The sequence below is a fragment of the Spirillospora sp. NPDC029432 genome (assembly GCF_040703975.1).
In the GTDB taxonomy this organism is placed as follows: Bacteria; Actinomycetota; Actinomycetes; order Streptosporangiales; family Streptosporangiaceae; genus Spirillospora.
This window is the reverse complement of the sequence record NZ_JBEZWH010000023.1, coordinates 1-55498: the sequence shown is the minus strand read 5'-3', so window position 1 is coordinate 55498 and position 55498 is coordinate 1. Positions and strand designations below refer to the sequence as shown.

The 55498-nt window shown below is 72.2% G+C and carries 55 protein-coding genes, 1 tRNA gene and 1 riboswitch (1 of these 57 cut by a window edge); of the genes, 27 read left to right on the top strand and 29 right to left on the bottom strand.

The features are described from left to right. Positions 1-251, top strand: partial view of a rhodanese-like domain-containing protein gene (locus AB0881_RS19960; RefSeq protein ID WP_366618558.1) — the 3' portion only. 160 nt of this gene lie to the left of the window's left edge; 251 of the gene's 411 nt are visible here — the last part of the coding sequence; the start codon falls outside the window, past its left edge; it ends in the stop codon at positions 249-251. Positions 252-503: 252 nt separating this feature from the next. After that, positions 504-1997, top strand: a complete 1494-nt coding sequence (locus tag AB0881_RS19955; RefSeq protein WP_366618556.1) for a DEAD/DEAH box helicase — start codon at positions 504-506, stop codon at positions 1995-1997. Positions 1998-2043: 46 nt separating this feature from the next. Here the strand turns inward: AB0881_RS19955 and AB0881_RS19950 are convergent, their stop codons facing one another. Together AB0881_RS19950 and AB0881_RS19945 are read right to left on the bottom strand one after the other, a co-directional pair. Further along, positions 2044-2775, bottom strand: a complete 732-nt coding sequence (locus tag AB0881_RS19950; RefSeq protein ID WP_366618554.1) for an acyltransferase — start codon at positions 2773-2775, stop codon at positions 2044-2046. Between the two features lie 82 nt (positions 2776-2857). Continuing rightward, positions 2858-3232: a hypothetical protein gene (locus AB0881_RS19945; RefSeq protein WP_366618552.1), complete on the bottom strand. Its 375-nt coding sequence runs from the start codon at positions 3230-3232 to the stop codon at positions 2858-2860. A gap of 161 nt (positions 3233-3393) precedes the next feature. On the opposite strand from AB0881_RS19945, the gene AB0881_RS19940 reads away from it, so the two are divergent. Further along, positions 3394-3924: a peptidylprolyl isomerase gene (locus AB0881_RS19940; RefSeq protein ID WP_366618550.1), complete on the top strand. Its 531-nt coding sequence runs from the start codon at positions 3394-3396 to the stop codon at positions 3922-3924. A gap of 46 nt (positions 3925-3970) precedes the next feature. Next, entirely contained in the window at positions 3971-4852 is an 882-nt protein-coding gene (locus tag AB0881_RS19935) for a rhomboid family intramembrane serine protease (protein WP_366618548.1), read from the top strand. A gap of 199 nt (positions 4853-5051) precedes the next feature. Here the strand turns inward: AB0881_RS19935 and AB0881_RS19930 are convergent, their stop codons facing one another. Continuing rightward, positions 5052-5309 (bottom strand): cell division protein CrgA, encoded by a 258-nt coding sequence (locus tag AB0881_RS19930; RefSeq protein ID WP_366618546.1) that lies wholly within the window; start codon positions 5307-5309, stop codon positions 5052-5054. 73 nt (positions 5310-5382) lie between these two features. Here AB0881_RS19930 and AB0881_RS19925 point away from each other — a divergent pair, with 73 nt between their 5' ends. The 4 genes from AB0881_RS19925 to AB0881_RS19910 are packed head-to-tail and all read left to right on the top strand — an operon-like array spanning position 5383 to position 7604. Continuing rightward, on the top strand, positions 5383-6114 hold the full coding sequence (locus AB0881_RS19925; RefSeq protein ID WP_366618544.1) for a DUF881 domain-containing protein: 732 nt from the start codon (positions 5383-5385) through the stop codon (positions 6112-6114). Positions 6115-6129: 15 nt separating this feature from the next. After that, entirely contained in the window at positions 6130-6759 is a 630-nt protein-coding gene (locus AB0881_RS19920; RefSeq protein ID WP_366618542.1) for a class E sortase, read from the top strand. 9 nt (positions 6760-6768) lie between these two features. Then, positions 6769-6957, top strand: coding sequence for a hypothetical protein (locus AB0881_RS19915; RefSeq protein WP_366618540.1), 189 nt, complete (start codon positions 6769-6771; stop codon positions 6955-6957). A 2-nt stretch (positions 6958-6959) separates the two neighbouring features. Then, positions 6960-7604, top strand: a complete 645-nt coding sequence (locus tag AB0881_RS19910; RefSeq protein WP_366618538.1) for a gamma-glutamyl-gamma-aminobutyrate hydrolase family protein — start codon at positions 6960-6962, stop codon at positions 7602-7604. Positions 7605-7755: 151 nt separating this feature from the next. Here AB0881_RS19910 and pknB read toward each other — a convergent pair whose 3' ends face one another. The 7 genes from pknB to AB0881_RS19875 are packed head-to-tail and all read right to left on the bottom strand — an operon-like array spanning position 7756 to position 17146. After that, entirely contained in the window at positions 7756-9555 is a 1800-nt protein-coding gene (gene pknB, locus AB0881_RS19905) for a Stk1 family PASTA domain-containing Ser/Thr kinase (RefSeq protein ID WP_366618536.1), read from the bottom strand. Positions 9556-9577: 22 nt separating this feature from the next. Beyond that, positions 9578-11203 (bottom strand): protein kinase, encoded by a 1626-nt coding sequence (locus AB0881_RS19900; protein WP_366618534.1) that lies wholly within the window; start codon positions 11201-11203, stop codon positions 9578-9580. Next, positions 11200-12672, bottom strand: a complete 1473-nt coding sequence (locus tag AB0881_RS19895) for a penicillin-binding transpeptidase domain-containing protein (protein ID WP_366618532.1) — start codon at positions 12670-12672, stop codon at positions 11200-11202. The genes AB0881_RS19900 and AB0881_RS19895 overlap by 4 nt, the downstream gene beginning before the upstream one ends. Positions 12673-12732: 60 nt before the next feature. Continuing rightward, positions 12733-14316, bottom strand: a complete 1584-nt coding sequence (locus tag AB0881_RS19890; RefSeq protein ID WP_366618530.1) for an FtsW/RodA/SpoVE family cell cycle protein — start codon at positions 14314-14316, stop codon at positions 12733-12735. Next, positions 14317-15909 carry a Stp1/IreP family PP2C-type Ser/Thr phosphatase gene (locus AB0881_RS19885; protein WP_366618528.1) on the bottom strand — a complete coding sequence of 531 codons (1593 nt, stop codon included), beginning with the start codon at positions 15907-15909 and terminating at the stop codon, positions 14317-14319. Beyond that, positions 15906-16382, bottom strand: a complete 477-nt coding sequence (locus AB0881_RS19880; RefSeq protein WP_366618526.1) for an FHA domain-containing protein — start codon at positions 16380-16382, stop codon at positions 15906-15908. The genes AB0881_RS19885 and AB0881_RS19880 overlap by 4 nt, the downstream gene beginning before the upstream one ends. Positions 16383-16393: 11 nt before the next feature. After that, positions 16394-17146 (bottom strand): DUF3662 and FHA domain-containing protein, encoded by a 753-nt coding sequence (locus AB0881_RS19875; RefSeq protein WP_366618524.1) that lies wholly within the window; start codon positions 17144-17146, stop codon positions 16394-16396. A gap of 126 nt (positions 17147-17272) precedes the next feature. On the opposite strand from AB0881_RS19875, the gene AB0881_RS19870 reads away from it, so the two are divergent. Together AB0881_RS19870 and AB0881_RS19865 are read left to right on the top strand one after the other, a co-directional pair. Then, positions 17273-17358 (top strand) — tRNA-Leu (locus AB0881_RS19870). Positions 17359-17493: 135 nt separating this feature from the next. Further along, complete coding sequence (locus AB0881_RS19865; protein ID WP_366618523.1) at positions 17494-19650, top strand: histidine kinase; 2157 nt, start codon at positions 17494-17496, stop codon at positions 19648-19650. On the opposite strand, the gene AB0881_RS19860 is transcribed toward AB0881_RS19865, so the two are convergent. Beyond that, positions 19537-20142: a response regulator transcription factor gene (locus AB0881_RS19860; protein ID WP_366618522.1), complete on the bottom strand. Its 606-nt coding sequence runs from the start codon at positions 20140-20142 to the stop codon at positions 19537-19539. The genes AB0881_RS19865 and AB0881_RS19860 overlap by 114 nt on opposite strands. Positions 20143-20229: 87 nt before the next feature. On the opposite strand from AB0881_RS19860, the gene AB0881_RS19855 reads away from it, so the two are divergent. Next, the gene (locus tag AB0881_RS19855) at positions 20230-20961 is read left to right on the top strand and encodes an ABC transporter ATP-binding protein (RefSeq protein WP_366618520.1); all 732 of its coding nucleotides are present in this window, start codon (positions 20230-20232) and stop codon (positions 20959-20961) included. Between the two features lie 14 nt (positions 20962-20975). Further along, on the top strand, positions 20976-23384 hold the full coding sequence (locus AB0881_RS19850; RefSeq protein WP_366618518.1) for an FtsX-like permease family protein: 2409 nt from the start codon (positions 20976-20978) through the stop codon (positions 23382-23384). Positions 23385-23420: 36 nt separating this feature from the next. On the opposite strand, the gene AB0881_RS19845 is transcribed toward AB0881_RS19850, so the two are convergent. Genes AB0881_RS19845 through AB0881_RS19825 form a run of 5 tightly spaced genes read right to left on the bottom strand, consistent with a single transcriptional unit; the run spans position 23421 to position 28136 of the window. Beyond that, positions 23421-24047, bottom strand: coding sequence for a response regulator transcription factor (locus tag AB0881_RS19845; protein ID WP_366618516.1), 627 nt, complete (start codon positions 24045-24047; stop codon positions 23421-23423). Beyond that, entirely contained in the window at positions 24040-25185 is a 1146-nt protein-coding gene (locus AB0881_RS19840) for a sensor histidine kinase (protein ID WP_366618514.1), read from the bottom strand. The genes AB0881_RS19845 and AB0881_RS19840 overlap by 8 nt, the downstream gene beginning before the upstream one ends. Before the next feature lie 14 nt (positions 25186-25199). Beyond that, positions 25200-25940, bottom strand: a complete 741-nt coding sequence (locus tag AB0881_RS19835) for an ABC transporter permease (RefSeq protein ID WP_366618512.1) — start codon at positions 25938-25940, stop codon at positions 25200-25202. A gap of 1 nt (position 25941) precedes the next feature. Further along, positions 25942-26847, bottom strand: a complete 906-nt coding sequence (locus AB0881_RS19830) for an ABC transporter ATP-binding protein (protein WP_366618510.1) — start codon at positions 26845-26847, stop codon at positions 25942-25944. 59 nt (positions 26848-26906) lie between these two features. Further along, positions 26907-28136, bottom strand: coding sequence for an amino acid permease (locus tag AB0881_RS19825; RefSeq protein ID WP_366618508.1), 1230 nt, complete (start codon positions 28134-28136; stop codon positions 26907-26909). Between the two features lie 78 nt (positions 28137-28214). Here AB0881_RS19825 and AB0881_RS19820 point away from each other — a divergent pair, with 78 nt between their 5' ends. Then, entirely contained in the window at positions 28215-28673 is a 459-nt protein-coding gene (locus AB0881_RS19820) for an Lrp/AsnC family transcriptional regulator (RefSeq protein ID WP_366618506.1), read from the top strand. Positions 28674-28678: 5 nt separating this feature from the next. On the opposite strand, the gene AB0881_RS19815 is transcribed toward AB0881_RS19820, so the two are convergent. Beyond that, the gene (locus tag AB0881_RS19815) at positions 28679-30109 is read right to left on the bottom strand and encodes an MFS transporter (protein ID WP_366618504.1); all 1431 of its coding nucleotides are present in this window, start codon (positions 30107-30109) and stop codon (positions 28679-28681) included. Between the two features lie 79 nt (positions 30110-30188). Between AB0881_RS19815 and AB0881_RS19810 the strand changes: the two genes are divergently transcribed. Further along, positions 30189-30665: a helix-turn-helix domain-containing protein gene (locus tag AB0881_RS19810; RefSeq protein ID WP_366618502.1), complete on the top strand. Its 477-nt coding sequence runs from the start codon at positions 30189-30191 to the stop codon at positions 30663-30665. On the opposite strand, the gene AB0881_RS19805 is transcribed toward AB0881_RS19810, so the two are convergent. Next, complete coding sequence (locus AB0881_RS19805) at positions 30590-32119, bottom strand: DHA2 family efflux MFS transporter permease subunit (RefSeq protein ID WP_366618500.1); 1530 nt, start codon at positions 32117-32119, stop codon at positions 30590-30592. The genes AB0881_RS19810 and AB0881_RS19805 overlap by 76 nt on opposite strands. Before the next feature lie 28 nt (positions 32120-32147). Next, positions 32148-32708, bottom strand: coding sequence for an NAD(P)H-dependent oxidoreductase (locus tag AB0881_RS19800; RefSeq protein ID WP_366618498.1), 561 nt, complete (start codon positions 32706-32708; stop codon positions 32148-32150). Positions 32709-33088: 380 nt separating this feature from the next. On the opposite strand from AB0881_RS19800, the gene AB0881_RS19795 reads away from it, so the two are divergent. After that, the gene (locus AB0881_RS19795; RefSeq protein ID WP_366618496.1) at positions 33089-33697 is read left to right on the top strand and encodes a transcriptional regulator; all 609 of its coding nucleotides are present in this window, start codon (positions 33089-33091) and stop codon (positions 33695-33697) included. 15 nt (positions 33698-33712) lie between these two features. Here the strand turns inward: AB0881_RS19795 and AB0881_RS19790 are convergent, their stop codons facing one another. Then, positions 33713-34780, bottom strand: coding sequence for an alkene reductase (locus AB0881_RS19790; RefSeq protein WP_366618494.1), 1068 nt, complete (start codon positions 34778-34780; stop codon positions 33713-33715). Between the two features lie 30 nt (positions 34781-34810). Next, positions 34811-35200 carry a RidA family protein gene (locus AB0881_RS19785; protein WP_366618492.1) on the bottom strand — a complete coding sequence of 130 codons (390 nt, stop codon included), beginning with the start codon at positions 35198-35200 and terminating at the stop codon, positions 34811-34813. A gap of 98 nt (positions 35201-35298) precedes the next feature. Between AB0881_RS19785 and AB0881_RS19780 the strand changes: the two genes are divergently transcribed. Continuing rightward, positions 35299-35712 carry a MarR family transcriptional regulator gene (locus AB0881_RS19780; protein ID WP_366618491.1) on the top strand — a complete coding sequence of 138 codons (414 nt, stop codon included), beginning with the start codon at positions 35299-35301 and terminating at the stop codon, positions 35710-35712. 78 nt (positions 35713-35790) lie between these two features. Continuing rightward, a complete protein-coding gene (locus AB0881_RS19775) occupies positions 35791-35970 on the top strand; it encodes a hypothetical protein (RefSeq protein WP_366618489.1) in 180 nt (59 codons plus the stop codon). A gap of 119 nt (positions 35971-36089) precedes the next feature. Here AB0881_RS19775 and AB0881_RS19770 read toward each other — a convergent pair whose 3' ends face one another. From AB0881_RS19770 to AB0881_RS19760, 3 genes are read right to left on the bottom strand one after another with little or no spacing between them, the layout of a single operon-like run. After that, entirely contained in the window at positions 36090-38396 is a 2307-nt protein-coding gene (locus tag AB0881_RS19770; protein ID WP_366618487.1) for a heavy metal translocating P-type ATPase, read from the bottom strand. 30 nt (positions 38397-38426) lie between these two features. Continuing rightward, positions 38427-39395 (bottom strand): hypothetical protein, encoded by a 969-nt coding sequence (locus tag AB0881_RS19765; RefSeq protein WP_366618486.1) that lies wholly within the window; start codon positions 39393-39395, stop codon positions 38427-38429. 1 nt (position 39396) lies between these two features. Continuing rightward, entirely contained in the window at positions 39397-39603 is a 207-nt protein-coding gene (locus AB0881_RS19760; RefSeq protein ID WP_366618484.1) for a heavy-metal-associated domain-containing protein, read from the bottom strand. Positions 39604-40237: 634 nt separating this feature from the next. On the opposite strand from AB0881_RS19760, the gene AB0881_RS19755 reads away from it, so the two are divergent. Together AB0881_RS19755 and AB0881_RS19750 are read left to right on the top strand one after the other, a co-directional pair. Then, on the top strand, positions 40238-41860 hold the full coding sequence (locus AB0881_RS19755; RefSeq protein ID WP_366618482.1) for an ABC-F family ATP-binding cassette domain-containing protein: 1623 nt from the start codon (positions 40238-40240) through the stop codon (positions 41858-41860). 88 nt (positions 41861-41948) lie between these two features. Next, the gene (locus tag AB0881_RS19750; RefSeq protein ID WP_366618480.1) at positions 41949-42374 is read left to right on the top strand and encodes a MerR family transcriptional regulator; all 426 of its coding nucleotides are present in this window, start codon (positions 41949-41951) and stop codon (positions 42372-42374) included. 10 nt (positions 42375-42384) lie between these two features. Here the strand turns inward: AB0881_RS19750 and AB0881_RS19745 are convergent, their stop codons facing one another. Further along, complete coding sequence (locus AB0881_RS19745) at positions 42385-42732, bottom strand: DoxX family protein (RefSeq protein ID WP_366618478.1); 348 nt, start codon at positions 42730-42732, stop codon at positions 42385-42387. A gap of 145 nt (positions 42733-42877) precedes the next feature. Between AB0881_RS19745 and AB0881_RS19740 the strand changes: the two genes are divergently transcribed. Continuing rightward, a complete protein-coding gene (locus AB0881_RS19740) occupies positions 42878-43741 on the top strand; it encodes a DNA-formamidopyrimidine glycosylase family protein (RefSeq protein ID WP_366618476.1) in 864 nt (287 codons plus the stop codon). Here AB0881_RS19740 and AB0881_RS19735 read toward each other — a convergent pair whose 3' ends face one another. Then, a complete protein-coding gene (locus tag AB0881_RS19735) occupies positions 43742-44155 on the bottom strand; it encodes an SSI family serine proteinase inhibitor (RefSeq protein WP_366618474.1) in 414 nt (137 codons plus the stop codon). Positions 44156-44246: 91 nt separating this feature from the next. Between AB0881_RS19735 and AB0881_RS19730 the strand changes: the two genes are divergently transcribed. The 4 genes from AB0881_RS19730 to AB0881_RS19715 all read left to right on the top strand — a co-directional run bounded on the left by AB0881_RS19730 (position 44247) and on the right by AB0881_RS19715 (position 48904). Next, on the top strand, positions 44247-44579 hold the full coding sequence (locus AB0881_RS19730; protein WP_366618658.1) for a rhodanese-like domain-containing protein: 333 nt from the start codon (positions 44247-44249) through the stop codon (positions 44577-44579). A 19-nt stretch (positions 44580-44598) separates the two neighbouring features. Then, a riboswitch (TPP riboswitch) is annotated at positions 44599-44717 on the top strand. Further along, a complete protein-coding gene (locus AB0881_RS19725; protein ID WP_366618472.1) occupies positions 44711-46099 on the top strand; it encodes a cytosine permease in 1389 nt (462 codons plus the stop codon). (Overlaps the previous riboswitch by 7 nt.) 123 nt (positions 46100-46222) lie before the next feature. Further along, complete coding sequence (locus AB0881_RS19720) at positions 46223-48085, top strand: PAS domain-containing protein (RefSeq protein ID WP_366618656.1); 1863 nt, start codon at positions 46223-46225, stop codon at positions 48083-48085. A 315-nt stretch (positions 48086-48400) separates the two neighbouring features. Then, the gene (locus tag AB0881_RS19715) at positions 48401-48904 is read left to right on the top strand and encodes an ATP-binding protein (protein ID WP_366618470.1); all 504 of its coding nucleotides are present in this window, start codon (positions 48401-48403) and stop codon (positions 48902-48904) included. A 340-nt stretch (positions 48905-49244) separates the two neighbouring features. Here the strand turns inward: AB0881_RS19715 and AB0881_RS19710 are convergent, their stop codons facing one another. After that, positions 49245-50435 carry an arginine deiminase gene (locus AB0881_RS19710; protein ID WP_366618654.1) on the bottom strand — a complete coding sequence of 397 codons (1191 nt, stop codon included), beginning with the start codon at positions 50433-50435 and terminating at the stop codon, positions 49245-49247. Positions 50436-50530: 95 nt separating this feature from the next. Between AB0881_RS19710 and AB0881_RS19705 the strand changes: the two genes are divergently transcribed. Next, on the top strand, positions 50531-51673 hold the full coding sequence (locus tag AB0881_RS19705; RefSeq protein ID WP_366618468.1) for an MFS transporter: 1143 nt from the start codon (positions 50531-50533) through the stop codon (positions 51671-51673). On the opposite strand, the gene AB0881_RS19700 is transcribed toward AB0881_RS19705, so the two are convergent. Beyond that, complete coding sequence (locus AB0881_RS19700; protein WP_366618466.1) at positions 51645-52088, bottom strand: nitroreductase/quinone reductase family protein; 444 nt, start codon at positions 52086-52088, stop codon at positions 51645-51647. The two genes, AB0881_RS19705 and AB0881_RS19700, sit on opposite strands and share 29 nt — an antisense overlap. Positions 52089-52164: 76 nt before the next feature. Further along, positions 52165-52914, bottom strand: a complete 750-nt coding sequence (locus AB0881_RS19695; RefSeq protein WP_366618464.1) for a hypothetical protein — start codon at positions 52912-52914, stop codon at positions 52165-52167. Positions 52915-53235: 321 nt separating this feature from the next. Between AB0881_RS19695 and tuf the strand changes: the two genes are divergently transcribed. Further along, entirely contained in the window at positions 53236-54420 is a 1185-nt protein-coding gene (gene tuf, locus AB0881_RS19690; protein WP_366618462.1) for an elongation factor Tu, read from the top strand. Positions 54421-54560: 140 nt separating this feature from the next. After that, positions 54561-55469 carry an endonuclease/exonuclease/phosphatase family protein gene (locus AB0881_RS19685; RefSeq protein WP_366618460.1) on the top strand — a complete coding sequence of 303 codons (909 nt, stop codon included), beginning with the start codon at positions 54561-54563 and terminating at the stop codon, positions 55467-55469. The last annotated feature ends 29 nt before the right edge of the window (positions 55470-55498 follow it).

Sequence of the window (55498 nt, the reverse complement as noted above, 5' to 3'; positions counted from 1 at the left end):
TCGCGGAACGGGCCGCCGAGGTCGTCGGGCGCGATGCCGAGGTGGTCGTCTACTGCTGGGGGCCGGGGTGCAACGGGGCGACCAAGGCGGCGCTGGAGTTCGCGCGGCTCGGGTACGCGGTCAAGGAGATGATCGGCGGGTTCGAGTACTGGGCGCGCGAGGGGTACCCGGTCGAGAGGGACGGTGCCGTCGAACGGCGCTCTCCCGACCCGCTCACCGCTCCGGTCTCGGGCGTCGAGTGCGGCTGTTGAGGTGATGCTGGTCACGCGAGGGGGGTGGGAGAAAAGGGAGATGAGGGGGTTAAACGGTTTACATGCCGGGGCTCGGGCATAAGCAGGTGCGTCGCCGACGTTAGACTGACCGAATCACTCTTACGACGCCCGTACGCGTCAGGCTCGTCCTTGCAGCCCACCGATCTGATCGTGGTGCCTCCCGAGACGTGCCCCCCTCTCGGAAGGTAATGCGTGTCATCTGTGCCTGCTGGTAACACCCTGTCCGAAGTCGTGCCCACGTTCGCCGAGCTCGGACTCCCCCAGGCCCTCGTCGCCGCACTGGCGCGGCAGGGCATCGAAGCTCCCTTCCCCATCCAGGCCGCGGCCATCCCGGACGTCATGGGCGGCAAGGACGTGCTGGGCCGCGGCAAGACCGGGTCCGGCAAGACGCTGGCCTTCGGGCTGCCGATGCTGGCCCGGCTGTCCGGCCGGCGCGCCGCGTCCAAGCGCCCGCTCGGGCTGATCCTCGTCCCGACCCGCGAGCTGGCCCAGCAGGTCCAGACCAACCTGGAGCCGCTCGGCCGCGCGCTGGGCCTGCACTTCAAGACCGTCATCGGGCAGACCTCGATGTACAAGCAGATCGACGCGCTGCGGCGCGGCGTCGAGATCCTCGTCGCCACGCCCGGGCGGCTCAAGGACCTGATGCGCCAGGGCGCCTGCGACCTCTCGGACGTCGAGATCGCCGTCCTGGACGAGGCGGACCACATGGCCGACATGGGGTTCCTGCCCGACGTGACCGACATCCTCGACCAGGCCCGGCCGGGCGGGCAGCGGCTGCTGTTCTCGGCGACGCTGGACAAGGACGTGGACGTCCTGGTCAAGCGGTACCTGAACGACCCCGTCACGCACGCGATCGGCCCGGTCGACGAGCCGGTCGCCACGATGGACCACCACCTGCTGCTGGTCGCGCCCAAGGAGAAGGGCGCGGTCACCGCCGAGATCGCCAACCGCGAGGGCCGGACGATCCTGTTCGCCCGGACCAAGCACGGCGTCGACCGGCTGGCCAAGCAGCTCACCGAAGTCGGCGTGCGCGCCGCGGGCCTGCACGGCGGCAAGAGCCAGGGCCTGCGGACGCGGACGCTCGCCGAGTTCCGCGAGGGCTCGATCAGCGTGCTGGTCGCCACCGACGTCGCCGCCCGCGGCATCCACGTCGACGACGTCACCCTGGTCATGCACGTGGACCCGCCGGCCGACCACAAGGACTACATGCACCGGGCCGGCCGTACGGCGCGGGCCGGCGAGCGCGGCACGGTCGTGACGCTGGTGCTGCCGCACCAGGTGCGCTCGACGTCCGCGATGACCCGCCGGGCCGGCATCAACGCGCCGCGCACCCGGGTCGCGGTCGGCGACGAGGAGCTGGTGAAGCTGACCGGCGCCCGCACGCCGTCCGGCATCCCGATCGAGGAGCCGATCATCCCCGAGCGGCCGCGCCGCGAGAACGGCCGCGGCGGGCGTCCGGGCGGTGGCCGGCGCGGCGGCGGCCGCAACTTCAACGGCCGCGGGCCGCGCTCGTTCGACCGCCAGGACGGCGGCGGCCGGGCCCCGCGCCGCGACGACGGCGACGGCTCGTACGCCGGGCGGCGCGAGGGCGGCGGCGAGCGGCGCGGAGCCGGGTACGGCGAGCGGCACGGCGGCACGCCGCACGCGAACCGCCGCGGCGGCCCGTACAACGGCGGCGGCAAGCGCCAGGGCGGCGGCGACCGCCGGGCGGCCCGCTACAACTGATCAGTGGAGGAGCCCCCGCCCGTCCGGGCGGGGGCTTCCCGCTTTCTCAGCCGGCTTCCTCGCGGAGCTTGTCCTGCAGGATCTGCAGGCCCTCCAGCCCGTCCACCGACAGGGCGGCCAGCTCGTCCAGCGACATCAGCGGGGCGGTGCGCAGCGGCGGCTGCCAGCCCTCCTCCGCGTCGTACGTGCGGAGCACCTTCGCGGGCACGCCGCCGATCACCGAGTGGTCGGGGAACTCGCCGCGGACGACCGCGCCGCCCGCCACCGCCACGTTCCGGCCCAGCCTGGTGCCCGGCAGGATGATCGCGCCGGTGCCGATCCAGCAGCCGTCCCCGATCACCACCGGGTTGTTCTCCGGCCACTGCCGCCCGATCGGCATGTCCGGGTCGCCGTACGTGTGGTTCTGGTCGGTGATGTAGACGTTCGGGCCGGTGAAGACGTCGTCGCCGATCTCGATCGACTGGTGGCCGACGATGTGCGTGCCGCGGCCCAGCGAGCAGCTCCGCCCGACCTTCACGATGACGTCCGGGCCGAGGTCCAGGCCCGGGACGAACCCGGCGGAGATCGTGCAGTGCGTCCCCACCAGCGTGTGCGCGCCGATGGAGATCCACGGCTCGTTGTAGATCGCCCCCACCGGGAAGCCGATGCAGGCGCCCTCGCCGAGGTGCGCGAACCTGCGCCGGCCGGGCGTCTGCGGAGTGATCTCGCCCTGACGCCGGATCCACTCCCATCCGCTGTGTACGGCCGTGTGCAGCAGACGGCGGACAGGACCGGTCATACGCGACATGGCGTAACCGTACCGGGTAGTAGGGCATGCGGAAGGCCCGGCACCCGGCCGGGCCTTCCGCGCGTTCCGGCGGCTACGGCGTGCGCACCTCCGCGCGCTCCGTCTCCGTCGCCTCATGCGACGACCGCGCGTTGCCGCGCCGTGTCAGCAGCGCCCCGGCAAGCCCGACGGCCATGACGGCGGCGAGCGCCGTCACGGCGAAGTTCCTGCCCTGCTTCTCGGGCTTGGGCGGTTCGACCCGGCGGGCGGCGTCCGACAGCATCGAACCCATCCGCGGGCCCAGCTCGCCCTCCACGTACCGGGACGCCTGGTGCAGCCGGGGCGCACCCCAGCCGCGGGCCATCAGCATGCGCTCGGCGGCCATGTCGCGGGTGCGCTGCGCCGCCGGCCCGATCCGCTCGGCCGCTCCGGACGCGCCCTGGCGGCACGCCGTCTGAACACGGTTCATCCGCGAGAGAGCCTCTTCTCGCGGCTTCCGGCGGATACTCATCGTTAGGGACACGCTAACCTCCCTGTTTGCGAGGTCCTGCCCAGCAGCCTTCCCGAGGTGCGCGGGGTAAACCACGTGTGATCATGCACTGCCGACGTCAACCGAGGAGGCGGCCCACCGTGGCTGAAGAACTCTTTGCGACCCTGAACACCAACCACGGCAAGATCGTCGTACAGCTCTATCCGGACAAGGCTCCGGTGACCGTCGAGAACTTCGTCGGGCTCGCCGAGGGCACCCGCCCGTGGACGCACCCCGCCACCGGCGAGAAGAAGCAGGAGCCGCTCTACAACGGGACCATCTTCCACCGGGTCATCGACCAGTTCATGATCCAGGGCGGCGACCCGCTGGGCCGCGGCACCGGCGGCCCCGGCTACGAGTTCCAGGACGAGTTCCACCCGGAACTGAAGTTCGACCGCCCGTACCTGCTGGCCATGGCCAACGCCGGCCCCGGCACGAACGGCTCGCAGTTCTTCATCACGACCAACGTCGCCAACACCCGCCACCTCACCAACCGGCACACCATCTTCGGCAAGGTGATCGAGGGCACGAACGTGGTCGACGCGATCTCCAACGTGCGGAAGGGCGCGAACGACCGGCCGGTCGACGATGTCGTCATCGAATCGGTGACGATCGAGCGCCGCCAGTCGTAATACATACATAGGAGAGGAAACCGCCAGGCCGACGGAGAGCCGCCGCATGAGCACAGACCCCGAATCCCAGGTGCCGTCCTGCTACCGGCATCCGGGCAGGGAGACGTACGTACGCTGCACCCGATGCGACCGCTACATCTGCCCGGAGTGCATGCGGGACGCTGCGGTCGGGCACCAGTGCCCCGAGTGCGTGGCCGAGGGCAACAGGAACGTCCGCCAGGCCCGCACCGTCCTCGGCGGCCGCGTCACCTCCGGCCGCCCCACCGTGACGTACGGCCTCATCGGCGTCTGCGTCCTGGTGTACCTGGCCGAGCTGGCGTCCACCGAGGTCGTCCGCGACTTCATGATGGTGGGCCTGGGCGTGGGCCGCGGCGGCGCGCTGATCGGCGTGGCCGAGGGGCAGTGGTACCGCCTGTTCACGTCCATGTTCCTCCACCAGCCACCGAGCGGCGGCTCGTTCGGCGTCACCCACATCCTGTTCAACATGTGGGCCCTGTGGGCGATCGGCCCGGCGCTGGAACAGGCGCTGGGCCGCTGGCGGTTCCTCACCCTCTACATCCTGTCCGGGCTGGGCGGCTCGGTCCTGCTCTACCTGGTCGAGCCCCTCGGCGGCGCCGTCGGCGCCTCCGGTGCGATCTTCGGCCTCTTCGGCGCCTTCTTCGTCATCGGCCGCAGGCTCGGCGGCCAGGTCGGCCCCATCGTGTTCCTGCTGGTGATCAACCTGGTCATCACGTTCGCCGTGCCCGGTATCTCCTGGCAGGGCCACATCGGCGGACTGGTGGTGGGTGCCGCCCTGGCGGTCGCGTACGCCTACGCCCCGAAGACCCGCCGCGAGCTCACGGCCGTCCTCGCCTCGGCGGCGATGCTCGCCCTGCTGATCGCCATGGTCGTCGTCAAGACCGCGGAAGTGACCGCCGCGACCACCTGAGACCTCACCGTCCACACCCTGTGGATAACTTTGGTGGATTGAACGGTCCAAAAGAGGGGTACGCGCCCGTCCCCGGGCATGCGAGATCACCGGCCTGATACAGGCCGGTCGGTCAGATTCGAGACCACCTCAGGCGGCCCGCCGAGGTGGTCACGGCCTCATGCGTCGCGATCGCGTCCGAAGGCGGATTCGAGCGACGTCAACGCCACTTGGTCGACAGGATCACTCCCAGGATGATGGCGGTGAAGCCGATGCCCAGGTTCCAGTTGCCGAGGTCGCTCATCCACGGGACGTTGGTGCCGGTGCTGGCGGTCACGTAGAAGGTGGCGATCCAGGCCAGGCCGAGGAGCCAGAGGACGCACATCGTGGGGACCAGCCAGCGCGGGCTGACCTGCGGTGCCGTGGACTTCTGCGGCGGCGTGTAGACGGCCTTCTTGCGCACTTTGGACTTGGCCACGTTGCTTCGGTCTCCTTGGGCGGCCGGAGTGCCGGTCCGCGCATGGGTGGTTTGTCGGCTAGCGTAGTCGCTGGTGAGCAGCGTACGGCGTTCGGCGTGGGGAAGCATCATCCCAGCCCTCACGCTTCTCGCGGGAACGTTGTTCGCGGCGAGCGCGAGCACGGCCCGCGGGACGGACCTGCGCGAGGACGGCCGGACCCGGCTCACCGAGCTGATCGGCGCCGAGCAGCGCCGCGCGCGCGACACACGGGCAGACTACCGGCGGCTGCGCGATGAAGTCGACGCCCTGTCGCGGCGGGCGGGTCGCCATGACGCGCGGGTGAAGGAGGCGCGGGCGCGGGCGGACGCGCTGGCGGCCCGGTCCGGGTTCGAGCCGATGGAGGGCCCCGGCGTGCGGGTGACGCTGGACGACGCGGTGCTGCGGCCGCAGGGCGTCCGGGCGGACGATCTGGTGGTGCACGAGGTGGACGTCCAGGCGGTCGTGAACGCGCTGTGGGCGGGCGGCGCGACCGGCATGCAGATCATGGACCAGCGGGTGATCTCGACCAGCGCGGTACGGTGCGTGGGCAATACGCTGATCTTGCAGGGGGTCGTCTACTCGCCGCCGTTCAAGATCACCGCCGTCGGGGATCGGGAGCGGTTGCGGGACGCGCTGGACGCCTCCCCGGAGATCGCGGTCTACAAGAGGTACGTGCGGGAGTACGGGCTCGGCTACAAGGTGCGGGACGTGGGCAGGGCGGCGCTGCCGGCGTACACCGGGAACGTGGCGATGAAGTACGCGACGGTGCCGGGCGAGGGCGACTGACAGGGAGGACGCGCGGTGCGGGTGCTCATCCGCGGTCTCGGCGAGCTGTGCATCACGGCCGGGCTGGTGCTGCTCCTGTTCGTCACGTACGGGCTGTGGGGGACCGGCCGGTACACGCGGGCGCAGCAGGACGAGCTGGGCGAGGACCTCCAGCGGTCCTGGTCGTCGAAGGTGACCCGGGAGAAGGTCGAGCTGGGCCGGGGCATGGCGCTGATCAGGATCCCCCGGTTCGGGAAGAAGTACCGGTTCGTGGTGGTCGAGGGCGTCACCCAGAAGCACCTGCGCAAGGGGCCGGGGCACTATCCGGGCAGCGCGATGCCGGGCGAGGTCGGCAACTTCGTCGTGTCGGGGCACCGGACGACCTATTCGGCGCCGTTCAACCGGGTCGGCGAGCTGCGCAAGGGCGACGAGATCCTCATCGACACGAGGGAGAGGCAGTTCGTCTACCGCGTGACCGGGCGGAAGGTCGTCGAGCCGACGGCGGTCGAGGTGACGGCGCCCGTTCCGATGCGGCCGAAGGCGAAGCCGGACGAACCGCTGATCACCCTGACCACCTGCCACCCGAAGTACTCCGCCGCCGAACGGCTGATCGTCTTCGGTGAGCTGGCGGAGACGGTCCCCCGGGCCGGTTCGGCCGTCCGTTAGGAGGTTTGCGTGTACGCGTGGATCTGGCGCCGGCTGCCCGGCGGCTGGAAGCTCAAGACGGCCGTGGCCGCCGCGCTCGTGCTGGTCGTGGTGCTCGTCCTCTGGTACGGCGTGTTCCCGTGGCTGGAGCCGAAGATGCGGTTCGACCACGGCGTCGTCGACTCGCCCGCGCCCGCCCCCGGGTCCGGAGGCGGCTGACCGTGCGCGTCCTGGTCGTGGACAACCACGACAGCTTCGTCTTCACGATCGTCCAGTACCTTCGGGGGCTCGGCGCCGACTGCCTGGTGAAGGACCGCTCGGACGTCGGCCTGGACGACGCCGCCGGCATGGCCGGAATCCTGATCAGCCCCGGCCCCGGGCATCCGGCGGACGCGGGGATCTGCCTGGACCTCGTCCGGTACGCGGCGGCGCCCGTGCTCGGCGTCTGCCTCGGCCACCAGATCATCGGGGCGGTGTACGGGGCGGCGGTGACCCGCGCGCCGGAGATCGTCCACGGTTCGACGAGCCGGATCCACCACGACGGCCGGGGCGTCTTCGCGGGACTGCCCGAGCCGTTCACGGCGACGCGCTACCACTCGCTCGCGGTGGTGCCGGAGACCGTACCGGCCGAGCTGGAGATCACGGCCCGTACCGCCGGCGGGGTGGTGATGGGGCTGCGGCACCGCGCCCGGCGGCTGGAGGGGGTCCAGTTCCATCCCGAGTCCGTGCTGTCCGAGCACGGCCATGCGCTGCTCCGGAACTGGCTCGCGACCTGCGCATCCGCGGAACCGCCGGGACCGCCGCGAGCCGTCGGCGGAGCGGCCGGGAAAAACTTTGGTGGAACACGTAACACTTCCGGCCCATGATCCGAAGACCATGGTGAGGGCTTCCGCCATTGCCCCCGAGTGGCGGAAGCCCTCTCTTCATGCCCGGACCGTGCCCGGCGAGGTCCGGAAACGTGAACGGGCCCCGGCTCTCCTACCCGAGAGCCGGGGCCCGATCGTTCACTCCGCCGGATCAGCCGTCACCGGGGCGGGGGATATCCGGGACCTCCGGGCCGCTCGGCGTGGGCTCCGGCTCCTCCGCGATCTGGATGGTGATCGTGTCCCCGGGCGCCACGGTCGCGTCCGGACCGGGCGACTGGGCGAACACCTGGCCCGGCGAGACCTGCTTGTCCGGCGGTGCCACGGCGCGTTCGGGCTTGCACTTGAGCCCCAGCGCGTTGAGCTGCTGGCAGGCCGAGCGCTGGCTGGTGTTGAACAGGTCGGGCACCTTGATGTTGCTCGGGCCGAGCGACACCACGACGGTCACGTCCGAACCCTTGGCGATCTTCTGGCCGGCGCCCGGAGTACTGCGGATGACGTTGTTGCGCGGCACGCCGTCGTCGGTCTGGGTGTCCCGCCTCACGTCGAAGCCCCTGGCCTCCAGGAGCTGCTTGGCCACCACGTACGGCTTGCCGGCCACGTCCGGGACCTCGACCAGCGCCGGCGGCTTCTTGCCCTTCGACACCACGAGCTTGACCGAGCTGCCCTTCACCACGTTGGTGCCGGGCGCCGGGTCGGTGCTGATGACGTGGTCCTTCTTGACCTCGTCGTTCCAGTCCTCGGAGACTTCGCCGACCTCCAGCCCGGCCTTCTGCAGCGCGGCGCGGGCGTCGGTCTGCGAGGAGTTCACGATCGAGGACGGCACGGCGACCTTGTCCTCGCCGCCGCCGCCCGACATCGCCCAGCCGATCAGGCCGGCGCCGCCGATGAACAGCACGGCCAGCGCCACCCAGAGCGCCGCCTTCTTGCCGCCGCCGCCGCGGCGGTCGTCCATCCGCTCGTCGTAGTGGACGGGCGGCAGGTCGTACCCGTTGCCCATGGGCCGCTGCACCTGGGTACGGGCCGGACCGCCGCCCGGTACGGCGCCCATCACCTGGGTGCCCTGCGGCTGCGCGCCCATCATCATCGTCGAGGCCGCGGTGGACGACACCGGCTGGCCCTGCAGCACGCGCTGGATCTCCTGCCGGAACTCCGTGGCGTTCTGGTAGCGGTGGTCGGCGTCCTTCGCCATCGCCTTGAGGACGATCGCGTCGGCCCACTGCGGGATCTCCGGGTCCACCTGGGACGGCGGGACCGGCTCCTCCCGCACGTGCTGGTACGCGATCGCGACCGGGGAGTCGCCGGTGAACGGCGGCTGGCCGGTGAGCAGCTCGTACAGCACGCAGCCGGTGGAGTAGATGTCGCTGCGGAAGTCGACCCGCTCGCCGCGGGCCTGCTCCGGGGAGAGGTACTGCGCGGTCCCGATCACCTGCGCGGTCTGCGTCATCGTGGACGCGGAGTCGGCCATCGCGCGGGCGATGCCGAAGTCCATGACCTTGACCTCGTGGTTGCGGGTCAGCATCACGTTGGCCGGCTTGATGTCGCGGTGCACGATGCCGCCGCGGTGGCTGTAGTCCAGCGCCCGCAGGATCCCGTCGGTGATCTCCAGCGCCTTCTCCGGCAGCAGCGCGCGGTTCTCCCGGAGGAGATCGCGCAGCGTGCTGCCGTCCACGTACTCCATGACGATGTACGGGATCGGGGTGTCGCCCACGACGTCCTCGCCGGTGTCGTACACGGCGATGACGGAGGGGTGGTTCAGCGAGGCCGCGGACTGCGCCTCCCGCCGGAACCTGGCCTGGAACGTCGGGTCGCGCGCCAGGTCCGAACGCAGGGTCTTGACCGCGACCACTCGATCGAGGCGCAGGTCTCGGGCACGGTAGACCTCGGCCATGCCGCCGCGCCCGATGACGACATCGAGCTCGTAGCGGCCGCCGAGCAGCCGAGGTTGACTCATATGTGCACTTTCCCTTGTACCTCTACACCTTGTCCTCTGAACCTAGTTCCCCGCTATCGGTGGGCGAGGGATCCGGGGTCGGAGTTGACGGAGTCGTGGTGCTCCCCGTCGGGCTCGGTGTTGGATCTGGGGCGCTGGGGGTCGCCCTGGGCGGTTTCCTGGTTGGCTTGTGTGAAGGGGACGCACGGGGATACCGGGGCGTTGACGAGCGAGGGTCGCTGGTTGGAGAGGGCCTGGTGGTCTCCTGGCCGGGGCGCTCGATCTCGTAGAGCCGGGTCGCCGGGTCGTCCGGGAGCCGCCGGACGGGGTCGCCCTCGCCCGGTTGTACGGCCGGGAGCCTCTCCTGTTTCTCCCGGAGGGGTTCGGTGGTGCCGATGCCCCGCCACATTGTGCCCACCACGATGACGCCGAGCAACAGTGTCCCGGCGGCCACCGAAGTGTAGGTGAGTGCCGAGCGCCGTCGCGCGGTCACTTTCCCGGAGGCGAGGCTATCCGGCCTGTCTCCCCCGTCAAATTCCGACAAATCCCCCGAGGTGGCCGAGGTGCCGCCCATCCCCGTCGGCCAGGGGGCGGCGGGCAGCCGCTCGGTGCCCGCCGAGGCCGACACGTCCCGCCGTACCGGACCAGGGTTCTCGATCACGTCCTCCGGCGGAGCGTCCGGCGCGGCGGCCGGGGCCGCCAGCACGCTCTTAGCCGGATTGCTCTGGGCCGGATCGCTCCTAGCCGGAACGGCCGGGGCCGGCCGGACGGCCGGGTGGTCCGGGTAGAGGCCGGGGCCGGTGCCGCGGCCGGGGCTGCCGGTCCAGCGGCGCAGCCCGGGGCCGACGATCCCGGCGCGGTCGCGGATGTCCAGGGCGCGGTCGGCGGTCGCGTCGGCGCCCGCCGGACGATCTCCGGGCAGCTTGCCGAGCAGCTCGTACACCAGGTCGCGGACCGGCGCGGGGACGCGCTCGGGCAGCGGGGCCGGGACCTCCCGCACGTGGCGCAGCGCCACCGCGACCGGGGTGTCGCCGTCGAACGGGACGTGCCCGGTCAGGCACTCGTACGCCACCACGCCCAGCGAGTAGAGGTCGGCGGACGGGGTGAGGTCCTGCCCGGACGCCTGCTCGGGCGAGATGTAGTGGGCGGTGCCCATGACCATGCCGGTCTGGGTCTGCGAGACCGCCGCCCGCAGCCGCCGCGCGATGCCGAAATCGGTGATCTTGACGGTGCCGGCGCCGGTGACCATCAGGTTGGCGGGCTTGATGTCGCGGTGCACGATCCCGGCGTCGTGCGCGGCGGCCAGCGCCCGGCCCGCCTGGGCGAGCAGGTCCAGCACCGCCGCCGGCGGCAGCGCCCCGGCACGGGCGATGATCTCCGCCAGCGGCTCGCCCTCGACCAGCTCCATGACCAGGTACGAGCGGCCGTCCTGGACGCCGACGTCGTACACCTGCGCGATGCCGTCGTGCTTGAGCGCCGCGGCGAACTGCGCCTCGGCCCGGAACCGCGCGCACGCCGAGGCGTCAGACACGAGTTCGGGCCGCAGCAGCTTCACCGCCACGGCCCGGGCCAGCGCCTGGTCGGCCGCTCTCCAGACCTCGCCCATCCCGCCGGTGGCCAGCCGTTCCACCAGCCGGTACCGGTCGTTCAGGACGAGGTCATGGCTCACTTGCGCAGCACCGCCTGCATGATCGCACCGGCGACCGGGCCGGCGGCCTCACCACCACTGCCGGTGCCCTCGGTGACGACGGCGAAGGCGTACTTCGGCTTCTCCATCGGGGCGAAGCCCATGAACCAGCGGGCGTTGGGGTTGCCCGGGCCCTGCTCGGCGGTACCGGTCTTGCCGGCGATGTTGAACTGGGCCAGGTTCTTCGCGGTGCCCTCGGTGACCACGGCGCGCATCATGTCGGCCAGCTGGTCGGCGTGGTCCTTGCTCAGCGGCTGGGAGTACTGCTTGGGCTCGGCGCTGTAGAGCTCGCTCTGGTCCTTGGCGCGGACCTTCTCCACCAGGTGCGGCGTCATGATCTTGCCGTCGTTCGCCACGGCCTGGGCGACCATCGCCATCTGCAGCGGGGTGGCGCGCACGTTCTCCTGGCCGATGCCGGAACGGGCGGTGCCGTCCTTGCCGGTCTGGATGGTCTCGCCGGTCTTCGGGTCCTTGATCGAGACGGGGACGTCGCTCTCGGCGGCGAACAGGTCGGGCTCGATCTCCACCCGCTTGTTGAAGCCGAACTTGCTGGCGCCCTGGTTGAGCCGCTCGATGGTCATCTGCATCGCCAGCTCGGCGAACGTGGTGTTGCAGGACTCGGCGAACGCGCCGCGCAGGGTGGCGCGGCCGGCGCACTGGCCGGTGTCGTGCGAGTTGGGCAGCGGCCGGTTGGACTCCGGCAGGACCAGCTGGCCGGTGTTGACGATGCTGGAGCTGTTGAGGTTCATCTGCTCCATCGCGATCGCGGCGGTGACCGTCTTGAACGTGGAGCCGGGCGGGAACGTCTGGCTCATCGCGTTGTCGATCAGCGGCTTGATCACGCCGCGCTGGTTCTCCAGCTCCTCCAGCCGCTTGCCGCCCTTGAGGCCGGTCTGCGGGGCGACCTCGTTGGGGTTGAACGAGGGGAACGAGGCCAGCACCACGATCGCGCCGGTCTCGATGTCGACCACCGCCGCACCGGCGCGCCGGGACGTGCTGGCCTTGAGCCGGCTGTAGGCCAGCGACTGGGCCTGCGGGTCCAGCGCGAGCTCGACGTCCGCGCCCTCGGCCTTCTTGCCGATGAACGTGTCGAACCAGCGCTGCTGGGTGATCCGCTTGTCCTTGCCGCCCAGCAGCGAGTTGTAGGACATCTCGACCTTGGACGCGCCGCCGTTGAAGAACCCGGTGGCCGGCGAGAAGATCAGCCCGTCCTTGTAGGTGCGGCCGTACTTGGGGTTGTCCTTGCCGGTCAGGTCCGACTTGGCCAGCACCTGACCGCCGGCGGTGATCTGCCCCCGGGGCGCGTTGAAGACGTCGGCGTACTGGCGCCGGTTGTTCTTGTCGGTCCGCAGCGCCTCCGCCTGGCTGCCCTGCACGTAGTTCACCTGGGCCATCAGCCCGAAGAACAGCAGCAGCGCGAAGATCGCGACCCGGCGCACCGGCTTGTCCATGTTCATGGTGTCTAGCCCCCCTCAGCGCCTGTGGTCATCGGTCGGCAGTGCATCGGTTCGTCATCGCAGGCTCACGACCTGCGTCATGCCCTCGTCCTGGATCGCCTGCGGCGCGGGCTTGCGCGCGTCGTGGCTCATCCGCACCAGGATCGCGATCAGGATCCAGTTCGCCATCATCGACGAACCGCCCTGGGACAGGAACGGCGTCGTCAGACCGGTCAGCGGGATCAGCTTGGTGACACCACCGACGATGACGAACACCTGGAGCGCCAGGACGAACGACACGCCACCGGCGAAGAGTTTCAGGAACGGATCTCGTGCCGCGACGGCCGTCTTCATACCGCGTTGCACGATCAGCGCGTATATCAGCAGCAACGCCATCAGCCCGGTGAGGCCGAGTTCCTCGCCCATGGAGTCGAAGATGAAGTCGCTGAACGACAGCGGGATCTTCCACGGCTCGCCCTGGCCGAGCCCGGTGCCGAGCACCCCGCCCTGGCCGAGCGCGAACAGGCCGTGCATCAGCTGGGCGCTGTCGGAGTAGTCGCCGCCCAGCTCGGCGCACGCGGCCAGCCCGGGGGACTCGCTGCCCTGCGCCTGGAACCGCTTGAAGATCTCGGTGTCGGGGTTGACCGGGACGACCCGGCCGCTCTCCAGCATGCAGCCGCCGTCGAAGTACGGCGTCGGGTTCTGCCAGATGCTGATCCGCTGGTTGACGTGGCCCATGAACGGCAGCAGCGTCGCGATGAAGATGCCGACCGCCAGCAGCCCGACGCCGATCACCACCCAGGAGACCCGCTGGGTCGCGATGTAGAGCATCGACACGAACAGGCCGAAGTACAGCAGCGCGGTGCCCAGGTCCTTCTGGATGAACAGGACGCCCAGGCAGAAGATCCAGATCACCATGATCGGGCCCAGGTCGCGGGCCCGCGGCAGGCTGATCGGGCCGATCTTCTTGCCGATCAGCGACATCGCCTGCCGCTTGTTGACCAGGTAGCCGGCGAAGAACACGACCAGCAGCAGCTTGGCGAACTCGCCCGGCTGCACCGAGAAGCCGCCGATGTTGATCCACACCCGGGCGCCGTTGATCTGCTGCCCGATGCCGGGCACGATCGGCAGCAGCAGCAGGATGATCGCGCCCAGCCCGATCAGGTACGTGTAGCGCTGCGCGGTCTTGGGCGTGAACGACAGCGGCGCGTCGGTCTTGTCGGTGTCCCGCATGATCAGGACCGCGATCACGAACAGCGCGATGCCGACGAACGTCCACATCAGCTGGGACGGCGCGTCCGCGGCGTCCTTGGCGACCGTCCCCTCCACCAGGGCCGTCTGCTTGTCGGCGCTGGTGTCGAGGTCGAGCCGGTAGATCATCGCCAGCCCGATGCCGTTCAGCGCCACCGCCAGCGGCAGCAGCAGCGGATCCGCGTACGGGGCGAACTTCGACTGCACGAAGAACGCGGCGAAGGCCAGCACGGCCAGGGCTCCGCCGTAGCCGAACAGGCCGGCCGGGATGCGGCCGTCACGGGCCAGGCCGACCTCCGCGAACGCCGACAGCGTCAGCACCATCGCGAAGACCAGCAGGACCAGCGAGGCCGCGTTGCGCCGCTGGAACGGCACCTGCGCCCTGATCTGCTCCCCGATCGAACCCACTTACGATCGCCCCCCAGCGGACGGGCAGTCCTGGATACTCGGCCGGTCGGACTTGCAGTCGTCCCGCCGCTCCGTGAGCTTGGCGATCTCGGCGTCCGCCGCCGGGAGGCCGACGAACGCGCGCTTGCCCGACTGGATCGCGTTCGCGTCGCCGTCGGGCAGCTCGCTCATCGCCAGCCCGCTGTCCTTGACCTTGCCCTCGCCGCACTCCTGGCCGCGGCCCTTGCCCTTGACCACGATGACCTTGCCGCGCTCGGGGGCGAGGGTGTACCTGCAGACGATCCGCGTCAACTCCTGGATCTTGGCCGGCTTGTCCACGGTGTAGGTGGCCTTGACCTCCCGCTGCTTGATCTCCGGCAGGTCGGCCACCGCGATCGGCGGGTTCAGCTGGTCCTTGGCGGGGGCCTTCTCCGACATGTCGAGCAGCGGCAGGTCCTGCGTCGTGCCCTTGAAGAGGACGACCTGGCCGCCCTGCTCGCCGACGTAGTAGCCGCTCTTCATGCTCTGCACCGCGAAGACGCCCACGGCGGCCACACCGACCACCATCACGCCCGCCACGCCGATCAGCCACGCCCACTTGCGCGCCCCGCCGCCGCGTACCGGAGCGGGCGCGGGCTGGGCCATCGCGCCCGGCTGCGGCGGCACCTGGCGCGGATCGTTCATCGGGTACGGCTGCGCCTGCTGGGGCGGCGGCATCTCGTCCACCACCACCGGCGGCTGCGGCATCGTGTCGCGCAGCTGCGCCGCGCGGCCGGCCGGAGTGTCGGCGGCGGCGCCGGGGGCCCCGCCGGGCCCGCCCGGGCCGTCGGCCGGGCGCGCGTTCGCCGCCGCGCCCACGGCCGTGCCGGGGGACGTCGGCGGCGGCTGCTGGCCCAGCTCGACGACATCGGCCACGACACAGGTGATGTTGTCGGGGCCGCCGCCGCGGTTGGCCAGATCGATCAGCTGCCGGACGGCCTGCTCGGGGTCGTCGATGTCGGTCAGCACCTGGAAGATCGTCTCCGCCGTGACCACGCCGGACAGGCCGTCCGAGCACAGCAGGTAGCGGTCGCCGACCTTGGCCTCGCGCAGCGACAGGTCCGGATCGACCTCGCCCCGCCCGTCCAGCGCGCGCAGCAGCAGCGAGCGCTGCGGGTGCGACGCCGCCTCGTCCGGGCTGATGCGCCCCTCGTCCACCAGCGACTGCACCAGCGTGTGGTCGTGGGTGATCTGGAACAGGCTGCCGTCGCGCAGCAGGTAGGCGCGCGAGTCCCCGATGTGCACCAGCGCGATCTGGTTGCCCGCCCACAGCATCGCGGTGAGCGTCGTCCCCATGCCCTGCAGCGCCGGATCCGACTCCACGATCCGGTGCAGGTTGTCGTTGGCCGCCTTGACCGTGTGCTCCAGCGCGGCCAGCAGTTCGGGGGCGGGCAGATCCTTGTCGAGCTTGCGCAGCTCGGAGATCGCGGCGGCGCTGGCGATCTCGCCGCCGACATGGCCGCCCATCCCGTCGGCCACCGCGAGCAGATGCGCGCCCGCGTACGCCGAGTCCTCGTTTCCCTCGCGCAGCATGCCGACATCGGAGCGCGCGGCGTAGCGGATTCCCAGAGTCATTTGCGCAGCTCGATCACGGTCTTGCCGATACGGACCGGCACGCCCGGGGGCACCGGCATGGGGCGGGACACCTTGGTACGGCCCAGGTAGGTCCCGTTGGTCGAGCCGAGGTCTTCCACGATCCACTGACCGTCCTGCGCGAAGATACGGGCATGGCGGCTCGAAGCGTAGTCGTCGGTCACCACCAGCGTGGAGTCATTCGCCCGACCCACGGTGATCGGGACCCCGGTGAGGTCGATGACGGTGCCCGCCCGCTCGCCCTGGACGACCACCAGCTTGGTCGGGGCGCTGCGCTGCGGAGCCCGCTGCGCCTTGGGCTGTCTGCCCGCTTTGGGGGGCTTCGGCTGGGCCGCCCGGCCGGCGGCCTTCGAGCCGAACAGATCGGCCCGGATCACGCCGACGGCCGCGATGACGAAGAGCCAGAGCACCGCGAGGAACGCCAGCTTGATCAGCGTGAGGGTGAATGGGGACATCGGAGTCGGGGTTACTCCCTATCGCGGCGGAACACGAGTGTCGTCCGGCCCATCGTGACGCGGGAACCGTCGACGAGCGTGACCCGCCTGATCGGCTGACCGTTCACGAAGGAGCCGTTGGTCGACCCTAGATCGACGAGAGCGATTTCGGGACCTTCTACACGGATCTCGGCATGATGCCGGGAGACGCCCGGGTCGACAAGCCGCAGGTCGCAGTCCGTCCCCCGGCCCAGCAGCGTCACCGGCGTATTGATCTCGTACGTGCGCTGGGTGGCGTCGCCGCCCTCCACCGCCGTCGTGACCAGCAGCCGCGGATGCCCCCCGAACACGCCGCCCCGGCTCTGCGGGACGTCGCTGACCGGCTGGCGGATCTCGCCGCCCTCGACCGTCGAGCCGCGGATCACGCCGGACCGGATGCGGAACATGCCCGTGGCCAGATCGCCGGCGTTCTCGAAACGGACACGCACCGGCCCGACGAAGGAGTACCCCTGTTCCTTCGCGTACTCCCGCGCGAGATTCGCCAGCTCCTGGCTCAGGCTGTCGGCGTACACCTGCAGCCGCTGCCCGTCCTGCTGGGAGATCTCGACGACGAAGTCGTTCGGCACCAGGGTACGACCCTGTGCCACGATCGCGGCCCGGTCATCCATCTCGCGCTGCACAGCACTGGCCACCTCGACCGGCTGCAGCTCCGACTTGAAGGCCCGGGCGAAGGCTCCTTCGACCATGCCTTCGAGCCGTCGCTCGAAGCGCTGAATGACGCCCACGGGCACCTCCCTTCCCCACTGGTAGACGATCGTATCGGTGCGAAGGTTCGTACGGAGTATCTGGCTACCTAACCACTCCTCTGACCGTGCTAGCCTTTTCGAGCACCCGGAAACGGGGCGCTACCCGGGCGGGTGGCGGAACGGCAGACGCGCACGGTTCAGGTCCGTGTGTCCGCAAGGACGTGAGGGTTCAAATCCCTCCTCGCCCACCAAGGGGTACCGACGCGAGTCCTCCCCTAACAGTGACGGAACAGGCCCCCCAGCGACAAGCTGGGGGGCCTGTCCGCTTTGCGCGAGGTTCTCGCCGGCCCCTTCACTGTCTGCCTCGCCCTGAAATCCTGTGCTCTGTGGCTATCTCGCTGAGTGACAGGCGCGCGTGGATCGTCGCCGTCGCCGTACTCGGGGCCCTGGTGGGGGTGTACGCCGTCGCCGCCGTCGGGCGGCCCTGGGCGGCGGTCGCCGTGCCGGTGGCGGTGGCGCTCTTCGTTCTGCAGCTGCGGTACGTGCTGGCGCCGTTGCGGCGGTTCCGTACGTGGCCGTGGATGGGGGCGCAGGTCGCGCTGCACGGGCTGGCGGTGCTGTGGCTCGGGTTCTCGGTCGCGGTGCTGGGACTGCTGGTGGGGGCGCTGCTCCTGGAACGGGCCAGGGTCGCGGCCGTGCTGGTGGCGGTGGCGGCGCCCGTCATCGTGGTGGGCCGGGGCGGGACGCCGCGGGAGGTTCTGGACTACGCGATCACCACGGTGCTCATGGCGCTGGTGGCGGTCGGGCTGTCGCGGCTGATCGACCGGATCGACGAGGTGGGCTCGGCGCGGATCTCGCTGGCGATGGCGGCCGTCGAGGAGGAGCGGCTGCGGATGGCGGCCGGCCTGAACGAGGGGATCGGCCGGGGACTGGACACGATCGCGGCCGCGCGCGGGCCCGCGGACCTGGACCGGGTGCTCGATGTGGCGCGGGAGGCGCTGGCGGGAGCGCGCAGCGCCGCCACGGAGCTGCGCAGCCTGTCGCTGACACCCGAGCTCTCCGCCGCGCGGGGGCTGCTGGCGGCGGCCGATGTGGAGGCGGCGGTACGGGCCGGGCACCGCGAGCCGCTCGGCCAGGCGGGCGCGCTGCTGGCGGCCGTGCTGCGGGAGGCCGTCACGGACGCGGTCCGGCAGGGCGGGGCGCGGCACTGCGTCATCGAGACCGAGGAGCGGGGCGGCCTGCTGGTGCTGCGGGTGGCGAGCGACGGGTTCGCCACGGTCGCGCGGGGCGCCGAGGCGCTCGCCGGGGTGGCCGCGCGGGTGCGGGCGGTCGGCGGGCGGCTGGACACGCGGATGCAGCCGGACGGGTGGTTCGTCGTGGAGGCGGCGGTGGCCGGCGCGCCGGCGCCGACCGCCGAGGCGTCCAGTGCCGAGCACCGGCTGTCGGTGGCGCTGCTCGCCGCCGTTCTCGCCGGGTTCTGCGCCAAAGGACTCCTGCTGATGACGCCCTGGCAGGCGCTCTTCGCCGTGCCCCCGCTGGCGATGATCTGCCTCCTCCAGCTCCGGTGGGTGGGGCGGGGCTGGGCGCTGTGCCTGCAGGCCGTGCTGAGCTACGTGCCGATCCTGTGGTTGGGGCAGGCGTGGGGCGGCGCGCCGGGGTTCCTGGTGGGGTCGCTGCTGGTGGTCCTGCCCGCCGCGGTCGCCTGGCCGCTGACGGCGGGGGTCATGGCGAGCATGGGGGTGATCGCGTGGGCGCTGGGGCACGGCGCGGCCGTGGTGGCGAACTCGGTGATCAGCGTGCTGGTGACGGGACTGGTCGTGTACGGGCTGGTCCGGCTCGCCGCGCTGGCGGACGAGCTGCGCGCCGCCGGGGCGGGCATGGCGCGGGCCGCGGTCGTCCAGGAACGGCTGCGCGCGGCGAGGGACCTGCACGATCTGCTCGGGCACAGCCTGGCGGCCGTCCTGCTGAAGGGGGAGATCGCGCGGCGGCTGGCGGTGGCAGACCCGGACCGGGCGCGGCAGGAGTTCGCGGATCTGGTGCGGATGGCGGTGCAGGCCAGGCGTGACATGGCGACGGTGACGGGGGCGGCGCCGCGGCTGGAGTTCGGGCCGGAGCTGGCGTCGGCGCGGTCGGTGCTGGGGGCGGCCGGTATAGAGGTACGGGTCGTTCAGGAAGAAGAGCCGGTGGAAGGGGCCGTGTTCAGCACGGTCCTGCGCGAGGCCGTCACCAATGTCCTGCGGCACAGCGCGGCGAGCTACTGCGAGATCACGGTACGCGCCGCGGAACTCGTCGTGGAGAACGACGGCTGCCCGGATGAGATCACTCCGCCCGGGGCGGGGATCGGCAACCTCGCGACGCGGCTCGGCGAGCTGGGCGGGCGGCTGGACGCGCGCCCGGTCGGCGACGGCCGGTTCCGGGTGGTGGCGGCCCTAGATCCAGCCGGCCTCGCGGGCGATGCGGACGGCGTCGGTGCGTCCCCGGGCGTCCAGCTTGGCGACGATCGCCGTGAGGTGGTTGCGGACGGTCCCGGCCGACAGGTGTAGCCGGCCGGCGATCTCGGTGACCTCCGCGCCGCCGGACAGCAGCCGCAGCACGTCCTTCTCGCGGGGCGTGAGCGGGTCGTTGGCGAGGTCCCAGGCGGTGACGGCGAGGGTGGCGTCCAGGACGCGCTCGCCCGCGTGGATCCGGCGGATCGCGGCGACCAGCTGGTCGGGGGGCGCGGTCTTGAGGAGGAAGCCGTCCACCTTCTCGGCCAGGGCGCGGCGCAGGTGGCCGGGCTTGCCGTGGGCGGTGAGCATCAGCGTCCGGCAGGACGGGAGGCGCTCGCGCAGCGTCCCGGCGGCGGTCAGCCCGTCCATGCCGGGCATGTCGATGTCCAGGACGGCCACGTCGGGCAGGTGGACGAGCGCGGCGGGGACGACGTCCGCGCCGGAGCCGACGTCGGCGACCACTTCGAGGTCGGGTTCCAGGCCGAGCAGCGTGACCAGCGCGGTGCGGATCACGTGCTGGTCCTCCGCGAGGAGCACCCTGATCATGTTCACGACCCTACCCGTGACGATCTCATGGGTGATCGATGACGTGCGCTCTGCCGTACGGAGCCGCAGGTCAGCAGAGTTGTCCCCATGGACGAGGCAGTGGTGCTGGACGCGGTGAGCAAGGTGTACGGCAAGGGCGCGGGCGCGGTGGCGGCGCTGCGGGAGGTGTCGGTCGCCCTGCCGAGGGGCGGCTTCACGGCGGTGATGGGGCCGTCGGGGTCGGGGAAGAGCACGTTCCTGCACTGCGCCGCCGGACTCGACCGGCCCACGTCGGGCACCGTGCGGCTCGGCGGCACGGACCTGTCCGGGATGAACGAGACGCGGCTGACGGAGTTGCGGCGCAAGCGGATCGGGTTCGTCTTCCAGGGGTTCAACCTGCTGCCGTCGCTGACCGTGGAGCAGAACGTGACGCTGCCGGTGAAGCTGGGGCGCGGCCGTACCGACCGCGCCTGGCTGGCCGAGATCCTGCGGCGGGTGGGCCTGGACGGCCGCGCGGGGGACCGTCCAGCGGAGCTGTCGGGCGGCCAGCAGCAGCGGGTGGCGATCGCCCGCGCGCTGGTCACCCGGCCCGAGGTGGTCTTCGGGGACGAGCCGACCGGCGCGCTGGACACCGTGACGGCCAGGGACGTGCTGGTGATGCTGCGGGAGATCGTGGACGACCTGGGCCAGACGGTGGTGATGGTGACGCACGATCCGGTGGCGGCCTCGTACGCCGACACCGTGCTGTTCCTGGCGGACGGCCGGATCGTCGATTCGGTGAGCGCGCCGGCGGCCGCGGATGTGGCCGAGCGCATGACGCGGCTGGGGGCGTACGCCTGATGTTCTCGCTGGCATTGAGCACTCTGCGGCACCGGCGGGCCGCGTTCGCGGGCGCGTTCGTCGCGCTGTTCTGCGCGGCGGCGCTGGTCACGGCCTGCGGCATGCTGATGGACACGGGCCTGCGCGGCCAGGTGGCGCCGGTGCGGTACGCGGGCGCCCCGATCATCGTGGCGGGCGATCCCGAGTCCCACTTCGTGCAGGACGACGGCGACCGCAAGAACAAGCCGAACACGGCGCGGGCGTGGATCCCGGCCGCGCTGGCGGGCGAGCTGCGGGCGGTGCCGGGCGTCCGTTCGGTGGCCACCGAGGTCACGTTCCCGGCGGCCGTCGCGGGCGGCATGGCGGAGGGGCACGGCTGGGAGTCGGCGGCGCTGACGCCGGTCACGCTGGGGGCGGGGCGCGCCCCGGCCGCCGCCGGCGAGATCGTGGTGGGCCCGGACGCGGGACGCGGCGTGGGCACCACGGTGCGGGTGACGCACGCCCTGGGCGCCGGCGACTACCGCGTCGTCGGGGTGGCCAGGGGCGGCACCGGCCGTCCGGCGGTCTTCTTCAGCGGCGGGGAGGCGGCGCGCCTGGCCGCCCGCCCCGGCGAGGTCACCGCGATCGGCGTGTGGGCGGAGCCCGGCGCGCCCGTCCAGGCGGCCGTGCAGGCAGCGGTACGCGGGACCGGCGCGCAGGTGTCGGCCGGGACGGACCGCGGCCGCGCGGAGTTCCCCGACAGCGGCGGCGCGCGCACCAAGCTGATCAGCATGGGCGCCGCGCTGGGCGGCACCTCGCTGATCGTGGCGCTGCTGGCCGTCGTCGGCACGTTCGGGCTGGCGATCCAGCAGCGCGAGCGGGAGCTGGCCGTGCTGCGCGTGGTCGCGGCGACGCCCCGCCAGGTACGCCGGATGATCGGCCGCGAGGCGGTGCTGATCGGGCTGGCCGCCACGGTCCCGGGCGCGGTCGCGGGCCTGTTCCTGGGGTCCCTGCTGCACGCGGCGTTCGCGGACCTGGGCGCCATCCCGGCCAACCTGCCGCTGGTCGTCGGGCCGTTCGCGCCGGCCGTCGCGGTCGCGGTGACCGTTCCGGCGGCGTGGCTGGCCGCGCGGATCTCGGCGCGGCGGATCGTCCGGCTGCGGCCGGTGGAGGCGCTGGGCGAGGCGGCGCTGGTTCCGGCCCGCACGCCGTGGTTCCGGCTGCTGGCCGGGCTGGTGGCGCTGGCCGGCGGCGTGGTGCTGACGTTCGTGCTGCGGTCGGTGCACACCGAGGCCGCGTCGGGTCCGCTGACGCCGCTGACCGCGCTGCTGTTCGCGACGGCGGTGGGGCTGCTGGGGCCGGTCCTGTCCCGCGCGGTGATCGGGACGGCGGCGCGGCCGTTCCGGTCGGCCGGCGGTGTCGGCGGGGTCGCCGCCGCCAACCTGCGGGCCGGCGCGCGCCGGCTGGCCGCCGTGATCGCCCCGCTGACCCTGATGATCGCGCTGGCGTCGACGCTGCTGTTCGCCGAAACCTCGGTGAAGGAGGCGGCGGCGGCCGAGGCCGAGGCCGGGACCGTGGCGGGCCACGTGCTGGGCCCCGCGGTGCCCGCCCCGGCCGCCGCCGCGGTACGGCGCGTGCCCGGCGTGCGGACGGTCACCGAGGTCCTGCGCACCCGGGTGCGCACCGACAACAGCCCGTACAGCGTGCAGGGCGTCACCCCGGCGGGCCTGTCGCGGACGATGGACCTGGACGTGCGGTCGGGCTCGCTGGACGCCTTCGGCGACGGCACCATGGCCGTACGGGAGAACCTGGGCATGGAGGTCGGCGAGCGGGTGTCGTTCGCGATGGCCGACGGGACGCCGGTGACCCTGCGCGTCGTGGCCGTCTACGCCCGCGGCCTGGGGTTCGGCGACTTCACCGTGCCGCACTCGCTGGTCGCCGCCCACGTGGACGTGCCGATGGGGACGGCGCTGGTGGACGCCCCGGGAGTGAGCCGGGGCGCCCTGGCCGAGGCGGTCGCCGCGTACCCCGGGGTCGGCGTGCGGGAGCCGAACGGCGCTCCCGCGAAGGCGAGCGGCAGCGCGGTGAACTACCTGTCGCTGGGGCTGATCGTCGCGTTCGCCGCGATCTCGATGGTCAACACGCTGGCCATGGCCGTCGCGGGCCGCGTCCGCGAGCTGGCGCTGCTGCGGCTGGCCGGCGCCACCCGGCGGCAGGTGCTGCGGATGCTCCGCCTGGAGACGCTGGCGGCGGTCGCCGTCGCGACGGTCCTGGGTGTCGCGATCGCCTGGGTGACGCTGGCCGCGTTCAGCGCGGGCATGACCGGTGCCGCGCCGCACGTCCCGCCGGCGGGCCTGCTGGGGATCGTCGGCGCGACCGGGCTGATGGCGCTGCTGGCCACCGCCCTGCCGGCCCGCTCGGCGCTGCGCCGGGCCCCCGCGGAGGCGGTCGGCGCCCGCGACTGACGGGCTCGCTCTCCCCTGCTCCCCTGGGCCGGCGGTCTAGGGGAGCAGGCCGCGTTCGTAGGCGGTGGCCACGGCGGCGGCGCGGTCGCTGACGTCGAGCTTGGCGTAGATGTGGGTGAGGTGCGTCTTGACCGTGGCCTCGCTGATGAACAGCTCGGTGGCGATCTCGCGGTTGCCGGTGCCGCGCGAGACCAGGCGCAGGACCTCCAGCTCGCGGCCGCTCAGGGAGCCGCTGCGGGGCTCGCGTACGCGGGACACCAGCCGCGAGGCGATGGCCGGGGACAGCACGGTACGCCCCTCGGCGGCGGCGCGGACGGCGTTGAAGAGGTCGTCGCGCGGCGCGTCCTTGAGGAGGTAGCCGGTCGCCCCGGCCTCGATCGCGGGGATCGTGTCGGTGTCGGTGTCGTACGTGGTGAGGACGAGGACCTTGCTGGGGAGGCCGCGCCGGGCGAGTTCGGTGATGGCGTCCACCCCGCCGCCGCCCGGCATCCGCAGGTCCATGAGGATGACGTCCGGGCGGAGCTCGGCGGCCAGCTCCACGGCCGCGCGGCCGTCGGCGGCCTCGCCCAGCACCTCGAAGCCGGGGGCGGCGGCGAACATGCCGCGCAGGCCGTCCCGGACGACGGGATGGTCGTCGACGATCAGCAGCGTGATGTCAGCCATGGCGGATCAACGGTACGCGGGCCGACACCGCGGTGCCCCGGCCGGGCTCGGACTCGATCTCCAGCGTGCCGGCGACGCGCGCCGCGCGCTCGCGCATCGCGGTGAGGCCGAAGCCCCGGGACGGCCGGGTGAAGCCGCGGCCGTCGTCGCGGATGTCGAGGGTCACCTCGTCGTCCATGTAGGAGAGGGTGACGCCGACGCGGGTGGCGCCGGCGTGCCGGGCGGCGTTCGCGAGGGCCTCCTGCGCGATGCGGAGGAGGGCCGCCTCGATCTCGTCGTGCAGCGGTTCGACGGTGCCGGTGACGGTGAGCTGCGTGCCGTCCCGCACGATCTTCTTGAGGGCCTCGGGCAGCGAGTCGTGCTCCAGGTGGGTGGGCGCCAGGTCGTGGACGGAGCGGCGGGCCTCGCGCAGGCTCTCGCGGGCGAGCGCGGTGGCGCGGCGGACGTGCTCGCTGTCCTCGGCGGCCTGGAGCTGCGTGATGATGCCCGCCAGGCCCTGGGCGATGGTGTCGTGGATCTCGGCGGCGAGGCGGCGGCGCTCGTCGTTCACGCCGGCCTCGCGGGCCTGGACGAGCAGCTGCGCCTGGAGACCGGCGTTCTCCTCAAGGGCCTGCTCCAGACGCGCGTTGGTGCGTTCGAGTTCGGCGATGGTCTCCTTCTGGACGCGGGCCTGCTCCTCCTCGCGTTCGGCGAGGCCGCCGAAGATGATGACGAGCGCCGCGTTCAGGAGGAAGAGCCCGACGAATCCGGCGGTCTGGATGGCGCCGTCGGGTGCCAGGCCGCCCGACTGCGCCCCGGCCATGGTGACCGCGGTGACGAGCGCGCCCGCCTGGGCCCAGCGGCGCGTCAGCAGGTGATGGGCGTCGAAGTAGCCCAGAACGGCGTAGATGCAGAAGAACGGGTTGAACAGGCTCATGGTGAAGCCGAGGGCGGTGCGGACCCAGAAGTAGATCGGGCCGGGGAGCGGCAGCACCTCCAGCACCAGCGCGGTCACGACCAGCGCCGCCGCCGCGTACTGGTCGGCGGGCGTCATGCTCACCACGTTGCGGGTGAGGGCCGCCAGGGCCGTACCTAGTGCCAGGAGGCAGTACGGACCCCAGCGGTAGAAGCGCTGCCACTGCTCCTCAAGGGTCTCCACGGTGCAAGTGTCCGTCATTCCCAGCGGAACCAGCGCGCGGCGGCGGCGATCAGCACGGCCGCCCAGGCGGCGGTGACGCCGAGGTGCGCGGCCTCCGGCCACCCGCCCTCGGCGGCCTGCTGGAGGGCCTGGGCCGCGGCGCCGAACGGGAAGTACTCGACGACGCGCTGGAGGACGTCCGGCATCACCTGGACGGGCACCCAGACCCCGGCGACGAACATCATCGGGAAGAAGACGATCGAGCCGACCACGGTGGTCGCCTTGGTGGTGGGCGTCACGGCGGACACCGCCGCGCCGAGGGCCAGCGCGCTCAGCGCGCCGAGGAGCAGCGCGACCGCGTACCCGGACAGGTGGCCGGGGAGCGGGACGTCGAAGGCGAGCCGGCCGACCGCGATCGCCAGCAGCGCCCCGCCGACCGCGGCCGCCCCGTGCAGGACGATCTGCGCGGCCAGCAGCGAGACCGGCCGTACCGGGGTGGTGGACATCCGGCGCAGGATGCCGCGCTCGCGGTAGCCGCTGAGGATGGGCGGCAGCGTCTGGATCCCCGCCATGATCATGGCGAGCAGCACGCTGACCGGCACGTACAGGTCGACCGTCCGGGCGCCGCCGGCCTGTTCGGACGGCTCCCGGAACGCCGGGATCAGCCCGATGATGGTGAGCAGCAGGGGCGGGAAGACCACGATCCAGAACAGGCTGAACGGCTCGCGGGTGAAGAGCCGGAACTCCGACTTCAGTACGGCGGTGGAGGCGGACACGTCAGTTCTCCCGGGTCTCGGTGAGCTCGAGGAAGGCGTCGTCGAGCGTGGCGTCGGTGACGCGGAGCTGGTGGGCGGTGATCTGGTGGCGGGCGAGGAGGGAGATGACGGCGTTGACGGTCGCGTCCGTCCCGTGGATGGTGAGCCGCTCGTCCCGCCGCTCGAACGTGTGGGCCTCGGGGAGTGCGGCCAGCTCCGCGTCGTCCAGCGGCCGGGACGGCGCGAACGAGATCACCGTGCCGCCGGCGCTGTGCCGGACGAGCCCGGCGGGGGTGTCGAGCGCGGCGACCCGGCCCTCCTTGATCACGGCGAGCCGGTCGCAGAGGTACTGGGCCTCTTCCATGAAATGGGTGACCAGCAGGACGGTGACGCCGGAGTCGCGGACCTCCCGGATCAGCTTCCAGGTGTCGCGGCGGGCGCGCGGGTCGAGGCCGGTGGTCAGCTCGTCCAGCACGACGACGCGGGGGGCGCCGATGAGGGCGAGCGCGATGAAGAGGCGCTGCTTCTGGCCGCCGGACAGGTTGCCGAAGCGGGTGGCGAGCTTCTCCTGGAGGCCGAGGCGCCCGGCGAGCTCGCGCCAGTCGGCGGGGGCCGGGTAGAAGGCGCTGTAGAGCTCCAGGGCCTCCCGCACGGTCAGCTTCTCCTGGAGTTCGCTCTCCTGGAGCTGGACGCCGAGGAGCCGGGTGACCTTCTCGCGGTCGGCGCGCGGGTCGAGCCCGGCGACGCGGACGGTCCCCGCGTCCGGGACGCGCAGCCCCTCGACGCACTCGACGGTCGTGGTCTTCCCCGCCCCGTTCGGGCCGAGGATCCCGAAGATCTCCCCCTCCTCGACGGCGAACGAGACGTCGTCCACCACGGGACGGCCCCCGTAGGCCTTGCGCAGGCCCTGCACTTCGATGATCGGCATGCTTCGAGGATCGCGCCGGGGGACGTTCCGCCACATCGCCCGGCGCGCTCGTCCCGGCATCATCCGATCGGTTGACGCCTCCGTACGACCATGGCCGCGCCGCCGACCGCGAGGGGGATCAGCAGGTACGCGCCGCACGACAGCAGCACCGCTGCGGTGAACGCGGTGGCGGTACGGGCGACGGCCGGGCGGGGCAGCAGCCGTACGGCGGCGGCGACGCCCACGACGGTGACGGCGGCCAGGCACGCGGCGGTCGCGCGCATCAGGGCGTCCAGGCCGAGGCCGAAGGGGAGGGTGGCGGCCCAGAGCGCGGCGGTGAGCGCGGCGAGCAGCAGCAGGCTCCGGCGGACGGTCGCGAACCGGGCGGGCAGCGAGCCGTCGCGGGCCATCGCGGCGCCGAGCCGGGAGCCGCCCGCGATGTAGGTGTTGATCGCGACGAAGCTGAGCACCAGCGCGGCGGCGGCGGTGGCCGCGCGGGCGGCGGGGCCGATGCCCGCCTCCATGAGGAGGGCGAGCGGTACGGGTGATGTGGCGGCGCGGTCACCGAGGACTCCCGTGACGGTGACGGCCAGCGCGAGGTAGAGCGTTCCGACGATCGCCAGCGTGAGCGCGGTCGCCTTGGGCAGCATGCGGCGCGGGTCGGCGAACTCGGCCGACAGGTGGCTGGCCGCCTCCCACCCGGCGAACGCGAAGAACAGCACGCCCGCCGCGTCCGCGACACCGAGCGCGCCGTGCGGCGCGAACGGGGTGAAGTTGCCGGGGTCGGCGTGCGGCGCGGCGGCGGTGATCGCGGTGACCAGCAGGACGGCCAGGCCGCCCACCAGGACGAGCTGGATCCCGCCCGAGAGGCGCAGCCCGTGGTGGTTGGCGGCGAAACCGCCGGCCAGCAGCGCGAACGCGATGGCGGCGGCGCCGTACCGGCCGAGGCCCAGCGCGGCGGCCACGTACTCGCCGCCGATCAGCGCCCCGGCGAGCACGCCCAGCGGTACGGCCGCGTAGAACCACCAGCCGACCGCCGCCGAGACGCGGGGGCCGAACGCGCGCGCCGCGAACGTGGCGACGCCGCCGCCGTCGGGAAAGCGGGCGCCGAGGGCGGCGAACGTGAGCGCCACCGGGACGCTGAGGGCCAGCAGCCCGGCCCACGCCAGGATCGAGGCGGGGCCGGCGGCCGCGGCGGCGAGATGGGGGAGAGCGAGCACGCCCGGCCCGAGCACCGCGCCGGTGAACAGCGCGGTCCCCTGGCCGAGGCCGAGACGGTGTCGCGGGTGTTCCGGGTGTTCTGGGGTCACGCCTGGAACGTACGCATCCGGTCGATCCGTCCCGATCCAGATCGACCGTTCGATCGGAATCGCACCGATAATCCGTTCATGGACGAACTAGATACGGAGATCGTGCGGCTTCTCCAAACGGATGCCCGGCAGTCCAACCGGGAGCTGGCCCGGCGGCTGGGCGTGGCACCGTCCACCTGCCTGGAACGGGTCCGGGCGCTGACCCGGCGCGGCGTGATCCGCGGCTACCACGCCGACATCAACCTCGCCGACCTGAACCGGGGCGTGCAGGCGCTGGTGTCGGTGCAGATCAGGCCGCTGAGCCGGACGGTGATCAACACGTTCAAGGACGATGTGTCCACGATGCCGGAGGTGATCAGCGTGTTCGTGGTGGCGGGCGGCGACGACCTCGTGCTGCACGTGGCCGTACCGGATCTCGACCAGCTGCACGCGTTCCTGCTCGACCGGCTCAGCAAGCGCAAGGAGATCGCCGGCTTCCGCACCTCGGTGATCTTCCAGCATGTCTACAACACCGTCCTGACCCGGCTGGAGACCTGAGGCCGTCAAGGCCGTTGAGCGGTCACCGTCATCTCCTCCGGGGCCTCGGCGGGGGTCTCCGCGGGCGCGGTGCGGGAGCGGAGGCCCGTGGCGGTGATGGCGGCGGCCAGAACGGCGGCGGTGAGGGGGACGAGGAGGGCCGTCCGGATGGCGTCGTAGCCGGACCCGGCGGCGACGCTCACGGCGGTCACGGCGGAGATGCCGAAGGCGGCGCCGAACTGGAACGACGTGTTGAGCAGGCCGCCCGCCAGTCCCTGCTCGCGGGCCTCGACGCCGTCGGTGGCGGCGATGGTGACCGGGCCGTACGCCAGCGCGAACGAGAGGCCGATCAGCAGCATGGTCGGGAGCATCGCCGCGTAGACGGTGTCCGGGCCGACCGGGAGGAAGAGCGCGTAACCGGCGGCGGCCATGGCGAAGCCGCCGAGGATCACCTTCGCCACCCCGTACCGCCGGACCAGCCGCGGGGTGATCGTCGGCGCGAGGACCACGTCGATGCCCAGGAGCAGCAGGGCCAGCCCGGTCTCGACGGTCGTCCAGCCGCGCAGTTCCTGGAGGTAGAGGGTGGCCAGGAACTGGAAGCCGAAGAAGGCGCCGGTCAGCAGGAGGGCGCCGATGTTCGCGCGGACGAGGCCGCCGGAACGCAGGATCCCCAGCCGGACGAGCGGCGCCGCCGCCCTGCGCTCGATGGCGGTGAACGCGGCGAGCAGGGCGAGGCCCCCGGCGAACACGGCCGCCGTCAGGAGGGGGTCGCGGGTGGGGTGCTCCAGCCGTACGACGCCGTACACCAGGAGGAGCATCGCGCCGGTGACGCTCGCCGCGCCGGCCAGGTCGAACCTCCGTACGGTACGGGCCGGCGTCCCGGTGTCCTCCAGCAGCAGCGCGGCGGCGATCAGGATGACCAGCGCCAGCGCGACCGGGGCGAAGAACACCCAGCGCCAGTCGATCGCGGTCAGCAGCCCGCCGATGACCAGGCCGAGCGAGAAGCCGCCCGCGCCGGTGGCCCCGTAGATGATCAGGGCGCGCTCGCGCTGCGGTCCCGCCGCGAACCCGGTCGTGATCAGGGAGAGGCCCGCCGGGGTCATGAACGCGGCGGCGACACCGGTGACGAACCGGGCGATCAGCAGCGTCCAGCCCTCCGTGGCGAAGCCGCCCAGGCCGGAGAAGACGAGGAAGACCGACAGCCAGAGCAGGAACATGCGGCGCCGTCCCAGCAGGTCGGCGGCGCGCCCGCCGAGCAGCATGAAGCCGCCGTAGCCGAGGACGTACGCGCTCACCACGCCGCTGAGCATCCCGGTGGAGAGGTCGAGGTCGGCGCGGATGGACGGCAGCGCCACGTTCAGCATGGCGATGTCGATGCCCTCAAGGAAGATCGCGCCGCAGAGTACGAGGAGCACTCCCCAGGTGCGTCCGTCCATGCGGGCCGGGGGTCTGGACATGGGACGACTCCAAAGGTTTCGGATGGGCCTGTCGGTTACTTCTTGTAACCGACAGCATCATGCGGCACCATTGGTGGCCATGGAAGACGGGACTTTTTCGTCACCCGGTTACTGCGCGGATACCGGCCCCGGGGCCTTCGACGTCAAGAACTGGGACGCCCGGGAGGACTGCGAGGTCCGGCAGATCCTCGACCGGATCGCCGACAAGTGGTCGCTGCTGGTCATCGCGCTGCTGGACGAGCGCAGCATGCGCTTCACGGAGCTGCGCCGGGAGATCGACGGGATCTCCCAGCGCATGCTCGCCCGCACGCTGCGCCATCTGGAGCGCGACGGGCTGGTGAAGCGGACCGTCCATCCGGTGGTGCCGCCGCGGGTGGACTACGAGCTCACGCCGCTCGGCGCGAGCCTGCACTCCACGATCAAGGCCCTGGTGTCCTGGACGGAGGAGCACCAGAGCCAGATCGCGGCGGCCCGTACCGCCTACGACGCGGCCGCCTCGGCCGGCACCGCCGCCGCCGACGCCGGCGCGGACTCGGGCTCCGTGCGGGCGGGCTGATCGCGGCGCGGCAGCAGCAGCGCGGGGATCAGCGACAGCGCCATCAGCGCGACCGCCCACACGTACGTGCTCTGGAACGCGTCCGCCAGCCCCGGCGCGACCGCGGCGCGGGCGTCCGCGGCGAGCCCGTGCAGCGCCTGGATGCCGCCCTCCCCCGCGAGCGGGACGCGCGCGGCCATCGCGCCCGACAGCAGCACCGACGCGATCGCCATGCCCACCGCGCCCAGCGTGGTGTTGATCAGATTGAGGGTGGTGCTGGCGGCCGGCGCCTGCTCCTTGCTCATCCGCCGGGTGGCGGCGGTCATCAGCGGCATCATCGTCGAGCCGCCGCCGGCGCCCATCATCATCAGCGCGGCGGCCAGCGCCCAGTACGAGACGTCCGCGCTGAGCTGGTACGCGAACAGCCCGAACCCGGCGACGCCCAGCGCGATGCTCACCGGGATCGTCCGCCCCGGCGACAGCTTGTCGGCCAGCCGGCCGGCGAACTGCATGGACGTCCCGGACGCCAGCGCCATCGGGACGCCGAGCAGCCCCGCCATCGTCGCGCTCTCCCCCCGGACGACCTGGAAGTACAGCGGGAGCAGCAGCATCGAGCCGAAGTAGCCGGTCACGAACAGCGCCATCGTGGCGGTCGCGGTGGCGAACGAGCGGTCCCGGAACGGCTTCAGGTCCAGCAGCGGGTCCTCGGCGGTCAGCGCCCGCACCACGAACGCGGCGATCAGCACGGCGCCCGCGGCCAGCGGCAGCAGCACGGCCGGCTCGGTGAACGAGCCGCGCTCGCCGCCGGAGGTCACGCCGTAGATCAGGGCGGCCAGGCCGGGCGACAGCATCAGCATGCCCGGGACGTCCAGCCGCCTGACGCTCCGCTCGCCGTCGGCGGGGAAGATCCGCGAGGCCAGCAGCACGACCAGCGCGCCGACGGGCAGGTTGACGAAGAACATCCACCGCCATGAGACCTCGTCGATCAGCCAGCCGCCCAGCACGGGCCCGGCCAGCGGCCCGACCAGGATCGCCAGCCCGAGCGTGCTCATCAGCCGGCCCAGCCGCTCCGGGTCGGCGGCCCGGATCAGTATCGTCATCCCGACCGGCATGATCATTCCGCCGGCCAGCCCCTGCAGCACCCGGAACGCGATCAGCGACTCGATGTTCCATGCCAGCCCCGCCAGCAGCGAGCCGCCCGCGAACAGCGCGATCGCGGACAGGTAGAGCCGCTTGGCGCCGAAGCGCCCGATCGCCCACGCCGACACGGGCACGACCGCGCCGAGCGCCAGCGAGTATCCGGTGGCGACCCACTGGATGGTCGCGAGCGGCGCGTCGAAGTCGGCGGCCAGGCTCGCGAGGGCGACGTTCACCACCGTCATGTCGAGCGTGGCCATGATCGACCCCAGCACCAGCACCAGGGCGATCGTCATGGCGCTTCTGCCGGGCGGGGTCGTGCTCTCCTGATCCGTCATCGTCCTCATCCCTTCAAGCACTGCGTGGTCAGGCGCTGTACGGGCGCGCCGCGCGCGCGTCGCGCAGCGCGTGCGCCCACCAGGCGAGCTGGTCGAGCATGGTCTTGGCGGCGGTGTTGGCGGCGTCGGGCGCCTGGTGCCGGCCGTCGGCGTCGAACTGGCCCCACGGGTTGTGGAAGCTGACGGTGTCGCGGACGGTCACCGCGTGCAGCTCGGCGAAGACCGGCCGGAGGTGCTCCACGGCGCGCTGCCCGCCGGCCATCCCGCCGTACGACACGAACGCGACGGGCTTGGCCTGCCACTGCGTGAAGTGCGCGTCGATGAAGTTCTTCAGCGTCCCGGGGAAGCTGTGGTTGTACTCGGGCGTGATGATGACGAAGGCGTCCGCGCGCTCCAGCTTCGCGGTCGCCTCGGCGTCGCCGTCCGGCCCCAGGTCGGCGGCCACCGCCACCCCGCCCAGGTCGATCACGTCGGGGCGCACGCCCTCGTGCCGTTCCACCTGCTCGACGAACCAGTCGGCCACCGTCAGCCCGAACCGGCCGTTCCGGTTGCTCCCGATGATGATCGCCACGTGCAGCCTGTCGTTCATTTCCCTGCGTCCTCCCGTCGATCCGATGCCGACAACGCTAGAAATCCCGCGTGCGGCGGGAATCCGTCACGTGACCGGGGTCGATGACCGGCTGATGACCAGGGTGAAACCTCAACAAAGGTTGATGTCAAGCGGATCGTCGCCGCGGGATCCGGCGGCGGGGCGCGGGAACATCACGGGGCCCGGCGTGGTTACATGTGATGGCCGGTGTGCCTGGAGTCCCCGGGCCTCACCTATCGCCTTCGCGGAATACCGTCCGGCTGGAGCCGCGTTGTGCATTTCGCCGAGAGGCGACCCGCACACCGGCTTCGACCACGGCCCCGCCGGGCCGCAAGACCCGGCGGGGCCTGGTCGTCCCGGGCGGTGGCAGACTGCCCGACATGAGTCTCGCGGCGCATCTCGAGGAACTCGGCCGGCCGCTGGTCGAGGAGCAGCTGAAGCACCCCACCGTGGCGGGGATCGCCCGCGGCGACCTGGACGAGGCGGTGTTCCGCTCCTGGCTGGAGCAGGACTACCTCTACCTGCTGGACTACGTGCGGGTCTTCTCCCGGCTGGCCTGGCAGGCGCCGGACGGGCACCTCGGCGACCTCGTCGATCTCGCGCATTCGACGTTCCACGAGGAGATGGCGCTGCACCGGACGCTGTCGGCGGAGTTCGGCGCCGACCTCGACGGGGCCGTGAAGGGGCCCGCGTGCGTCGCGTACACCGGGTTCCTGCTGGACGCGGCCGCCTCGTACGGCGAGGGCCTGGCCGCGCTCTACCCCTGCATGTGGGGCTACTCCACGCTCGGCGCGCGGCTCGCCGAGAACCCGCCGGACGAGCCGCGCTACCGCGCGTGGGTGGACACCTACGCCGATCCCGGCTTCGCCGCGCTCACCCGCCGCATCGCCGAGATGATCGACGAGGCGGCGCCGGACCGGGCCGCGGCGGAACGGTACTTCATGGAGGGCATGCGGCACGAGCTGGCCTTCTGGGACGTTCCGGCCTGACGCGGGAACGCGGCCTCACCGGGCGGCCTGGAGAGCGGGGTAGTCGGTGTAGCCCTCGGCGCCGCCGCCGTACACCAGGTGCCCGGCGTACGGCGCCAGCGGCGCGCCGGTGGCGAAGCGGGCGGGCAGGTCGGGATTGGCGATGAACAGCCGGCCGAACGAGAAGAGGTCGGCCAGCCCCGCGTTCAGGACCTGCTCGCCGGCCTCCCGCGTGGTGGGCTCGGGCCCGTTGAAGTTGGCGACCAGGGTGCCGGGCCACAGCGGGCGCAGGTCCGCCAGCGCCTCGTACGCGCCGCGCTCGATCACGTGCAGGTACGCCAGGCCGAGCGGCGCGAGGGCCCGTACGAGCGCGCGGTACGTGGTCGCGGGATCGGACTCGGCGATCTCGTTCTCCGGGTTGCCGGGGGAGATCCGCAGGCCCACCCGCCCGGCGCCGACCGCCGCGACGACGGCCTCCACCACCTCGATCGCGAAGCGTGTCGGCTCGCCGAACCGGTCGGTCCGCCGGTTGGTGCCGTCGGCGAGGAACTGCTGGATCAGGTAGCCGTTCGCGCCGTGCACCTCCACCCCGTCGAACCCGGCGCGGATCGCGTTCCGCGCGGCGGCGGCGAACGCGTCGATCGTCTCCTCGGCCTCGGCGGTCGTCAGCGCGCGGGGCGTGACGTGGTCGAGCAGGCCGTCCCGGGTGAAGATCCGCTCGCCGGTGATCCGTACCGGTGAGGGGGCGACCGGCCGCTCCCCGCCCAGCGTGACCGGGTGCGTCATCCGTCCGACGTGCCAGAGCTGGGCGAAGATCCGCCCGCCGGCGGCGTGCACGGCTCCGGTGATCCCGCGCCAGCCTTCGACCTGGTCGTCGCCGGTCAGGCCGGGGATGCCGGGGCCGCCCTTGCCGAGCGGCGCCGGGAAGATCCCCTCGCTGACGATCAGCCCCGCCCCGGCGCGCTGGGCGTAGTAGTCGCGGGCCAGCGGGTTCGGCACGGCGGTCGCGTCGTCGGCCCTGCCGCGCGTCATCGGGGCCATCACGATCCGGTTGGGCAGGTCCAGGTGGTCGCTTTCGTAGGGCTTTAGCAGGTCGTTCGCCATGGTGGTGCCTTTCAAGCCAGGAGGGACGGGTCAGCGGGCGCTGGGGGCGAGGGCGGTGGCCTCCACCTCGATCTGCCAGTCGGGCTGCGCGAGACCGGCGACCTCCAGGAGCGTGTCGGCCGGGTAGGGCTCGCCGAGGAACTCCCCGCGCAGCTTGATCACGCCGTCGAGGTTCGCGGCCATGTCGGTGACGAAGATGCCGATCTTGACGACGTCCTCCAGTCCGGCGCCGGCCGCGGCCAGCACGCGCCGCACGTTCTCGAACGCCCGCCGCCCCTGCTCCAGGAAGTCGCCGGACACGGTGCGGCCCCGCTCGTCGATCCCGGCCTGGCCGGAGACGTGGATCAGGCCGTTCGCCTCGATCGCCTGGGAGATGAGGTACGGCTCGTACCAGTCGGGGGTGGTCGCGACGCGCCGCATGGGTGCCTCCAGAGTTAGATGCATGTACCTGCATTACTTGCTTGTGCATGCATAGATTGGCACTGCATATACTCGCTGTCAACGGAAGGGTGCGAACAATGGCGACGGACGCGGAGATCTGGGGACAGATCGTGACGCTGCACGGGCGCGTGCTGCACGAGCTCGCGAGGGTCATGCAGCGGCGGCACGGCGTCGGCCTGTCGGAGTACTGGGCGCTGTGCCGGCTGGCGGAGGCCGCGGACGGCGAGCTGCGGATGCAGGAGCTCGCCGACCTGATCGGCCTCAACCAGAGCTCGGTCAGCCGCCTGGTGGCCCGCCTTGAGGGAGACGGCCTCTCCGAGCGCACCCACTGCCCCAAGGACCGCCGCGGCGTCTACACCGTGATCACCGACGAGGGCCGGGCCGTACTGGAGAAGGCGCGCCCTACGTACGAGGCCACCCTCACCCAAGCCCTCGACGCTGCCGCGGGCGACGACCGCCTCGGCCCCCTCGTCGCCTCCCTCCGCGGCTGACCCGCCGCCGCGGCCCTGTTTCCCGGAACTTCACCCATTGTGAGGAATCGGATACGGCCGGATGGATAGAGTCCCTCCGTGGAAACGAGGCGGACACGACTGGTGTGGCCGGTGGTCCTGGCCGCGCTGATGCTGCTGGCCGGATTCGCCGGTACGACCCGTACGCCCGAGTCCGTCCTGCGATCCGTGAGCGGATTGGACCACGACCGCGCCGACCACCGGAACGGCGCCCCGGACCGCGGGTCCCGGCCAGGCTGACCGTCAGCGCGTCCAGGCCGGGCCGTACTCCACGTGGTGCTCCCCGTCAGGAACAGCGTCTCGTTCACGCGGAACGGCGCCCCGCGCTGAGTGCGGGGCGCCGTTCGCGGGCGGGCGGATCAGCGGGTCGCGGCGACCGGCTGCTCGGTCTTCGCCTGAGCCGGCGCCGCGCCCGTGGCGCCGGGCCGGGTGAGCGGCTTGAAGCCGCGCAGCCGCAGGCTGTTGCTGACCACGAAGACCGAGGAGAAGGCCATCGCCCCGCCGGCGATCATCGGGTTGAGCAGGCCGGCGGCGGCCAGCGGCAGGGCGCCCACGTTGTAGGCGAACGCCCAGAACAGGTTGCCCTTGATCGTGCGGAGCGTCCGCCGGGACAGCCGGATCGCGTCCGCCGCGGCCCGCAGGTCGCCGCTGACCAGGGTCAGGTCCGAGGCCTCGATGGCGGCGTCGGTGCCGGTGCCCATCGCCAGGCCCAGATCGGCCTGGGCGAGCGCGGCCGCGTCGTTGACGCCGTCGCCGACCATCGCGACCGTACGGCCCTCGTCCTGCAGCCGCTTGACCACGTCGACCTTGTCGGCCGGCAGGACCTCGGCGATGACCTCGTCGATCCCGACCGATTCGGCGACGGTGCGGGCGACCGCCTCGTTGTCGCCGGTGAGCAGGACCGGCCGCAGCCCCAGCGCGCGGAGCCGTTCGATCGCCTCGGCGGACGTCGGCTTGACCTGGTCGGCGACCGTGATCACGGCCTGCGCCCGGCCGTCGATCCCCACCGCGACCGCGGTGTGGCCGAGCGCCTGCGCGTCGGTCATCGCCTTCTCCAGCTCGGGCGTCAGATGCTGCGACCACTCGGCCAGCAGCCGGGGGCGGCCGACGAGGACGCCCTTGCCGTCCACGAGGCCCTGGACGCCCAGGCCCTCGACGTTCGCGAAGTCCTCGACGGTGCCGAGCTCGCCGGCGCGCTCGGCGGCGCCGGCCGCGATGGCCTGCGCGATCGGGTGCTCGGAGGCGTTCTCCAGCGCGCCCGCCAGCCGCAGCACCTCGCCGGCGTCGGCGTCCTCGGCGGTGACGACGTCGACCAGGGCCATCCGGCCGGTGGTGACGGTGCCGGTCTTGTCCAGGACGACGGTGTCGATCGTCCGGGTGGACTCCAGGACCTCCGGGCCCTTGATCAGGATGCCGAGCTGGGCACCGCGGCCCGTACCGACCATGAGGGCGGTCGGGGTGGCCAGGCCCAGCGCGCACGGGCAGGCGATGATCAGTACGGCGACGGCGGCGGTGAACGCGGCGGCCAGGCCGGCGCCCGAGCCGATCCAGAAGCCCAGCGTGGCGATCGCGATCGCGATCACGATCGGCACGAAGATCCCGGAGATCCGGTCGGCGAGCCGCTGCACCTGCGCCTTGCCGGTCTGGGCCTCCTCGACCAGGCGGGCCATCTGCGCCAGCTTGGTGTCGGAGCCGACGCGGGTGGCGCGGACGAGCAGCCGGCCGCCCGCGTTGACGGTGGCGCCGGTGACCGCGTCGCCGGGGGCGACCTCCACCGGGACGGACTCGCCGGTCAGCAGGGAGGCGTCCACGGCGGACGAGCCCTCCTCGACGACCCCGTCGGTCGCGATCTTCTCGCCGGGCCGGACGACGAACACGTCGTCCACGGCCAGCCGGTCGACCGGGATGCGCTCCTCGCGGCCGTTCCGGACGACCGAGACCTCCTTGGCGCCCAGCTCCAGCAGCGCCGTCAGCGCGGCCCCGGCGCGCCGCTTGGAGCGCGCCTCGAAGTAGCGACCGGCCAGGATGAACGCGATGACCCCGGCCGCGGCCTCCAGGTAGATGTTCATCGACCCGTCGGTACGGGTCATGGAGAACTCGAACCCGTGCTTCATGCCCGGCTCGCCGGCCGTGCCGAGGAACAGCGCCCACAGCGACCAGCCGAACGCGGCCAGCGTGCCCACCGACACCAGCGTGTCCATGGTCGCGGCGCCGTGCCGCAGGTTCGTCCAGGCGGCCTTGTGGAACGGCCAGCCGGCGTACACGACCACCGGCGCCGCCAGCGTCAGCGACAGCCACTGCCAGTACTCGAACTGCCAGGCCGGCACCATCGCCATCGCGATCACCGGCACCGCCAGGACGACCGCCGTCCACAGCCGCTGCCGCAGCGGCGCCAGCCCGTCGTCCGCCTCGCCTTCCGCGGCGGTCTCCGCCTGCGGGGGCGCGGGCGGCTCGGCGGTGTAGCCGGCCTTCTCCACCTGCGCGATCAGGTCCTCCGGGGTGACCCCCTCGGGGTATTCGACCTGCGCCTTCTCGGTGGCATAGTTGACCGTCGCGGTGACGCCCTCGAGCTTGTTCAGCCGCTTCTCGACGCGTGCCGCGCACGAGGCGCAGGTCATCCCGCCGATCGCCAGCTCGATCCGCCCGGACGTAGCGCCCGTGCCCATCGCGTCCTCCTCCGTCATCGTGTCGCGGTGTCAGTGGGTGTGGTCGTCGCCGTGCCCGCCGGCGGGCTCGCCGGCCGGCGCGCTCGGGACGGCGCCCGTTCCCGCCGTGGCGGTGAACTCGGCCGTGCGGACCTTGCCTCCGTGCTGGAAGTCCAGGTAGAGGCGGTACGCGCCGGAACTCGGCACCTCGGCGTAGAACGTGATCGCCGGTCCGGGGCGGGTCTTGCCGTCGCCCGGTTCCCCGTCCGGGTGCACGTGCAGGTAGGCGAGGTCCCGGTCGCGCAGGGCGACCAGGTGGCCGTACGCCTCCAGGTACGGCTCCAGGTCCGTGACCGGCTCGCCGTCCTTGCTCACGGTCAGGGTCAGCTTGCTCGACCTGCCGGGGATCAGCGCGCCGTCCAGCCGTACCTCGTACCCGTCGACCTTCGCGGTCTGGACGGGCCGCGGCAGCGGCTCGGGCTCGACGTTCCCGGGGGCCGTGACGTCCGTGCCCAGGGTCAGCTGCTCGGGGACGCCCTTGGGCTGGATGTCGGTGAAGAACCGGTACGTTCCGGCCTTCGGCAGCGTGAGCGGGACGGTCCAGACGCCGCCGCCGGCCTCGGCCGGGTGCAGGTGCTGGAAGCCGGACAGGTCGCGCCGCGCCACGATGAGGTGCAGCTTCTTGCCGTGCAGCGGCTGGTAGTCGGTGACCGGCTTCCCGTCCGGGCCGGTCACGGTGAACCGGAAGTCGGCCTTCTCGCCGGGCTTCACCACCGTGGTCTCGGGGGTGAGCGTGTAGCCGTCCTGGGAGACCTGGAGCCCGCCCGGAACGACCTTCTCCGTGCCCTTCTGCCCGGACTTCTCGGCACCGTGCCCGCCCTCGCCGTGCCCGCCCGCGTGCGCCTGCTCCGCCTGCACGGTGGCGCCGGTGGGGCCGGCGACGTTGCCGATCCCCACCGCGCCACCGAAGACGGCGGCAAGGCCCAGCGCGTAGGCGCCCAGCTTGCTCGCGGTGTTCATCTCATGCCTTCAGCTCGTACCCGGCCTCCTCGACGGCGGCCCGCACCCGGGCCTCGTCGAGGGGCGCGTCACTGGTCACGGTCACCTTGCCGGACTCCAGGTCCACGTCCACGGCGCTCACCCCGGAGACCTGGCCGACCTCCTCCTTGACCGAGTTGACGCAGTGGCCGCAGGTCATGCCGGCGACGGTGTAGGTGGCGGTGCTCATGGTGTCGCTCCTCTGGGTTCCCTCTGGGCTCGTACCCCTAGGGGGTATCTGACGCCCTCATGTTGGCACAAGGTCTCGTGCTCTGCAACCCCTAGGGGGTATGGGTTATTTCGCGAGCCCTGTCACAGCGCGTGGGGCGCCGCGCGCGACCCGTTCCGGCCCTTCGTTGCCGAGAAGTTATCCACATGCCCGGCACGGCCCCCGTGGACGATCTTCATAGAGTTTTGTCCGGTTATATGGCCTTCCGTCCCGCGAAAGTGCCGAACACCCGGCCTCTTCTCCCGTTGCCCACAGGGTTATCCACAGCTTTCCACAGGGATGTGGAAACCCTCCGCCCAGCCCCTGCGGACGGCCGTTCACGATCCACTGGACACCGCCGCGCCCCGGGACGCCCGGGGCGAAAAGGACTTCCGTCCCGCCCGCCCCATCCTGTTACGCTTGAAGCATGCAATACCTCTTCTTCCTCTAAGAGAGACGGCCAGGCCGCCGATCTCCGTCCCGTCGCAGCCCTGATCAAGGGCTCCGGGACGCGCGGCCCTCCACTTCCGCCGTCATCTCTCGACTTTCGGGATTCCCTCGCCGCCGCGCGCTCGACGACGCCGTGCCGGCGCGGTGAGTCCCGCATGGAGGAAGCGTGTCCACCGTCATCGTGGATCCCGCTCGTTCGCGAGCCCATCTCAACGCCACCGGCCTGCACGTCGCCCGCGGTGGCAGACCCGTACTGACCGGCGTCGACCTGACCGTCTCCCCCGGGCAGCGCCTCGGCGTCGTCGGCGAGAACGGCCGCGGCAAGAGCACGTTGCTGCAGGTCCTCGCCGGAACGCTGGCCCCCGACTCCGGGACCGTGCACCGCGCCGGCACCATCGGCGTCGCCGACCAGGAGATGCCCGCCGGCGCCGGCCGCACCGTCGGCGACCTGATCGACGTCGAACTCGCCCAGGTACGCGCCGTGCTCGCCGACTTCGAGTCGGCGACGCAGGCGCTCACCGAAGGCCGTCCGGGCGCCGAGCAGGACTACGCCGAGGCGCTGGCGGCCGCGGAGTCCATCGACGCCTGGGACGCCGACCGGCGCGTCGAGATCTCCCTCGCCGCCCTGGACGCGGTCGACGACCGGACCCGCCCGCTGGCGGGCCTGTCGGTCGGCCAGCGGTACCGGATCCGGCTGGCCTGCCTGCTCGGCGCCGGGCACGACCTGCTCCTGCTGGACGAGCCCACCAACCACCTCGACGCCTCCGGCCTGGACCACCTCACGTCCCGGCTCCGGGAGCATCCGGGCGGCGCCGTGCTGGTCAGCCACGACCGCGTCCTGCTGGCCGACGTCGTCACCGCCGTACTCGACCTCGACCCGACCCGGGACGGCCGCCCGCGCGTCTACGGCGGCGGGTACGCCGGCTACCAGGAGGGGCATCGCGCCGAACGGGAACGCTGGGAGACCGAGTACCGCGACCAGCAGGCGGAGCGCCACCGCCTCGCCCAGGACCTCAGCGCCGCCCAGAACCGCCTGTCCACCGGCTGGCGGCCCGACAAGGGAACCGGCAAGCACACGCGCGCGACCCGGGCACCCGCGCTCGTACGAGCCGTGCACCGCCGCCAGGAGCAGCTCGAAGCCCACGTCCTGGACGTCCCCGAACCGCCCCTCCGCTTCCAGGCGCCCACCCTGGGGAACTCCCTGGCGGGCCCTCTGCTCCGCGCGGAGGGGGTGTCACTCGAAGGCAGGTTCGCCGCACCGTCCCCGATCCTGCTCGGCGCCGGCGACCGCCTGGTGGTGACCGGCGCGAACGGCGCGGGCAAGTCGAGCCTCCTCGCCGTCCTGGCGGGCGTGCTGGAACCCGACACGGGGACCGTTCACCGCAAGCGGGGCGCCCGGATCCGCCTCCTGTCCCAGGAGTCGCCCGAACCCTCCGACCGGCGCGCCCACGAGGTGTACGACGCGGCCGTGAACCGCCTCGTCTCCTCCGGCGAACTCCAGGAGTCGGACCGGCTCGGCCTCGCCCAGCTCGGCCTGCTCCCCTCGTCCGCCGCGCGCCGCCCGGTGAACGAGCTGTCCATCGGCCAGCAGCGCCGCCTCGACCTGGCGATCCTCCTGGCCGCCCGCCCCCACGTCGTCCTCCTGGACGAGCCGACGAACCACCTCTCGATGACCCTGGTGGAGGAACTGACGCAGGCCCTGAGCGAAACGACCGCCGCCGTGGTCGTGGCCACCCACGACCGCCAGCTCCTACGGGACACCGCGACCTGGCCCGCGCTGCGCCTCTGACCGGCCCGCCGGGAGCGCCTTCGACCGGCACCTGCTCGAAGCGGAACTCGGCAGGCGCGGCCACGACACGGTCGCGGCCGCCCTGCCGATGTCCGATCTCCCAGAGGCCCCGGGCGGGGCCTCTGGGAGATCGGCGCGCGGGCGCCGGTCAGACGGGCTGGCCGAGGGGGCGGAGCACCACGGTGTTGACGTCGGGCTCTTCGTGGGGCCCGTGCGGCGGGTGGGAGGCCACCGCGTCTACGACGAGCGGGATCTGGAGTGGCTCCACCTGTGCACCCGGCTCCGCGCGTCCGGCATGCCCGTGACCCTGATCCGCGAGTACGCGGCGCTGGTGCGCGACGGCGCCGGGACCGTCCGGGACAGGCTCGCCCTCCTGCGCCGCCACCAGGAGCGCCTGGAGGCCAGGATCGAGGAGCTGCGGCAGTGCTCGGCCCTGGTCGCGCACAAGGTGGCCCTCTACGAGGCGCAGCTCGCCGATGACGGGCAGGACCCGTTCTGGAGCGCGCGGGGCTAGCGCGGCCACGTCAGGCCGTCATGGCCAGGGCGAGGGAGCCGATGACGGGGGCCGCGTACACCAGCGGCGCCGGGATGTGGGCGAACGAGCGCGCGCGCAGGACGGTGATCACGGCCCCGGTGAAGTAGAGCACCAGGCCGATCGCCGCGGCGACGCCGATGGCCGGGACGAACAGCCCGGCGACGAGGCCCGCGGCGCCGGCGGCCTTGGCGGTGCCGAGCCAGGGCCACCAGGAGCGCGGGACGCCGTACTGGGCCAGGGGCTCCACGACCCACTTGACGTGGAAGAAGACCGAGCCGGCGGAGAAGCCGGCCATGGCGGCGGCCAGGAGGGTGACGATCACGTAGGCGGTGGACATGTGCTGCTCCTCGCGTCGGTTTCGCGTGCTTCACCGGGTCGACCCGCCGCGGCGCACGAGTGTGACAGGCGGCCGCGAAAAAGTTCTGGCAGGGGCGTTGAGCTGGGGGGATTCGGCTGTCGGTCCCGTCGCCGATACTTGAGGCATGCCTGAACTGCCTGAGGTCGAGTCGCTGGCCGGGTTCCTGCGCGAGCACGCGGTCGGGAGCGTGGTCGCGCGGGTCGACGTGCTCGCGATCTCGGCGCTGAAGACGTACGACCCGCCGGTCACGGCGCTGGGCGGGCTGACCGTCACGGGGGTCGAGCGGTACGGGAAGTTCCTCGACGTGGACGTCGACGGGCTGCATCTCGTGATCCATCTGGCGCGGGCCGGATGGCTGCGGTGGCGGGAGGAGATGCCGATGCGGCCGGCGCGGCCGGGCGGCAAGAATCCGCTGGCGCTGCGGGTGCATCTGGACGGCGGCGCCGGGTTCGACCTGACGGAGGCGGGCACCAAGAAGGGCCTCGCGGTCTACGTCGTCCGCGATCCCCAGGAGGTGCCCGGGGTGGCGGGGCTGGGGCCGGATCCGCTGGCGGAGTCGTTCACCGCCGGGACGCTCGCGGAGATCGTCAAGGGGCGGCGGACGCAGATCAAGGGGCTGCTGCGCGACCAGAAGGTGATCGCCGGGATCGGGAACGCCTACTCCGACGAGGTGCTGCACGTCGCGAGGATGTCGCCGTTCAAGATCGCGTCATCGCTGACCGAGGCGGAGATCGGGGAGCTGTACGAGGCGATCCGCGCCACGCTCGCGGACGCGGTGGAGCGGGCCCGCGGCGTCGCGGCGCAGGACCTCAAGGGCGAGAAGAAGTCCGGGCTGCGGGTGCACGGGCGTACGGGCCAGGCGTGCCCGGTGTGCGGGGACACGATCAGGGAGGTGTCGTTCGCCGACTCCTCGCTGCAGTATTGCCCGACCTGCCAGACGGGCGGCAAGCCCCTGGCGGACCGGCGGATGTCGCGGCTGCTTAAGTGATCAGCGGACCTTGGGAACGTCGCCGAAGAGCGGGGCGACCTTGGTCCACCGGTTGAGCTCGCAGCCGTCGTCGCGGGTGAACTTGGCGCTGACCCGCTCGTTCTTCCAGGTGCCCTTGACCGTGGCGATCTCCGGACCGCCGTAGATCTTGGTGCACATCTGGTTCTCCGGAACGGGCTGGAACGGGGCCTGGGCCTTGCCGAGGGCGGTGCAGGCCTGCTCGGCCTTCGGGTGGTCGCCACCCGCGGGATCGCAGGTCAGGGTCCATTTCTTGGCGGGCGCCTGGGCCGAGGCCTTGACCTCGATCGTCAGGCTGTCCTTGCCGGAGGGCTGGACGGAGGTGGTGGCGGAGGGCTTGTCCGCGGAAGGGGTCTGGGCCTGTTCCTCGCCGCAGGCCGCCAATGACAGGATCATGGCTAGGCCGGGCGTCGTGAAAAGGAGCGTCCGATACCGCATGCGTGATTCGACGCGGGCGGGGTCCGCGCGGTTCCATGGAGGTGTGATGATTTTCGGGGACGACGTCCCGGCGGTTGACGCGAAGGACGTTCCGCAGGACGCGTACCTGCTGGATGTGCGGGAGCAGGACGAGTGGGACGCGGGGCACGCGCCCGGGGCGGTGCACATTCCGATGGGGCGGCTCAGCGACCGGGCCGGTGAGGTCCCGCGCGACCAGGAGGTCTTCGTGGTCTGCCGGTCGGGCGTGCGCTCGGCGCAGGTGACGGTGGCGCTCAACCAGGCCGGCTGGCTGGCGAAGAACGTCGACGGGGGCATGAAGCGCTGGGTGGAGAGCGGCCGCCCGATGGAGACCGACACGGGGACCGAACCCTACGTCGCCTGAGGGTTATGATCGGTTTTGACCGATTGACCGCGGGAGCTCGGGCCATGCCGGGCTGAGAGGGCGGCTTGAACGCGGCGCCGCCGACCGCATGAACCTGTCCGGGTAATGCCGGCGTAGGGAGTGTGCGTCCCGTGACGTCCGATGTCCAGTCACGCCCTCGTGAAGAGGTCCCGTTCACGCTTCTCGAACCGGCGCCGAAGGTGCTGGGCTTCTGGGACCAGAGCGCCTTCTGGGCCAACCTCGGGGTCAGCCTCTTCGCCTTCTCCGGCGCGTACACCGTGCTCGCCCCCGACGAGAACGGGACGCCGACGCTCTCGATCATGGCCGGGATCGTGGCCATGGCGGTCGGGACCGCGCTCGGCGGGCTGATGCTCGGCCTGGCGGCGGCGCCCGGCGCGCGGACGGGGCAGCCGGCGATGGTGCTGCTGCGCGGGCTGTTCGGGGCGCGGCTGTCGTACGTGCCGACCGTCCTCAACATCGCGCAGCTGATCGGCTGGGGCACGTTCGAGCTGATCGTGATCGCGGACGCGGCGACCGCGCTGTGGGACGGGATCCCGCGCTGGGCGTACGTGGTCGCCGCCGGGGCGCTGACGACCGCGCTGACGATCTGGCCGCTGGGCTCGGTGCGGATGCTGCGCCGGTACGTGACGGCCGCCGTGATGATCGCGCTGGTCTACTTCTACGTCCAGCTGCTGCGCGAGCCGCTGCCCGACCTGACCGAGGGCTCCTGGGGCGGGTTCTGGATCGGCGCGGACGCGGCGCTCGCGGTGTCGATCTCGTGGGTGCCGGTGGCGGCCGACTACACGCGGCACGCGCGCTCCGCCAAGGGCGCCTTCGGGGCCGCGGCCGTCGGCTACTCGGTGACGCAGATCATCGCGTACGTGCTGGGGCTGCTGGCGCTGGCCCTGGTCGCGGGCGATTCCGGGAAGGTGTTCGACCCGTTCCTGGGCGTGACGCTCGGGGTGCTGTTCTTCGCGGTGTTCGTGCTGCGGGAGGCGGACCAGTCGTTCGCGAACGTCTACTCCACCGCCGTCTCGATCCAGAACCTCGTGCCGCGCGCCGACCGCAGGGTCCTGACGGTCGCGCTCGGCGCCGGGATCACCGGGCTGGCGCTGCTGCTGGACATCGGGGACTACGCCGCGTTCCTGTCGCTGATCGGGTCGGTGTTCGTGCCGATGCTGGGCGTGCTGGCCGCCGACTTCTTCCTCGGCCGGGGCCGCTGGCGGGCCGCGATCGGCAGGGCGGACGTGTCCGGGCTCGGCTGGGACGTCTCCCGCCGGGCCCCCGCCCGCTGGGGCATGATCGCCGCCTGGGCGGTCGGGTTCGTCGCGTACCAGCTGATCTACCCGGGCGCGGTGAGCCGGTGGGCGGCGTTCTGGCGGGACGTGCAGGGCCTGATCGGCTTCACCCCGCAGGGCTGGATGAGCGCCTCGCTGCTGTCGTTCCTGATCGCCGGGCTGGCCGCGGTGGCGATCGGACGGCTCGGCGCCGGCCGCCGTTCGCCGCGTGACGCGGGGTGACACGCCGGTTTCCTGGCGCTGACGTGGTGTTCTTCCGGTAAAGGGACCCCTATCGTGGGAACTTTTCCACGGTGGTTGCCCGGCGGCGGCCCAGGGCTCGGTGGCACGATGACAGGCGTGCGGATGGACGTTCACGACCCGATCGCCCGTGCCGTCATCGAATGCGCCGCGGACGCGATCGTGGCCGTCGACGACGGTCTGCGGGTCACGGTGTGGAACCCGGCGGCCGAGCGGATGTTCGGCTGGCGCGCCGACGAGCTGCTCGGGCGGGTGCTGCCGATCGTTCCGGACGAGCTCAAGGCCGAGCACAACGCCGTCCAGGAGCGGCTGCTGACCCGGCGCACCGGCGAGGGCGGCCAGATCTCGATCGCCACCCGCCGGTTCCACCGCGACGGGCGGCTGATCGACGTGCGGATCGACAACAGCCTGCTCCAGTCGCGCGACGGCGAGCCGCTCGGCTGGGTCGGGGTCTACCACCCGGTCGAGGAGGACGAGGTCGCGCAGCACCACATGGCCGAGCGGGCCCGGCTGGTGCGCCGCCTGAACGACATCGTCGCCGACCTGAACGCCGAGCTCGACCTGGGCGTCGTGCTCGACCGGATCACCGCCGCGCTGATCGAGCTGACCGGCGCGGACGCGGGCGGGTTCGTCCGGATCGAGGGCGACCGGCTGCGGCTGGTGAACGTGTCCGGGCTGCCCGAGCGCATGCTGGGCACCACCGCCGACCTGCGGTCCAGCCTGGTCGGCGAGCTGATGAGATCCGGCAAGACGGTCAAGCTGGCCACCGGCGCGCGCCGGCTCGACGACCTGATCTGGTCCGAGCTGGACGGCCTGCACACGGTCGCGCTCGGGCTCTCGTTCCTGCAGAACAAGCCGTACGGCGCCCTGTACGCCCTGTTCTCCGGCCGCAGGATCGGCCACACCGAGCTGGAGCTGCTGGAGCTGCTGGCCGGGCACGCCGGGGTCGCGGTGGGCAACGCCGTCGCGTACGCCGAGGTCGTCCGGCAGCGGGCGCACGAGCGGGCGGTGATCGACTCCAGCGCGGACGGTATCGCGGTGCTCGACCGCGACGGCCTCGTCCGGCAGTGGAACCCGGCCGCGTCCGCCCTGACGGGGATCCCGCCCGACGAGGCGGTGGGCCGGCCGCTGCCGTTCGAGCTGCCCGCGCTCGGCGAGATGCTCACCATCCCGCTGGAGACGGGCGTCTGGCTGAACGTGCTGGTCGCGGAGATCGAGGAGACCGACGAGCTGGTGGTCGACTTCCGCGACGTGACCGAGGCCAAGGCGCTGGAGGAGGCCAAGGACCTCTTCCTCGCCACGACCAGCCACGAGCTGCGGACGCCGGTGACGGTCGTCCAGGGGTTCGCCAGCACGCTGACCAACCGGTGGGACGAGCTGGCCGACGCCGACCGGCGGGCCGCGGTCGCGACGATCGCCGAACGCGCCCAGTCGCTCGGCCGGCTGGTCGAGCACCTGCTGCGCGGCGCCCGTGCCGGGGCCGACGAGCTGGCCGTCACGATCGAGACGTTCGACCTGGTCAAGGTGCTGGAGGGCGTGGTCGCGGGGTTCCGCTCGCTGTCGGACCTGCACCGCGTCGAGCTGGAGATCGAGCCCGGCCTGCCGCCGGCCCGCGGGGACGCGCTGGCCACCGACATCGTGCTGGGGCAGCTGCTGGAGAACGCGTTCAAGTACTCCCCGGACGGCGGCGAGGTCCGCGTCCGGGCCCGCTGCGAGGGCGGCGAGCTCGAGATCACGGTGGCGGACGAGGGGATCGGGATCGCGCCCGGCGACCATGACCGGATCTTCGAGCGGTTCGTGCAGGGGGAGGCCGGGGACCGGCGCCGTTTCGGCGGCATCGGACTCGGTCTCTACATTGTGAAACGCCTCACAGAGGCGCAGGGCGGCCGGATCTCCGCGCATCCCGCCCGGACGGACGGCGCCCGTACCGGCACCCGGATGTGCCTGCGTCTCAGGGTCGCCGACTGAGATCGCCCGTACACCGGCCGTGACCTGCGGATCCAAAACGTGATCATTGCGTGAGGCCGCGCCACTGGAACGTTCCGGCTGCGCCAGTGTGACGGACGAAACGTACGCGTGAGGAGTAATCCGCCGTTGGCTGGATAGATCCCTAGATGTTCGCGGTCGGGGAGGAGCCCGCGAGGCTCGTTCCGCACGGGCGATGGTGGCCGTGACCGGAGGGTCAGTCGCTCGTTGAGCGGGGGACAGGGTGTTGCGCCAAGGTTTCTGGATGGCCACATTCGGGCATTTCGGTCGTACCAGCAGGCCACAGGTTCGCGGGAGGTGAGGGCGTCGAGCGTCGTACTGCTGCCACACGCGCCGTCCAGCGTCGCGGTCGCCCGCAGGCGCCTGAGCGCCGACCTGGTCGCCTCGGGCGTCTTCGAGGGCATCGTCGACGACGCCAGCGTCATCGTCAGCGAACTCCTCAGCAACGCGCTGCGCCACGCGCGCCCGCTGCCGTCCGGGCAGATCCGCCTCACCTGGACCCGTGACGGCGACCGCCTCGAACTCGCCGTCAGCGACGGCGGCGCCATGACCGAACCCCGACGCGGCCCCGGCACCCTCTCCTCGCTCGGCGGCCGCGGCCTCGGCATCGTCGAGGCCCTCGCCGAAGGCTGGGGCGTCCGCCACGACGGCGACTCCACCACCGTCTGGGCCGTCCTCCGCGCCCCCAAGGCCGGCGCCGAGGAATCCCCGTCCGACGTCCTGGCCCGCTTCGCCGACTTCGGCGACCTCACCGACGACTGGCGCGAACCCACCCCGTCCACCAGGGCATATCCGGCTTAACGGCCAAGTCCGGACCCCGCCTGTCGCGCACCGTTCATCCCCATGTATGGTCCTCTTCAAGCTCGGGCGCTGTCGTGCCCCCGTCGACACCGCCCGAGCGCCAACTTTTGATTTTTTGCCCTTGGCGTCGGGCGTTGGACGCCCTCCTTCGGCGGGCAAAAGCGGCGATCGCTGCATCGCTCCGTCTCGCCTTGACGGCTCGCTGCGCGATCAGATTCTCGCTTGCGCTCGAATCTGGCCTTCGGACGCGATCGCAACGCCTCCGGTCCCCGCAACCTCAGCAGGCCGCCTGAGGTCGGCGGAAAGGCTCCTGCGGGAGCAGTGTCGTCGGTTGTGCCCATTACGCCCTTAGTAGAGGACAGGACATGCAGCGGGGGCCTCCTCGGCCGGTGCCCAGTTCGCTGCCTGTAATGCGGATCACCTCGATGCCCGCGGCCTCTAGCTGGGCGTTGGTCTCTATGTTGCGTTCGTAGGCGACGGCCAGGCGGGGGGCTATGGCCAGGGTGTTGTTGCCGTCGTCCCACTGTTCGCGTTCGGCGGTGACCGGGTCCAGGCCGGTGTCGATGACCTTGAGGCGGTCCAGGCCCATCGCGTCGGCGGCGGCCTCCAGGAACGGGCGCGGGCCGTGTACGCGCAGGTCGCCGTTCTCGGCGGTGACTTTGTACGCGGTGAGGGAGTACGCGACGGGCGGGTACATCACGACCGTGTCGACGTCGACCATGGTGCAGACGGTGTCGAGGTGCATGGTCGCGCGTTCCTGGGCGATCGGCACGGCCAGGACGGTGTGCGCGAGTCCGGCGTCGAAGACGCGGCGGGCGAGGCGCTCCACGCCGGCGGGGGTGGTGCGTTCGCCCGTTCCGACGGCCAGGACGCCGGGGGACAGCAGGAGGATGTCGCCGCCCTCCACGTGCTCCAGGGACGGGTCGTAGATCGGTTCGGTGCCGGCGAAGCGCGGGTGGTGGGCGTAGATCAGGCCGGTGAGCTCCGCCTCGCGGCGGCGGGCGTCCATGGCGAGGCTGGTCACCGCGACGCGGTCGCCGATCCAGGCGCTGTTGTCGCGGGTGAACAGCAGGCCCGGGAGCGGGTCGATGATGAAGTCGAGGCGGTCCATGAGGCGGTAGACGAGGCCGTGGGCGCCCTTCAGCTCCTCGTGGGCCAGGCCCGCGATCAGTACGTGGGCCAGGATCTCGGGGTCGAGGTCCTCCAGGTAGTCCCGCACGACGCGGCGCAGCTGGTCCCCCCAGCGGCCGTCGCAGGTCACCCCGGCGATCGCGGCCTGGCGCGCCTCCCCGTACTCCAGGGCCTCCTGGAGCAGCTCCGTCACGTAGAGGACCTCGACGCCCCGGTCGCGCAGCGCCTGGGCGAACGCGTCGTGCTCCTCCTGCGCCCGGCCCACCCACGGGATGGCGTCGAACAGGAGCTTGTCGCTGTTGCGCGGGGTGAGCCGCTTGAGCTCCGCGCCGGGACGGTGCAGCAGTACGGTGCGCAGCCGGCCGACCTCGCTGGTGACCAGGTGCTCGTGAGCCGTCATCTCCGTCACAACCGCCAGTCTAAGTCGCCGTTGAGCAGGGTGATCTAGGCTGTGCCATGCCCGAAAGGCTGCCGGTTCATCTTGCCTCCGCCACGTTGTTACGGATTTCTGCCGAGGGTGCGGCCACCGCGCTCGTGCTGACCGTCCAGGCCCGTACGGGACGGGCGGCGGACGCCGGGTTCCTGCAAACCGCGCTGACCTTGCCGTACGTGCTGAGCGGGCCGGTGATCGGCCATCTGCTCGATCGTGCGGCACGGCCTCGGGTGCCCGCTCTGCTGCTGGCCGCCGGGTACGCGGTGGCGACCGTGGTGCTGTTCCTGGTCGCGGGGCGTTCGCCGCTGATCCTGGCTCTGATGGTGGCGGCGGTCGTGGGGTGCACGGAGCCGATCGTGGTGGCGCTGACCAGCATGCTGCCGCGCTTCGTTCCGGCCGAGCGGCTCACCCGCGCGTACGGGCTGGAGGCTTCGAGCTACAGCGTCGCCGCGATCGCCGGGCCTGGGCTGGCCGCCGCGATCGCCGCGTACGCGGGGGGTTCTCTTTCCGGAGCCGCGATCGTCGCGGCGGCAGGGGCGGGCGCGGTCGTACTGGCTCTGCTCCGGCTTCCGGGGCCGGGAAACGAGCCGGAGCGGACCGGCTTGCGCGATGTGGTGGTCGGTGGGCTGCACGTGCTGGCCGCCAACCGCGTGCTGCGGGCGCTGACCGTGGCGACGACGTTCGGCTGGCTGGGGTTCGGCGGGGTCGCCGTCACCGCCGTGCTGTTCGCGGAGCACATCGGCGCCGACGCGAGCGCGGGCGGGCGGCTGCTGGTCGCGTTCGCGGTCGGGTCCCTGATCGGCTCGCTCGCCTCGTCCCGGTGGCTGAAGGCCCGTTTCGCGGAACGGGTCGTGTTCGGCGGGCTGGTCGCGTTCGGCGGCTCGGTCGCGCTCGTGTGCCTGGCGCCCTCGCTGCCGTGGGCGCTGGCGTGCTTCCTGCTGGTCGGGATCGTGGAGGGGCCCGTCTTCACCGCCACGCTGATGCTCCGGCAGCGGGAGTCGCCGCCGGACCGGCTCGGCCAGGTCAACACCACCGGCGGCAGCCTCAAGATCGGCGGCTCGGCGGTCGGCGCCGCGCTGACCGGCGTGTTCGCGGACGAGATCGGGCCCGTGGGGCTGCTGCTGGCCATCGCCGCCTGCCAGTTGATCGGCGCCCTGGCCGGCCTGCTGACCCTCTTCAGTAGGACCGGACGCGGGTGGGTTTGACCCGGATCGCGGTGGAGAGCTCGGTGAACGCCTCGTCGGGCGTCATGCCCGCGCCGTTCATCGCGTCCAGGTGCTTGTCCAGGTAGGCGGACACCTCGTCCTCGGTCAGCGGTGCGCGGCCGCCGGGCGGCGCGGGATCGAGTTCGGCGACGCCCTCGATGGTGAGGACGCTGTGCTGCTCGTCGGCCGTGTCGAGGTCGAGGTGCAGCGCGACCCGGGGATTGCCGCGCAGGTTGCGGACCTTGGGGGCCGCGGGGGCGCTGATGATCAGGAACGTGGACCCGTCCCACACGTACCCGACCGGTGACGTCTGCGGTCGCCCGTCCGAAGTGACGGTCGTCAACCAGACCACCGTGTTCCCGCGCAGTCGCTCCTCGGCCCGGACGGCCCGTTCGTCTTTGAGATCAGGAAGCATGACACCACCGTAAGCCGTTCGATGGTGTCTGTCACGGGACGGGAGCCCTGGAGTCGGCCGTTTCGCCCGTGCGGGGTCACGGGGATGCGCGGCCGGGGCAGGTCTTCTCGTCGGGGAGTAGTGGGCGGATGAAGATCGAGTAGTGGTGCGGACCGCTCTGCCAGGTGGTGTACGGCGGGGTGCTCACTTCGGCGATCCTCTGCGCGTCCTGGCCGGTGAGGAGGGTGCAGGGCTCCTTGAGGGGGCTCAGGGGCCAGGGGCGGACCTGGCCGTCGGGGTGGGAGACGCGGGTCGTGACGGCCGCGATCCGTTCCGGGCGGTACGTGGCCGTGGGGCGGGTCAGGTCCTCGCGGGGGACGGCGCGGAGCCGGTCGGCGAGGCGGTCGATCAGGTGGACGCGCGGGCCGCCGGCACCGGCGCTGATCTTCGTCGTACGGTGCCGGCCGCCGGCGAGGAGGGTGACGACCGTCGAGCCGCCGTCCAGGACCTGCTCGTCCGGATCGTGCTCGCGGGCGGTGGCGAGGCCGGCGACGCGGGCGTCGCGGTGGAACCTCTCGTACGCGGCGCGGGTGAGGTACTGGTCGCGGGTGACCCCGCGGGGCGGGCGCTGGGAGAGATCGGTCTTCGTGGTGATGAGGCGGCCGTCTCCGTACAGGGAGATCTGGGGGGCGGGCAGGTGCGCGGGGGACCTGGCCATGCCGGGCACGAAGTGGAAGCGCAGGACGAGCGCGTCCGGATCGCGGGGGGCGTCCGGGGTCCACCACAGGTGGTGGTGGCCGAGGCCGAGGAGGCCGGTCAGCAGGAAGATCGCGATGGCTCCGGACATGACCGCGCGGCGCATGGCGCGTTGGACGGGACGGCGCCACGGCCGGTTCCCGAATAAATCGGTCGACTTCCGGTGATCCGGTTCGTACTCTCGGGGCATGTTCCTCGCAGCCGGCACCCGGACGCTCGCAGAGTTCGCTCTGCTGAGCGCGGTGCCGGCTGCCTTCCTCGAGGCAGCGGACGCGACCGCCACCGGCGGCGCGCGAAGCTGACCCCTCTCCGTCCCGTCTCCGGAGAACCAGCGGAGGGGGGTGGTCCAGAGACCCGCGGAATACCCGCGGGGGGTTCTCACGTTCCGTACGGACCCTAGTGAGGACACATCATGGCCAAGCAGCTGTTCGAGCGCGGCAAGCCGCATCTCAACATCGGCACGATGGGGCACGTCGACCACGGCAAGACCACGCTCACCGCGGCGATCACCAAGGTGCTCGCCGAGCGCGGGCTGGCGGCCGCCGTGCCGTTCGAGGGGATCGACCGCGCCCCCGAGGAGCGGGACCGCGGGATCACCATCAACATCGCGCACGTGCACTACGAGACCGCGACCAGGCACTACGCCCATGTCGACATGCCCGGCCACGCCGACTACGTGAAGAACATGATCACGGGGGCGGCCCAGGTGGACGGGGCGATCCTGGTGATCTCGGCGCTGGACGGCGCGATGCCGCAGACGCGCGAGCACATCGTGCTCGCCAGGCAGGTCGGCGTGCGGCACATCGTCGTCGCGATCAACAAGGCGGACGCGGTGGAGGACGCGGAGATCCTCGACCTGATCGAGCTGGAGGTCCGGGAGCTGCTCTCCGAGTACGGGTTCCCCGGCGACGAGATACCGGTCGTCCGGGTGTCGGGGCTCAAGGCGCTGGAGGGCGACCCGTACTGGACGGCCCGGATCGGCGACCTGCTCGACGCGGTCGACGCGTACGTGCCGGTGCCGGAGCGGCTCGTCGCGGGGCCGTTCCTGATGCCGGTCGAGAACGTGCTCACCATCACCGGGCGCGGCACGGTCGTGACCGGCGTGGTGGCGCAGGGCTCGATCCGGGTCGGGGACGCCGTCGAGGTCGTCGGGCTCGGCGACACGTTCGGCTCCGTGGCGACGGGGCTGGAGACGTTCGGGCAGACGATGGACCACGCCGAGGCCGGGGACAACACCGCGATGCTGCTGCGCGGCGTCAAGCGGGACCAGATCCGGCGCGGCCAGGTGATCAGCGCCCCGGGCAGCATCCGGCCGCACGCGCGGTTCCGGGCGCGGGTCCGGGTGCTGACCGCGGCGGAGGGCGGCCGGAGCAGGCCGTTCTTCCACGGCTACCGGCCGCAGTTCCACTTCCGCACGACCGACGTGCCGGGCGCGGTGGACCTCGGCGGCGAGCGCGAGATGGCGCTGCCGGGCGACACCGTCGAGATGGCGGTCGAGCTCGGCAAGCCGGTCGCGATGGCCGAGGGGCTCGGCTTCGCGATCCGTGAGGGCGGCCGCACGGTCGGCGCCGGCACGGTCACCGGCCTGCTCGACTAGGGAAGGGCCCGGCGGGATGTCCCGCCGGGCCCTTTCTGGGAAACTACCGAGTACTTCGGGTGTTCACGTGGCGAAGTGGATCTTGTTGTGGTGGGATTCCGCTGATTCCCCCGCTGTTCCACTTTCATCCTGGAGAACGAGTGCGAGCCCCGCGCGCCCTGATCCCCCTCCTCGCCGTCTGCGGCGCCGCCGCGGTGGTCGCCACCGCCGGCGCAGGCGCCGCCATCGAGCTGGACCCCGACGCCCGCGGCCCCGCCCTGGCCGACGCCGCCGAGGAGGTCCCGCCCGCCACGGTCAACGCGATGACCTGGAACGTCTGCGGCGACACCGGCTGCCCGCTCGGTACGCGGCCCGACGAGCTGGTCAAGGAGATCTCGCAGCGGACGGCGAGCAACGAGGTCGGCGGCCGCCGGGTCCGGATGAACGCGGTCCTGCTCCAGGAGGTCTGCTCCGGGCACGTCGACACGCTGCGCAAGAGCGGCGCTCTCCGGTCGTGGAGCTGGACGTTCGCCCCGATGCGTTCGGGCGGCGCGAAGCGGACCTGCGCCAACGGCCAGGGCGAGTACGGCGTGGCCGTCGGTGCCGAGTCCGCCCTGTCCGAGATCGAGGAGAAGAGGCTGCCCTCGCCGGACCGGCACGGCCGCTCCGCCGTCTGCGGGACGGTGGCCGCCTGGCAGACGCGGCTGTGCAGCGTCCAGCTGAGCTCGGCGCAGCCGGACGACGACCCGGGCGGCGCCTGGCGCGGCAAGCAGATCGGCGAGCTGGCCGGGTTCGCCGAGGAGAGCCGCGTGATCGTCGGTGGCGACTTCACCGAACGGCCCGAGTCCCCCGCCCTCGACCCCCTCTACCGCGACTTCGCCGAGTGCGACCAGGGGCCGGGCGAGTCCCGTACCGGCGCGCTGACCCAGCAGGGCCCGGGCGGCACCGCCGTCGCCAAGACCAGCTACCTGTTCATCTCCAAGGAGGCGGGCGCGTCCTGCGGCGTCTCCTCGGCGCCCGTCGCGGCCTCCGACCACCGGCCGCTGGCCGCCGCCGTGCGGTTCCGCTGACCCGGCGCCCGCGGCGTGCCGGACGTCCG

What these genes read in the sequence shown, in the direction of transcription:
- AB0881_RS19950 (WP_366618554.1), bottom strand. Translation starts at nt 2,775, where the DNA reads ATGACCGGTCCTGTCCGCCGTCTGCTGCACACGGCCGTACACAGCGGA.
- AB0881_RS19945 (WP_366618552.1), bottom strand. Translation starts at nt 3,232, where the DNA reads ATGAACCGTGTTCAGACGGCGTGCCGCCAGGGCGCGTCCGGAGCGGCC.
- AB0881_RS19935 (WP_366618548.1), top strand. Translation starts at nt 3,971, where the DNA reads ATGAGCACAGACCCCGAATCCCAGGTGCCGTCCTGCTACCGGCATCCG.
- pknB (WP_366618536.1), bottom strand. Translation starts at nt 9,555, where the DNA reads ATGAGTCAACCTCGGCTGCTCGGCGGCCGCTACGAGCTCGATGTCGTC.
- AB0881_RS19895 (WP_366618532.1), bottom strand. Translation starts at nt 12,672, where the DNA reads ATGGACAAGCCGGTGCGCCGGGTCGCGATCTTCGCGCTGCTGCTGTTC.
- AB0881_RS19885 (WP_366618528.1), bottom strand. Translation starts at nt 15,909, where the DNA reads ATGACTCTGGGAATCCGCTACGCCGCGCGCTCCGATGTCGGCATGCTG.
- AB0881_RS19880 (WP_366618526.1), bottom strand. Translation starts at nt 16,382, where the DNA reads ATGTCCCCATTCACCCTCACGCTGATCAAGCTGGCGTTCCTCGCGGTG.
- AB0881_RS19860 (WP_366618522.1), bottom strand. Translation starts at nt 20,142, where the DNA reads ATGATCAGGGTGCTCCTCGCGGAGGACCAGCACGTGATCCGCACCGCG.
- AB0881_RS19855 (WP_366618520.1), top strand. Translation starts at nt 20,230, where the DNA reads ATGGACGAGGCAGTGGTGCTGGACGCGGTGAGCAAGGTGTACGGCAAG.
- AB0881_RS19845 (WP_366618516.1), bottom strand. Translation starts at nt 24,047, where the DNA reads ATGGCTGACATCACGCTGCTGATCGTCGACGACCATCCCGTCGTCCGG.
- AB0881_RS19830 (WP_366618510.1), bottom strand. Translation starts at nt 26,847, where the DNA reads ATGCCGATCATCGAAGTGCAGGGCCTGCGCAAGGCCTACGGGGGCCGT.
- AB0881_RS19820 (WP_366618506.1), top strand. Translation starts at nt 28,215, where the DNA reads ATGGACGAACTAGATACGGAGATCGTGCGGCTTCTCCAAACGGATGCC.
- AB0881_RS19815 (WP_366618504.1), bottom strand. Translation starts at nt 30,109, where the DNA reads ATGTCCAGACCCCCGGCCCGCATGGACGGACGCACCTGGGGAGTGCTC.
- AB0881_RS19810 (WP_366618502.1), top strand. Translation starts at nt 30,189, where the DNA reads ATGGAAGACGGGACTTTTTCGTCACCCGGTTACTGCGCGGATACCGGC.
- AB0881_RS19805 (WP_366618500.1), bottom strand. Translation starts at nt 32,119, where the DNA reads ATGACGGATCAGGAGAGCACGACCCCGCCCGGCAGAAGCGCCATGACG.
- AB0881_RS19800 (WP_366618498.1), bottom strand. Translation starts at nt 32,708, where the DNA reads ATGAACGACAGGCTGCACGTGGCGATCATCATCGGGAGCAACCGGAAC.
- AB0881_RS19795 (WP_366618496.1), top strand. Translation starts at nt 33,089, where the DNA reads ATGAGTCTCGCGGCGCATCTCGAGGAACTCGGCCGGCCGCTGGTCGAG.
- AB0881_RS19790 (WP_366618494.1), bottom strand. Translation starts at nt 34,780, where the DNA reads ATGGCGAACGACCTGCTAAAGCCCTACGAAAGCGACCACCTGGACCTG.
- AB0881_RS19785 (WP_366618492.1), bottom strand. Translation starts at nt 35,200, where the DNA reads ATGCGGCGCGTCGCGACCACCCCCGACTGGTACGAGCCGTACCTCATC.
- AB0881_RS19780 (WP_366618491.1), top strand. Translation starts at nt 35,299, where the DNA reads ATGGCGACGGACGCGGAGATCTGGGGACAGATCGTGACGCTGCACGGG.
- AB0881_RS19770 (WP_366618487.1), bottom strand. Translation starts at nt 38,396, where the DNA reads ATGGGCACGGGCGCTACGTCCGGGCGGATCGAGCTGGCGATCGGCGGG.
- AB0881_RS19765 (WP_366618486.1), bottom strand. Translation starts at nt 39,395, where the DNA reads ATGAACACCGCGAGCAAGCTGGGCGCCTACGCGCTGGGCCTTGCCGCC.
- AB0881_RS19760 (WP_366618484.1), bottom strand. Translation starts at nt 39,603, where the DNA reads ATGAGCACCGCCACCTACACCGTCGCCGGCATGACCTGCGGCCACTGC.
- AB0881_RS19750 (WP_366618480.1), top strand. Translation starts at nt 41,949, where the DNA reads ATGTCCGATCTCCCAGAGGCCCCGGGCGGGGCCTCTGGGAGATCGGCG.
- AB0881_RS19745 (WP_366618478.1), bottom strand. Translation starts at nt 42,732, where the DNA reads ATGTCCACCGCCTACGTGATCGTCACCCTCCTGGCCGCCGCCATGGCC.
- AB0881_RS19740 (WP_366618476.1), top strand. Translation starts at nt 42,878, where the DNA reads ATGCCTGAACTGCCTGAGGTCGAGTCGCTGGCCGGGTTCCTGCGCGAG.
- AB0881_RS19735 (WP_366618474.1), bottom strand. Translation starts at nt 44,155, where the DNA reads ATGATCCTGTCATTGGCGGCCTGCGGCGAGGAACAGGCCCAGACCCCT.
- AB0881_RS19720 (WP_366618656.1), top strand. Translation starts at nt 46,223, where the DNA reads ATGGACGTTCACGACCCGATCGCCCGTGCCGTCATCGAATGCGCCGCG.
- AB0881_RS19710 (WP_366618654.1), bottom strand. Translation starts at nt 50,435, where the DNA reads ATGACGGCTCACGAGCACCTGGTCACCAGCGAGGTCGGCCGGCTGCGC.
- AB0881_RS19700 (WP_366618466.1), bottom strand. Translation starts at nt 52,088, where the DNA reads ATGCTTCCTGATCTCAAAGACGAACGGGCCGTCCGGGCCGAGGAGCGA.
- AB0881_RS19695 (WP_366618464.1), bottom strand. Translation starts at nt 52,914, where the DNA reads ATGTCCGGAGCCATCGCGATCTTCCTGCTGACCGGCCTCCTCGGCCTC.
- tuf (WP_366618462.1), top strand. Translation starts at nt 53,236, where the DNA reads ATGGCCAAGCAGCTGTTCGAGCGCGGCAAGCCGCATCTCAACATCGGC.